The organism is Haloarcula nitratireducens, assembly GCF_019599505.1.
In genome coordinates, this window is record NZ_RKLT01000015.1 from 1 (window position 1) to 53342 (window position 53342).

The window sequence follows — 53342 nt, forward strand, 5'->3', positions numbered from 1 at the left end:
CGCCCGGAGGACCTGACGCTCCACGACGACCCGACCGGCGGCCACGAGTTCGAGGCCGTCGTCGACGTCGTCGAACCGATGGGCAGCATCTCCTACGTCTACCTGCAACCGAGACAGCAGGACCACGGGGAACCGTTCATCGCGGAGACGGACGGCCAGCGCCCCATCAGCGAGGGGTCGGAGGTCTACGTCGAGATACCCGACGAAGACATTCACCTCTTCGACGCCAAGACCGGTGAGACGATTCACCAGCGCAAGCTGGACGCCGACGCCGAACTCGCCCTCGAAGACGGGATGCAGACCGTCAGCAGTTCCTCGGACTGAGCCGGGAAACCGGTACTCTTTCCGGTACCCCCCACCGACGTTCGACTACGCGGTTCGAGACCGATTCAGACATCAACGATGACATCACGAGACCTAGCACACTACGAGACGAGAAACGCTATCTGTGAGTACGGCCGAAGCCTGCTCGAAGACGACCTGACGACCGGGACCGGCGGCAACCTGAGCGCCCGCCTCGACGACGACCTCGTCGCCATCAGCCCCTCGGGGATTCCCTACGACGACGTGACGCCGGCGGACGTTCCCGTCGTGAAGACGGACGGAACTGTCGTCGAGGGCGAGGTCGAGCCCTCGACGGAACTGCCGATGCACTTGGCCGTCTACGAGTCCCGGCCCGACGTGGGCGGCGTCGTCCACACGCACTCGCCGTACGCGACCACGTTCGCCTCGCTGGGCGAGTCGATCCCGGCCTCGCACTACCTCATCTCCTTTACGGGGACCGAGGTGCCGGTCGCGGAGTACGAGACCCACGCGACGACGGAACTCGGCGAGGCGGCCGTCGAATCGCTCGGCGAGGAGTTCAACGCGACGCTGCTTCGCAACCACGGCGTCCTGACCGCCGACGAGTCCCTCGACGACGCCTACACCGTCGCCCTGATGGTCGAGTACTGCGCGCGCATCCACCACCAGGCGAAGGCCATCGGCGACCCCGAAATCCTCCCGGACGACGAGATCGACCGCCTGAGCGACAAGCTCGACGCCTACGGGCAGTGACAGGGAGCTGACCAGGCATGAAACACGTCGCTATCGACGTCGGCGCGAGCGGCGGAACCGTCTACCTCGGGGAAGTGACGCCAGAGACGTTCGACGTGACTGAAGTCGCGCGGTTCGAGAACGGGCCGGTCGAGACGGACGGCCGCTACGCGTGGGACCTCTCGGCGCTCCGCGGGCGGATGATCGAAGGGCTCGAAGCCGCGGCCGAAGCGGGCGGCGCGTTCGAGACGGTCGGCGTCGACACTTGGGGCCTCGACTTCGGCCTCCTCGCGGACGGCGAGGTGCTCCGGGACCCCACCTCCTACCGGGACCCCGAGTCGACGGCCGCCCGCGAAGAGCTGTTCGAAGCCGTCTCCAAGCGGCGGCTCTTCGAGGAGACGGGCATCACGAACTGGAACACGCCGAACACGCTCTGGCAGCTCTACACCGTCGCCCAACGGGAGCCGGAACTGCTCGACCGGGCCGACCGCCTGCTCATGATGCCGCAACTGCTCTCGACGCTGCTCGGCGGCGAGGAGGCCGGTGAGGTGACCGTCGCCTCGACCACGCAGATGGTCGACCCCGCGCGGCGCGCGTGGGCGACCGACCTGCTCGACGAGCTGTCGCTGCCAACTGACCCGCTCCCGACGCTGGCCGAACCGGGTCAGCGGCTCGGTCCGGTCGCCGACGAGGTGGCGGCTCCCCTCCCCTCGACGCCCGAACTCGTCACGCCGGCGAGCCACGACACGGCGTCGGCCGTCGCGGGGCTCCCCCTCTCGGACGGCTCCGCGTTCCTGAACACGGGGTCGTGGTTCATCCTCGGCGTCGAGCGCGAGGAACCGGTTCGGACCGACCGAGCCTTCGAGCGCGGCGTCTCGAACGAGCTCGGCGCGGACGGCACCGTCCGACTCCTGAAGAACGTGGACGGCTTCTTCATCCTCGAGGCCTGCCGCGACGCGTGGCGCGAGGCGGACGAGTCCGTCGACTACGACGACCTGCTCGCGGCCGCGCGCGAAGCGCCGGCGCGGACGGCGTTCGTCGATCCCGACGCCGAGTCGTTCAGCATCGACGACCCGATGCCCGAACAGATCCGCGCGTACTGCCGTCGGACCGACCAGCCGGTTCCCGAGGGACGCGGCGGCATCGTCCGCTGTCTCCTCGACAGTCTGGTGGCGAAGACGGCGCTGGCCTTCGACGAGATCGCGGCCGTCGTCGAGGACCCGCCCGAGCGAATCAACCTCGGCGGCGGCGGCGTCAGGAACGACCTGTTCTGTCAGTTGCTCGCCGACGCCACCGACCGACCGGTGACGTCCGGGCCGGTCGAAGCCACCGCCGTCGGCAACGTCCTCACCCAGGCCGTCGCGGCCGGCACGCTCCCGGACGTGGCGACCGGCCGCCGGCTCGTCGCGTCGTCGTTCGCGACGACGACCTACGAACCGACCGGTGAGGACTGGGCCGAGACGAAAGAACGAGTCGCCGCGCTGCCGACCGACTGACGACTAAAAACGCTTTCTGCTGTCTCTACCGCGCCGTGTAGCCGCCGTCGATGTTGACCGTCGTCCCGGTCATGTACGAGGAGGCGTCCGACGCGAGGTAGACGACGAGGTCGCGCAGCTCCTCCGGTTGGCCGAGTCGACCGAGCGGGGTGTTTTCGAGCCACGTCTCCTCCATGTCGGGGTTCTCCGCGAGCACCTCGTCGACGAGTTCGGTGCGCATGTAGCCGGGCGCGATGGCGTTGACCCGGACGCCGCGGTCGCCCCACTCGACGGCCAGCGACTGGGTCAGCATCCTGACCCCCGCCTTCGTCGTGTTGTAACTGGCCTGCTTCTGCGGGACGTTGACGTCGAAGCCCGACATCGAGGAGATGTTGACGATGCGCCCCTCGCCGCGTTCGAGCATCTGTTGACCGACGTGTTTCGCACAGAGGAAGACGCCGTCTAAGTTGACCGCGACGACGCGCCGCCAGGAGTCGATCGGCGTCTCCTCGGCCGCCGAGTTCTCGACGATGCCGGCGTTGTTGACCAGCACGTCGATCGGACCGAGGCGGTCGGTGACGTCTTCGACCATCGCTTCGACCGACGCCTCGTCGGTCACGTCGACCTCGACGGCGACGACGTCGGTCTCGCCGTCGAGTTCGGATGCGGTTCGCTCGGCCTTCTCTAGGTTCACGTCCGCGATGGCGACGTCGGCCCCCATCTCCGCGAGGGCGTCTGCCATCTCTCTGCCGAGTCCCTGTGCGGCCCCGGTGACGATAGCCGTCTCTCCGTCGAGGGAGAAGCGTTCGAGTGCGCTCATGTGGACGAGTAAAGGAGCGGTTTCCACCGGCATAAAACTAGGTCTATCCGACGCGTTCGCCCCGCCGACTCGGTCCGTTTCGAGCCTGTCGTTTCAAGTGCTCACTCGTCTATGACCTACGCATGCAAATCACCGATTACGAACTGTTCGCCGTGCCGCCCCGGTGGTTGCTACTGAAGTTGGAGACCGACGAGGGCGTCGTGGGCTGGGGGGAACCGATCGTACAGGGGCGGCTGGAGACGGTTCGGGCGGCCGTCAGCGAACTCGTCGAGGGCTACCTCCTGGGTATGGACCCGCTCCGGACGGAGTATCACTGGCGGAAGCTCTACCAGTCCGGGTACTTCCGCGGCGGGCCGATCCTGATGAGCGCGCTCGCGGGTATCGACCACGCGCTGTGGGACATCAAGGGCCGTCACTACGACGCGCCGATCCACGACCTGCTGGGCGGGCACGTCCGCGACCGGATGATGGTCTACCAGTGGGTGGGCGGCGACGATCCCGGCGACGTGGCCAAATCAGCGGAACGGGACCGCGAGCGGGGCTATCGCGCGTTCAAGCTCAACTACCCGCAGGAGTTTCGCCCGCTGGAGACGCCGATGGCCGTCGACCGCGCGGTCGACAGAATCGGCGTGCTCCGGGACGCCATCGGCCGCGACGCGTTCCTCGGCATCGACTTCCACGGCCGCGTCTCGAAGCCGATGGCCCCCGAACTCGTCAGGCGGCTCGAACCCTACAGCCTGATGTTCGTCGACCAGCCGCTGTCGCCGGAACACGGCGACGGGTTCGAGAGCATCGCTACCCGCACCACCATCCCCATCTCGACGGGCGAGCGGCTCTACTCCCGCTACGACTTCAAGCGACTGCTCGTCGAGGACGCCGTCTCCATCATCCAGCCCGACGTCACGCACGTCGGCGGCATCAGCGAGATGCGCCGCATCGTCTCGATGGCCGAGGCCTTCGACGTGTCGGTCGTCCCCCACTGTCCGCTGGGACCCGTCGCCTTCGCCGCCAGTCTGCAGGTCTGTTTCTGCTCACAGAACGCCCTCGTTCAGGAGCAGGACCTCGAACTCCACGACCCCGAGTCCAGCCAGCGACTGGCGCTGCTCGAAGACCCCGCGGTGTTCGGGTTCGACGACGGCTACGTCGAGCGGCCGACCGGCCCGGGACTCGGTATCGAAATCGACGAGGCGTCCCTCCGCAAGCAGGCCCAGACGCAGGTCAACTGGAACAACCCGGTCTGGCACCACGCGGACGGCAGTATCGCCGAGTGGTGACTCGCCGACCTCAGCCCCGCATTTTTTGTGGTCTCACGAGAACAGGATACGTATGCGCACCGCAGTGTTAGCCGAACCCACTCAGTTCGAACTGGAAGAGCGCCCGCGACCGTCGCCCGGCCCCGACGACGTACTCGTCGCTATCCGGGACGTCGGCATCTGTGGATCGGACGTCCATTACTACGAACACGGCCGCATCGGCGACTACGTCGTCGACTACCCGCTCGTCCTCGGTCACGAGAGCGCGGGCGAAGTCGTCGACGTCGGCGAGGAAGTCACGGGGCTCGAACCCGGCGACCGCGTCGCGCTGGAACCGGGCGTCCCCTGCCGTCGCTGTGCCCACTGCAAGCGCGGCGACTACCACCTCTGTGAGGACGTGCGGTTCATGGCGACGCCGCCCCACGACGGCGCGTTCACCGAGTACGTCTCCTGGCCCGCGGACTTCGCGTACCAACTGCCCGAGAACGTCTCCACCGCCGAGGGGGCGCTCTGTGAACCCCTCTCCGTCGGGATACACGCCTGCCGACGCGGGGACGTGGGGACGGGCGACACCGTCCTCGTCGCCGGGGCCGGACCCATCGGCCTGCTGGCGATGGAGGCCGCCCGCGCCGCGGGTGCCACCGATATCGTCGTCTCGGACGTCGTCGAAGAGAAACTCGACTTCGCCGCCGAGCGCGGGGCCGACTTGACCGTCGATGTGACCGAAACGGACCTCGAAACCGCGATCGACGAGTACACCGACGGCGTCGGCGCGGACGTCGTCGTCGAGGCGTCCGGCGCCGACCCCTCTATCCAGTCGACGGTGGACGCCGTCCGTCGCGGCGGCACCGTCGTCCTCGTCGGACTGGCCGACGAGGCCACCGTCCCGTTCGACGTGCTGGAGGTCATCGACAACGAGATCGACGTCCACGGCTCGTTCCGGTACAAGAACACCTACGACGCTGCCATCGACCTCCTCGCCGACGACGCCGTGGACGTCGAGGGCATCGTCGACTTCGAATCCCCGCTCGACGACATCGAGGCGGCGTTCCAGCGAGCGATGGAACCCGCGGCGATCAAGGGGATGATCACGTTCGATCCGTGAGATGAGCGGCGACGACGCGGAACGAGACGACGCGACCGATATGGAGACTCAAAACGAGTCAATTGAATACTAAAATATTGGATATAGCTGTAAGAGTGTCTATATATGTTGGTTGCGGGCACATATATCCAAATATGGCTTTATAAGGTATAATTCACGGGAGCAATGCGGACAAATGACGGCAGATATGCCGAATATACGCCTCAAAATGTCCGGATATCCGCCGCTCGAAGACGGGTCACGTCCGGCTCACCGAACACGGGACTGGTGCCGCGAGAAGCGGTCGTCAACTGTCGTCGACGAACTCGAAAACGAGACTGGACGGCGCGACGTTCCCGCTCAGTTCCCGTGGACGTGGTCTTCGATCATCTTCTGGTTCCAGACGTTGGCCTTCCAGAACGCGTCGAACACCGTCCCCAGGACGGGGACCGAACCGCCGGCGATGTCGACGGCGACCAGGAGGAGCATCTTCGCCAGCGTGTTCCGCGGAACGTCGAGGCGAGCCGCTTCCACGAGGGGGTACAGCGAGAAGGCCCCCGCGATGATGTCACCGGCGACCGGGACGACGCTGAGTATCGGGTCGAGTCCGATGCGGAAGTCGGTCCCCGGTACCGGGATCGCGTCGTCGAGCAGGTTACTCACCGTCTCGACCCGCTGGAGGGCCGCTTCCTCTCGGGCCGTCGCCTGCCCGTTTCCGTCGGTCTCGACGGTCACGTTGCCCGACGCGTCCTCGCCGTCCGATTCCGTTTCGACGGGGATCTCCTGCCCCGTCGTCTCCTCGCTGTTCGTCTCGTCGGTCGCATCGTCCGAACTCGTCTCGGAGACGTCGCTCTCGTTTTCCATACCCGTACTTGGCGGCTACGCCGAATAAGCCTCTTCCCGGCAGGTGCAGGGTCAGCGCGCTCGTCGCTCGCGAGAAAATTTCGGGGCAGCGCGGTTACCGACCGCGGTCGAGATGCAGTTCGTCGTCGGTCGTCTCGGCCACTGCGTCGGCCTTGACGGGATACGTGTCCTCGTCGCGGTCTCCCCAGCCGAGCACCGACTTCAGTTCGTCCGTCAGCCCGGCGTTGGGGTCGACGTATGCCGTCCCGCGGTCGACCTCTTTGACGATGCCGACCTTCTCGCCGCCGGCCGTGACGACGTCTTTGCCCTCGTCGCCGTCGGATAGTGTTGCCATCGTAGCTCCCTCTTCGGAACGCGTCCCCCTGGCCGTTCAGCCTGCACGTGCCACGGTTCCCGTCCGCCGGGAACGCCGGCGACTATTAAAACGGGGGCGACCCTCTGGCCGACCATGCCACGAGTAGTCGTCAGCGACGACCCGATGCTAGACGCCGCGTTGCTCCGCGCGGAACTCGACGCCGAGGTGGTCGAAGCCGACACCGGCGACGACGACGCGCTGCCGGCGGCGGCGCGCGGTGCCGAGGCGCTCGTCGTCGACGTGAACACGCCGGTCACCGCCGCCGTCCTCGACGAACTCGACGAGTTACGGATCGTCGCTCGCGCGGGCGTCGGCATCGACAACGTCGACGTGGCCGCGGCGGCCGAGAACGGCGTCGCGGTGACGAACGTCCCCGAGTACTGCACCGAGGAGGTGGCGACCCACACGGTGACGCTCTTGCTCGACTGTATCCGCACCGTCGCCGCCTACGACCGAGACGTTCGAGACGGTAACTGGGGGTGGGAGCGAACCCGGCCGATTCACCGGGTCCGCGGCCGGACGCTCGGACTGGTCTCCTTCGGTCCCATCGCCCGCCGCGCCAGAGAGCGCCTGCGCGGGTTCGACCTCGACGTGGTCGCCTACGACCCCTACGTCGACGCCGAGACGATGGCCGACGCCGACGTGGAGAAGGTCGCGCTGGCGGAGCTGTACGACCGGGCCGACTACGTCTCCCTGCACGCACCGTTGACCGACGACACCCGCGGGATGGTCGACGCCGCGGCGCTCGACGCGATGTGCGACCACGCCGTCCTCGTCAACACCGGTCGCGGCGGCCTGATAGACGAAGACGCGCTCGCGACGGCGCTGGCCGAGGGAACTATCGCCGGGGCCGGTCTGGACGTGCTCCGCGAGGAGCCGCCGAGCGAGGGCCATCCGCTCGTCGGACTGGACAACTGCGTCGTCACGCCCCACGCCGGGTGGTACTCCGAGGAGGCCCGCGAGGAACTGCACGCCACCGTCACCGCGAACGTCCGGGCGGCATTCGCGGGCGAGACGCCGCCCGACTACATCGATCCGGAGACCGGGTGGCTGTAAGCGACTCTATCCGACAGTCACTCGGCGACCGGTTCGTATCAATCGTACTAGCTTATGCCCTCTACCACCGTCTCTATACGGTGATGAAACGCACTCGATTGGCGACGCTGTTCGCGGGACTGCTGGTGGTACTGGCCGGGTGTACCGGCGGCGGGCTCGTCTCCGACGGCGGCGCGACGGACGCCGACGGGTCGGCGAGCGACGGTGGCGCGGGCGACGGTGGGACCGGAGACGGCTCGGCCGCCGAAGGCGGACTCGACGTGACCGAGTCCGAACGGCTCCTCGCCGACGCGGGGAGTTTCACCGCGGAGTGGTCCTTCGCAGTGACCGACAGCAACGGGACCGAGTCCGCGGTCACCAGCACCTACCTCGTGGACCTCGAGAAGAACCGCTCGGCCGAACGGTTCGGCGCGGTCGGTCCCGACTCGCGGATGGACTTCGAGACGTTCTACGCCGACGGGACGACCTACACGCGCTACGGCGACGGCGAGGAGGAGTTCTACCAGGTCGTCGACGGGGCCGACGACACGTTCGGGTCGGCGCTGGCCCGCGGCTCCTTCGGCTACGAATCCGTCGAGGACGCGGAGTTCGTCGGGCGGGAGACGTTCGACGGCGTCACCGTCGACCGCTACGAGTACACCGACCCACACTTGTGGCGACAGTACGGCGCGAGCGCGTTCGGCGGCGACGAGAACGTCACGGTGACCGACTTCACCGTCGTCGTCCTCGTGGACGAGGACGGGCTGGCGCGCAAGACGCAGTGGACGCTCACCGGCGAGACCGACGACGGCAGGCCGGTCTCCGCGGCGTGGCACTACGCGCTGACCGGCGTCGGGACGACCGCCGTCGACGACCCCGAGTGGTTAGACGCGGCTATTTCCCAGCAGGGAGAGCGGGATTCAGCGCGAGTCGAACTCCCGGCGCGCGCTCCCTAGAGGGTCGCCGCGGGTGAACAGCGTTCGCACGTCCCACGCGAGATTTCCGAGGTACGCGACGAGACCGGAGTCACAGGTCCCGACTCGCCTGGCCTGCCGGTAATCGAAGAACAGCGCGACCGGCAGGACCGGCGCGGCGAACACGGCGACGAGAGAGACGCCGAGAGAGAGCGGATGGCCGGTCGGGGCGGGTGCCCCCACCGCGAGCAAGAGCGCCCACAGGAGCGCCCCGTGGACGACGGTCGGTCGCCAGTTGTGGGAGGGGAACCGCCCGCTCGCGGTCCTCGCCTCGGACGGCTCTCGCTCGGGCGAGTTCGACGGTGAGCACGACATACGCGGAGAGAGGCGGTCGGCGACGAAGGCCGCTCGTTCGGCACACGCCGAAAATTTTGGGTGGATATATATACTTCGGCGGGCTACGAGGGGGCAATGCGAGAGTTCATCTTCACCATCGACTACGAGCGGGGGCTGGACCCGCTGATGGACGTGTTCATCGATAACCCGGCGATTCACTCCCGGACCATCGCCTGCAACGTCACCAACGACGGGATGTGGCGGCTCGAACGCATCGCGGGCACCGAGGACGCCCTCGAACGCTTAGACGATGTCTTCGACGGGCCGGTGCAGTGTACCGAGTGCATCGGCACCCGCGACTGTGATACCGAATGGCACTACGAGGTCATCGCCGCCGACCCGGGGAGTCGCACCGTCTACAGCTACCGGTCCGAGGCCGGCGACTGCCACTCTATCCCGCGGCTGGCCATCGAACACGTCGGCAAGGGCGTCCTCGTCGAGACGGAGCGGCGGGGCAGCCGCTGTGAGTGGCGGCTCCTCCTCTGTAGCGACGAGGGCGTCGACGACCTCTTCGGGGCGCTGGAGGCCGAACTCCGACCCGGACTCACCGTCGAGTTCCGGCAGCTCGGCGACCCCTCCTACTGGACCGACGAGGCGGTGACGCTGGCGGAACTCCCGCCGGAACAGCAAGCGGCCGTCGAGGCGGCCGTCGAACACGGCTACTACCGCACCCCGCGGGACACGTCGCTGTCGGACCTCGCCGAGACGTTGGACGTCTCGCGCTCGACCCTGCAGTACCGTCTGCAGCGGGCCGAGGCGTGGATCGTCCGCTCGTTCGTCACCCGGTCGATGGGTCCCGTCGAGGCCGACGAGTCGGTGGCCGAGGGCTCCCGCCTTCGCGTCAGTCGTTCGCGCGCGTGAGTACCTAACACACCTATTTGGCACATGCCGAACTAGGCCTGATACGGGAAGCGGCCCTTCCCTAGAGTACCTACGCGAGCGGTGGTCTCATCGCTCGCCTCCCTTACCATGACCACACTCAGCACCTACGACGCCGACGAACGCGACAGCGCCGTCGAGGAGGAGACGACGGAGCGCGGCGAGCAAGTCTGCCCGGACTGCGGCGGCAACCTCACGCAGGACGGCACACGCGGCGAGACGGTGTGTGCCGACTGTGGGCTGGTCGTCGACGAGGACGCCATCGACCACGGGCCGGAGTGGCGGGCGTTCGACTCGGCCGAGCGCGACCAGAAGTCCCGCGTGGGCGCGCCGACGACGAAACTGATGCACGACGAGGGGCTCTCGACCAACATCGGCTGGCAGAACAAGGACGCCAACGGCAACTCCCTCTCCTCGCGCCAGCGCGAGAAGATGCAGCGCCTGCGGACCTGGAACGAGCGCTTCCGCACCCGCGACCACAGCGAGCGCAACCTCAAGCAGGCGCTGGGCGAGATCGACCGCATGGGGAGCGCGCTGGGCGTCCCCGAGAGCGCCCGCGAGACGGCCGGCGTCGTCTACCGCCGCGCCTTGGACGAGGGCCTGCTGCCGGGCCGCTCCATCGAGGGCATCGCCACGGCGTCGCTGTACGCGGCGATCCGACAGACGAACCTGCCCCAGACCATCGACGACATGGTGGTCGTCAGCCGCGTCGACGAACAGGAGTTCACCCGCGCCTACCGCTACATCAACCGCGAACTCGCCCTCGAAATCGGGCCGCCCGACCCCGCGAACTACCTCACCAAGTTCGCCTCGAAGGTCGACGCCAGCGACGAACTGGCGATGCAGGCCCGCGACCTCATCGAGACGGGCAAGGACGAGAACGTCCACAGCGGGAAGAGCCCCGTCGGCCTGGCCGCGGCCGCCATCTACGCCGCCGGCCTGCTCGTGGACGAGGAACTCACACAGGAGACGGTCAGCGAGGCCACCGACGTGAGCACGGTCACCATCCGCGACCGCTACCGGGAGCTGCTCGAGGCGTCGACCGGCGGCGACGCCGTCGAGACGAACGCGCCGTCCGGACCGGGCGCGAGCGCCTAACCGACCTCTTCTCACTCCACGACGATGGTGCCGCGCATCCCCGACTCGTGGGGGATGCAGAAGTAGGGGAACTCGCCGGCGGTCTCGAAGGTGTGGCTATACGTCTCGTCCGCGCCGACGCTCCCCTCGGGATAGGCCCCCCGGGCCGCGGACTCGCTGTCGAACCCGCCGGAGGCGAAGTACGCCGCGCCGTCGGGCAGTTTCTCTTCGTAGGCCGTGACGCTGTGGGCGACCGAGTCGACCGTCTTCCACGTGACGGTGTCGCCGACGTTCACGGTGAGCGTCTCCGGTTCGAACTTGAGACTATCGGTCATCGCGACGTTAGTGCCGCCCGCCCAGCCGTCGCCGCTGGTCTCGCCGCCGCTCCCGTCTCCGTTACTGGATCCGGAACACCCGGCGACCGCGCCGGCCAGGCCCAGCCCCGCCGACCGCAACATCGTCCGTCGGTTCATATCGGAGGGAAGATTGCCAGTTGGTTAAGTGTAGCTACCGACTGCGAGACTTCGCTGATCGACGCTGAAAGACAGTCGACGCAGGGCGTTTCGACGACGCCCTCAGAACTCCGCCGGGCCGAGTACGTTCCGCCGGCGGACTCCTTCCGCGGCTCGGTTTCCGTCCCTCGGCCCGCTCTCGCTGCGCCGCTCAGCTTGTCACTCGCTTCCTCAAACGTCTAGCGAACTAGAAAAACTCCGGCTGTTATCCGTCTATATCACCAAATACCCGTATGGACTCCAAGGCGCGACCGATTCTTCCTGACGAGCTGCTGGGCGCGCTGGCCGACGTTGAACGCCGAAAATTGCTGTTCGAACTGTTGACAGACGGTCCGCGAGCGGAACCTTTTACGATCGCCGACGGGGGTCGTTCCGAAGGTAAGTCCCGTTCGAACGGCGTGCGGATGTATCACGTTCACCTGCCGAAACTGGCCGACTACGGGCTCATCGAGTGGGATCGCGAGAACGACGAGGTGCGCCGGGGACCGAACTTCGACGAGATGCGGCCGCTGTTGGAACTGCTGGTGGCCAACGAGGACGAACTACCCGCCGAGTGGTTCTGACTCGGTAACTGGGGACGCTCTCACTCGCGACGGGCCGCTTTCGAGTCGACTACGCCGCCGCCGCGGCTGTCGACGGTCACGTCGACCCCGGCGTACTCGAACGACACGCGGACTGCACTTTCGGAGCGGTCCGGCTTGTCGATGAGAACCGCGGTCAGGGCGTCGGGATCGACGGTGGCGTACAGCGACGGCAGGTCGGCCGAATCTCGCCCCGTCGACGCGGCGACGGCCTCGACGATCGCAGTGCACGGGCTCTCGGTCGGTTTCCACTCGAATCGGGACTGAATCGGTTCGTTTGGCGCTTTCGAGCGCTTTCTGTGGTCTGTGTTATCGTCCATGACGTACTCCCTTCCCGAGACTCTTCCGTGTCTAATGCCGGTACTCCGCTGCCCGCGCCGCTTAGTTACAGTCGAACCGTTGGACCGTGACCGATATAGGGCTTTTGTGATAATATGAATAACATCTTTCGACGAATCATCGGGTTTCGCCGAGTTGCCAGGTGAACATCGCCCGGAGGACGACGACGAGGCTGTTCGATTCGCCGGCCCCCCAGATGGCGGCCTCGTCGCGCGGTTTCGGTGGGTGGTCGCCGTCACCGTCGACGAGCACGCTCACGAGCGTCTTCTCGTGGTCGACCATCAGCATGCGCCCGGCCGGCGTGTCCGACCAGACCCACATGGAGTCGAAGTAATCCGCCTCGGGGACCCCGTCGCGGAGGTCCTGTTCGACGGAATCGGCCATCCCCGCGAGTTTGATCGAGACGCCGCGTTCGCTCGCGGCCCGGAGACGGGCCACGACGTCGTCGGTGAGGAGTTCGCTCACGGTCATGAAAACGACCTCGTCGCCGGCGGAGTCGATCAGGTCCACGACGCGCTCCGAGACGGTGTCCCGGCCCACGACGGTCCAGACGCCGCGCTGTTCCTCGGTTCGTTCGGCCGAGCCCAACCCGTCGAGGGCCTCGGTCAGCGCGTCCACGCGATGGCTGTACTCCCGTTCGAACTGCCGGCCGGTCGTCTCCGGGGAGACGACCCAGAACCGCTTCGGATTCGAGTGCTGGACGTCGGCCAGCCCCCGGTCGTGGAGCTCGTCGACGGCGTCGTAGACGCGGGTCCGGGGCACGTCGGCGACGTCGCTCACGTCCTTCGCCGTCCCGCTGCCCAGACTCACGAGCGCGACGAACGTCCGGGCGGCGTACGTACTCAGCCCCAGCGCTTCGAGCTGGTCGATCGCGACGGCCCGGGACTCGTCCGAGGACTCTGAGGTCATGCGTATCGAGATGCCGCTTGAGTATTGGCGCGCAGCGACAGAGCGGTTGGGACCCAGTCTGGAGCTGCGCGCCAGTAGCACGTTCCCGTTCGCCCCGTATAATGCTATTGTGATTATTCGGGTGAACGATCGAATACCGGTTCGTAGCGTTCCCGACCTCCCGGAGAGTCCGGGCAGGTACCTCGCCCGTGTCTTCGCCGTGAATTCGCGATGCAGGGCCGGTGCGGCCACATTCTTCCCCCCCCAGCTTCGGTTGTGACTATCGAATTACCGGAGAGTTCAGACGGGACGGGTCACGAAAAGAGTGACAACGACTTTCAGTCCCGGCGAGAAATCGTGACCTAGGCTACCGCAGGTCGGTAGCGATGGTTGGGACCCATATGGATAAAATCGCAAACCGAGAACACGCAGTCGAACTACTTCAGCAACTCGGCCTCAAGGAGTACGAGGCCAAGGCGTTCGTCGCCCTCTCGCGGCTTCCGCGGGGGACGGCAAAAGAGATAAGCGACGTCTCCGAGGTGCCCCGGACCCGCGTCTACGACGCCGTTCGAGTGTTAGAGACGAAGGGGCTCGTCGAGATCCAACACTCGAACCCGCAGGTGTTCCGCGCCGTCGCCATCGACGAGGCGATCGGGACGCTCCGGAACGAGTACGACGACCGGGTCGAGACGCTCCGACAGACGCTTCAGGGGCTCGATCCGGCCGTTAGCGACGAGGAGTCGGAGGTCACGCACGAGGTGTGGGCGCTGGCGGGCGAGGCGGGGATAACCAGTCGCACGGCGCAACTGATAGACGAGGCCGACAGCGAAGTCGTCATCGTCCTCGGCCACCGGAACGTCTTCACGGACGACCTCGCGGACCGGTTACAGCAGGCCCGACGACGCGGCGTCGACGTGATTATCGGGACGGTCTCCGAGGAGTTACGCGACCGGGTCGTGGAAGCGCTCCCCGAGACGAAAGTGTTCGTCTCGGAACTGGAGTGGCTGACCCACTCCGCGCTGCCGGACGACGATACGGAGATCGGTCGATTACTGCTGGCCGACAGAGAGGCGATCCTCGTGAGTTCGTTCCATCGGGCCGCCAGCGGCGGCCAAACGAAGGAGGAGGCAGTTTTCGGTCGGGGATTCGACAACGGCCTCGTGGCCATCGTCCGTCGCATCTTGGCGACCGGCCTGCTTTCGTCGGCGAAGGCTGACGACGACTGAACCCGCGGATAGACTTCGGCTCGGCAACGTGTCTACGCCCGATAGATGCCGATAGCCCAGTGGTGTTCGCCGAACGTGCGATAACCCCCGCCGATGTTGCCGTCGACCGCGCCGTCGAGCGACTCTTTCCCTACCGGGTGGACGGGCGACTAGTCGTCGCCGACCGTCGGTTTCGCGTTCGCGTCGAGCGCTCGCTCCAGAGCGGTCTCTTGTGGGTCGCTCAACCGCTCTCTCGCCGCCGTTTCCGATACCCACGCCGAATCGGTGTGTTCCTCGCTCAGCGTCACTTCGGCGCTCGCCGCGGTGCAGTGGTAGTAGACGGCGAGGCGGCCGTCGTCGGTGTCGTTCTGCCAGGAGACGACGTGAACGGGCCGGTGGACCGTCACCGAGACCGCGGTCTCCTCGTCGATCTCCCGCCGGAGACAGTCGGTCACGTCTTCGGTGCGATGCATTCGTCCGCCCGGCAGTTCCCACCCTCCGTCGCTCGCGCGACGGACCGTGAGAACCTGCTCGTCGGGCGTACAGACCACCCCGCGAACGCTCACCGTCGCTTCGAGGAACTGCTCGTCCATAGAATGCGATGGAGGGTGAGCGGTGTTAGTCTACCGGTCGCCGGGGAGGACCGACGTTGATAACCGTGGCACCGGAACCACCGATGGATGTACTCCCGCAACCACGCGATCCTCTCGGCGGTGACCGGCGCGGCGCTACTGATCGCCACTTCGCCGCCGGTCCACCCCGCGCTGGTCGTCGCCGTCGCCGTCGTCGTCGGCGTCGGTATCGACTTCGACCACTTCCTCGTCGCCTACCTGAACACAGGATCGACCGAGAACGTCCGCCGTCTCCTCCGAAATCCGCTCGCTGCCGTCACCGATCAGGACTCGCTGTTCGGCGAGACGGACCTCTCGCACGTCCAGCGTCTCTTCAGTCACGTCGTCATCGCCGGGGTCGCCGTCGGCGCGCTCTGGGCGCTCTCGGCACCGTACTGGGCGCTCGTCGTCGGGTCGACGCTGTACGTCCACGTGCTCGCCGACCTCTACGCGGACGTCAAACACTACGGGCGGACGGCGGACGCGACGCAGCGACGGACCGAGTCGTAGGCCGGTCGTCGTCACTCGCGCTTCTCGGCCGCGCTCGGTCGGTCGGCTAGATTCTATATCGCGAGATACCGTTTGCCGGCGGCGGCGTCGCCGGTTTCGGAGAAGGGGAGTCCGCGCGCCCGAACCGCCACGCCGAGGTCGGATCGTCGTCGCTTCTCGTCGAAGCGAGCCGAGGAGGAAACGGTCGTCGGATAGAATTGCCGCGAACGAGGGGGTAGCGCCCGGCGACAATACTCGCGTGAGCGGCGGCGATATCGCCGTCGAGACCGCCGCTGTCACCCCATCTCGTCTCGATATCGAGGCAACATCTACCCCCTTATGACTGCTTGGCGAGCGCAAGCCGAGTAGCCAGATGATTCGCCTGTGACACCATAGACGTGAGCGAGATGGCTCACATCAATCATGAAACTCGGCATCGAAATGGAGTTCTGGACCGTCGACGAACAGGGGAGACTGACCGACGGACGGGCGCTGCCGAAGGCACACGACAGGATCGAGCCGGAGTTCATCGCGCCCCTCGTAGAGGTACGGACCTCTCCGCACGAAACGGAGGACTCCCTCCGCCGGGAACTGCAGTCGATACTCCGGACCGCGCTCACGGCGGCCCGCAGCGAGGGGCTTCACCTCGTTCCGCTCGGGACGCCGCTGACCAGCGCGGCGCCGGACGCGATGGGCGACCGCGGGCGACTGTTCGAGGACATCTACGGCGAACAGATCACGAGCGCGAAGAACTGCGCGGGCACGCACGTCCACTTCGAGAAGACCGAACCGGTGCGACAGCTGAACCTCCTGACGGCGCTGGACCCGGCGCTGGCGCTGGTGAACTCCTCGCCGTACTACCTCGGGGAGCGCCGACAGCAGTCCTCGCGCGCTCGCGCGTATCGACAGCAGGAGAGCGACGAGTTCGCCCGGTACTGCGGCCTCTGGTCGTACGCGGACTCGGTCTCGGAGTGGAACGACCGCGTCGAGACCGCCTTCGAACTGTTCAAAGGGGTCGCGGCGAGCAACGGCGTCGGGGCCGCCGCCGTCGAGGAGCACTTCTGCCCGGAGGACACGATGTTGAATCCCGTTCGACTGCGCGAGGCGACCCCGACCGTCGAGTGGCGAGCGCCCGACACGGCACTCCCCAGCGAGACGGTGCGACTCGCCTTCGACATGGGCCGCGTCGTCGAGCAGGCGGCGACGAAATCGGTGGGTGTCGGGGGAGACGGGACCGACTCGAACCACGTCGAAATCCCGTCGTTCGGCGACCTCCGGGACCTCAGCGACGCCGCGATATCCCAGGGGCTGGAATCGTCGGCCGTCCGCGAGTATCTCTCGGAGATGGGCTTCGATCCGTCGGCCTACGACCCGCTCGCCGACCGGCTCGTCGGGCCGGACGTCCTCTCTACCGCCGGGGCCCGGCGGATGCGGCTGCTGGCCGCGAAGTTGCTCCGCGAGGACGTGGCGACGCTGGTCGACGACGACGACTCGGTGGCCGCGAAACCAGCGGTGTGACTCGGAGAGTCGATCGCCCCGCTCTCAATCGCCGTCGTCGGCCCGGCCGATGAGGAGCGTGTCCTCGACCAGCGCTCCCGTCGCTCGCCGGAGTCGCTCGGAGAGGGCCTGATGTGAGATGCCGACCGACTCGGCGAGTTCTTCGAGCGTCGTCTCGCGCGGGACTTCGAAGTAGCCCGCTCTCGCGGCGGCGACGAGCGCCCCGTGTTGCTCGACGGTCAAACCGTATCGGCCCGCCGGCTCCCCTTCCATCTCGCGAATGAACTCGACTTCGAACGGGATGTCGTGGTCCGCGGCGAACGCGTGGGTCTCGGCGCACAGTTCGCGGGTCGGGTACATCACCCGCAATTTCCAGCTGTCGCCGCTGCCGAAGGCGGTCAGAATCGTCGCCTTCGAGTTCGTCAGCATCTGGACCACGAGTTGGACGTGGTTGATCCACTGCATCCAGTAGAGGCACTCGCCGTCGAAGTCCCCGATGAGCGTCGCGTCGCTGACCGTCGGGTCCTCGTCGAGCGCCGCTTCGATGCCCTCTGCGTCGTCGCTTCTGACCCACAGGATGGGCATCACCTGTCCGTCCCCGCTCTGCGCTATCCGCTCGACTTCGAACTCCGTCTCCGGATACCGTTCGAGCGTATAGCTGAGCGCGAAGTCCGTCGCCGGAACCGTTCCTCTGACGATAGTGACCATTCGCTACGTACTCTTCTCAGGTAGATAACGTTCTTCATTTTTCTAACAAGTTCCGTGCGGGATAGCGATTCGACCCGTCCCAATTACCGTCCCGAGCGGTCTGAACGCCCGATATCGCCGACAGCGCTCGCTCAGAGCGCGGGGCGGATCGGGACGCTCGCCAGCCCCTCCGGCCCGCCGTCCCGAGCGAAGACGAGCGTGAGCCGCCAGTCCCCGTCGACGCGGGCCGCCCGGAGCGCCGTGGGCGGCCAGTCGTCGGCGCCCCGGTAGAGCGCCAGGACGAGGGGGAGGACGGGAAGCCGGCCGTTCCGCGGCGAGAGGACGTACCCGGACAGCCGGACGACGACCGATCGGGTGCCGCCGTCGGCGTCCACGGACGGCGGCGACTCGACGTAGCCGTCGAGCAGTCCCCGGTCTCGGAGGTGGGAGAACGCCGCCGGGATCGGCCGTCTCGCGGGATCGACCGGCGGCAGCCGTCCCGCGGCGTCGGCGAGGACGTCGGCCCGTTCGTCGGGCGAGAGCCGCCGGTCGAGTTCGGTCGCCATGCTCTCTAGGAGACACACGCAGAGGTCGTCGAGGTCGTCGACGGTCTCCGCGAGGTCGAAGTAGGTGTCCATGACCGCCGATTCGACGGCGTCGTGGCCCGCCGCCGACAGCGTCTCGAAGACGGCGGCCGCGACGCTGTGACAGAGGTCGATGCGTCGGCGGCGGGTCGGTTCCGCGGGCGCGTCCTCGCTGTCGGTGTCCGCGGGGACGTCTTCGGTCGAATCGCCCGCCCGTCGCTCGCCCGCCACGTGCGGCTCGACCGCCTGACAGACGACGACGTCGTAGTGCGGGAGTCGCGGGTCGTAGCGCCGGAGCGCTCGCCGATACTGCTCGGTCGCGCGCGCGGCCCGCTGGGCCGTCGAGCGGCTGCCGAACCGCGCCTCGGCCGCCGGGACCGGGCGGTCCCCGGTGCGCGCACAGACGAGGTAGTACTCGCCGTCGGGACTGGCGAGGGTCTCGATTCGGTCGCGGAGTTCGGCGAGCGTGGTTCCGACCATGGATTCGTTCGGTTACGGCGTCCGCTTGCCGGGTTCAGCTTCCAGATACTCCCTGATTCGTTCGTCGTCGACGGCGTCGAGCACCGCGTCGCTCCCGACGGCCTCGACGACGTCGTCCGGATCGAGGTGTTCGGCGAGGCGTCGGTGACCCTCGTCGGTGAGGCGCTCGATCTCCTCCTCGGAGCGTCGGGTCTCGAACGCCCGGTCGACGGCCCGTTCGCGCAGCGTCGAGAGGCGCTCGTCGTCCACCTCGGCGTCGGCCGCGTGCTCGTCGAACCGCTCCCGCCAGCGCTCGCGCTCGTTCCACTCTCCCTCGAACTCCGAGTCGGGTCTGAGCCAGTCGTAGTGATTGGCGAGGACGCCCTCCGGGAGCCCCTCCGCGCGCCGCCACTCCGCGAGGAGCGTGCGGGCGACGTGGGCTCCCTGTCCAGCGGCGACGACGGCCTGCACGTCGCGTTCGCCCGCCGGCGATGCGACGTACAGCCCGTCGACCGGCGTCCGACCGTCGTCGTCTGCGTAGTCGGGGTCGAAGTGTTCGTGATCCTCGCCGCCGTGCTCGCGGGTCTCGAACATCGCGTCGCCGCCGAGCGGGCGGAGGTACTCCCCGCCGTAGCGCGTCGCCGCGACGACCCGGTCTGCGGTGACCGTTTCGCCGTCTTGGGTCTCGACTCGGAACGCCACCTCGCCGTCGCGCTCGCCCTCTCGTTCGACGGTCTCGACCATGTCGTCGACCACGTCACAGCCGGCGGCGTCGGCGTGGTCCCGCGCGAGTTCGAGGAACGTCTCGACGTCGATGCCGCCCGGGAATCCGAGGTAGTTCTGCAGGTGCGCACACCGGGCCAGCGAGGAGTTCCCGCGGTCGAAGATCACGGTATCGAGACCGTAGCGAGCGGTGAAGACGCCGGCCGAACAGCCGGCCGGCCCGCCGCCGACGATAACGACCTCGCAGTGATCGTCGGCCTCGTCGCGTTCGTCCGCCGCGGTCACGAGCTTCCCTCCCCCGTGACGATACCGGCGACCTTCTCGCGGTCGAACAACCGCTCGTCTTCGGGAATCTGCGGGAAGACGGTGAAGACGTCGCTCGGGACCGCGTCGAAGCCCACCTCGCCGACCGGAGACATCGACACGGCGTACCTGCCCCCGGTCGAGGCGTCAGTCTCGGCGGCCGTCGCCGAACCCCGACCAGCGTCGGTCGCGGCGGACCGATCGGTCTCGCTTCCGTCGGCGCTGGACCCGCTACACCCCGCGAGTAGCCCGCTCGTCGCCGCGCCGAGGCCCGCCGCGACGAACCGCCGCCGCGTCGAACCGGAGTCGTCGTCGATTGGCATTATCGTTTAGGGGCACCTAAATACATATATTCGTTCCGGTATTTCGGTGAGCCTAAAAGTGGGGAAGTGTCACAGCGACGGGCGCTCCGGGCGAAGAATGACCGTACTGCTCGCCGGGAGACCCGGTGACTCTTCGAGTCACTATGCGAACCGAAACCCCTAATATGCTGTTTAGGCAACCCTAAATCCATGCATGGCTAGTGCGCACTCCGATTCAGCCCCCTCGGAGACCGCCGACGAGCGCGGCTGGATCACACCCCAACTCGTGACGTTCTGTCTGGCCTGTCTCGGGGTGACCGTCATCGCTGGCCTGGTTCAGGTGAGCTTCGGCTCCTATTCGATGACGATCGGACAGGCGTGGCGAGCGGTGTTCAACCCGGACGTCGTCTTCGATCTCGACGCCTGGGAGTCGTTCCTGCTGGGCGGCGAACTCCCCGAGATGAACCGGCGGAGTCTCGTCGTCTGGAACATCCGCCTCCCGCGGGTGTTCGTCGCCGCCATCGTCGGCGCGTCGCTGGCGATCTCGGGCGCGATCTTCCAGGCCGTGACGCGCAACGAGCTCGCCAGTCCGTACGTCCTCGGCGTCTCCTCGGGCGCGGGGCTCGTGGTCCTGTTGACGCTCGTCGTCTTCCCGGGCGTGACTATCGTGATCCCGGTCCTGTTCGGCGGCGTCGCGCTCACCACCTCGGCGTTGCTGCCGCTGCTGGCCGCCCTGGGGGGAACCGTCGCGTTCCTCCTCGTCTACGGGATCGCCTGGAAGGGCGGTACCAGTCCCGTCAGGCTCGTCCTCGCGGGCGTCATCGTCAACATGGTGTTTCAGTCCCTCCAGCGCGGGCTCTTCTTCTTCGCCGACAGCCTCGGCGTCGTCCAGTCGGCGCTCGCCTGGATAACCGGGTCGCTCACCGGCACCGGCTGGGAGCAAGTCCGACTGGCTATCGTGCCCGCGACGCTCGCCGTCGTCCTGGCTATCGGCGGCGCTCGCCAGCTCAACGTCCTGCTGCTGGGCGAACGGACGGCGAAGTCGCTCGGGATGCGCGTCGAACGGATGCGGTTCCTCCTCTCGGGGGTCGCCATCCTCGCGGCGAGCACGGCCATCGCCGTCGCCGGGATCATCGGTTTCTTCGGCCTCGTCGTCCCCCACATCGTCCGCATCGTCCTCGGGAGCGACTACCGGCGGCTCATCGTCGGCTGTCTCTTCGCCGGCCCGGCGCTGATGGTCGTCGCCGACGTGGGTGCGCGACTCGCGCTGAGTCCCGTCCAGATCCCCGTCGGCGTCGTCACCGGCGTCGTCGGCGGCCCGTACTTCCTCTATCTCATGCGCAAACAGCAGACGATGGGTGATCTCTGATGGCGCGGACCGACGGCGAACGCGACCACGAGCGGGTCACCGACACCGAGGGCGTCCCCGTCGAGAGCGCGGTGGTCGCCGAAGACCTCGCGTTGAGCTATCCGAACGCCGAGGAGACCATCGTCGACATCGCCCGTCTGGACGTCCCCGAAGGGGAGGTGACCGCCCTCGTCGGCCCGAACGGGAGCGGCAAGAGTACCCTTCTGAAGGGCCTGTCGAACCACCTCTCCCCGGAGTCGGGCACCGTCCGCCTGTGGGACCGGGAGATCCAGTCCTTCGGCGAGAAGGAACTCGCCCGCGCGATGGGGGTCCTCTCACAGGAGAACGAGTCGCCCGACTCCATCACCGTCGAGGACCTGGTCTATCACGGGCGCTACCCCCATCGGGGGTTCTTCGAGAGCACGACCGAGGAGGACCGAGAGGTGGTCGAGCGGTCGCTTTCGATGGCCGGCGTCGAACACTTGCGGAACTCGGAGGTCGGTCAGCTCTCCGGCGGACAGAAACAGCTCGCGTGGATCGCGATGGTGCTGGCACAGGACACCGACGTCCTCTTGCTCGACGAGCCGACCACGTTCCTCGACTTACACAACCAGTTCAAGGTCTTAGAGACGGTCCGGCAGTTGAACGAGCAGACCGACGTCACCGTCGCCATCGTCCTCCACGACATCGCGCAGGCGGCCCGGTTCGCGGACTACCTCGTCGCGCTGAGAGACGGCGAGCTCTACGACTGGGGGCCGCCGACGGACGTGGTCACCGAACAGCTTCTCGCCGACGTCTTCGGCGTCGAGGCCACCGTCACCCACGAGCCTGAACTGCAGGTGCTCCCGAAGCGGGCGCTCCCCGACGAGTAGTCGCGACCGCCCTTGTTTCGGAAGTGTTTTTAACTTTTAGGCGAACCTAAAAACATGGCCGACGAACCACGCCGAACGAGACGTAACGTGTTGCAGACCGCCGCGGGCCTCGCCGGTACCGCCGCGCTCGCGGGTTGTTCACAGAGCGAGGGCGGATCGGGGACGCCGAACGACACCGAAACGTCCGGGGCGGACGCCGCGACGTCCGCAGGGACCGAGCAGACAGACGCCGAGACGGAGGCATCGAGCGGGGGCAGGTACGCCGTGTCGATGGAACCGGTCGGCGAGGTCACCTTCGAGGCGGTCCCCGAGACGTGGGTCGCCAACAACGGCAGTTGGGCCGACATGGGCGTCGCACTCGGTCGGGACCCGCCCGAGGGCGTCTGGCTCCCGAGCCGATACCACACGCAGTACTACGACGAGATTCCCGACGTCAGCGTCGACAAGAGCGGCATGAAGAAGCTCTGGGGGAGCAGCGGCGTCGGGAAGGAGCAGTTCTACTCGATAGACGCGGACGTCCACGTCATCGACCCGAACTTCCTCGTCAACCGCGCGAAGGGCTGGAAGCAGAGCGACGTCGACGAGATCTCCGAGAACGTCGCGCCCTTCTTCGGCAACAGCATCTTCTCGACCGGATACGAGTGGCACGAGAGCTACCCGTACCTATCGCTGTACGAGGCCTTCGGGAAACTCGCGCAGGCGTTCCAGCGGACCGACCGCTACGACGCGTTCAAGACGTATCACGACGAGACGTTCCAGTCGAACGTCGCGAACGTCGTCCCCGACGAGGGCGACCGCCCGGCCGTCGCCATCATGTGGGCCGCCGGCAACGAACCCGAGGAGTTCTCGCCGTACCTCATCGGCGAGGGGACGAGCTTCAAGCAGTGGCGCGACCTGAAGGTCCGAGACGCGCTGGCCGAGACCGGCGTCAAGGACTTCCACGCGACCCGGGCGGCCATCGACTACGAGACGCTGCTGGAGATCGACCCGCCGATTCTCATGCTGCGGGGCCACGAGGGCCAGACGAAATCGGAGTTCCAGAACACCGTCGTCGACTTCATGGAGAACCACGACGTCGCCAGCCAACTCACCGCCGTGAAGAACGGCGACGTCTACCGCGGTGGCCCCCTGTATCAGGGCCCGATCACGAACCTCGTCGTGACCGAACGCGCCGCGAAGCAGGTCTACGGCGTCGAGGACGAACTGTTCGACCGCGAGCGCGTCGCCAGCATCGTCAACGGCGACTTCTAACGGCCGCTCTCTACCGTGGGGGCATCATTTTACGATTTTCTTTCGTCGTAGCGGAAGCGCTGCCTTGCCCCGCTCGCTCGAGCCGGCTGATTCAACGCCGACGCCGATTTGATATAGCTTTATTTACTTTATTAGATCAGCGATGTGCACTCTCGAACGGGGCCGTCGCTATCGAAGAAACCCACGGACGCCGCGAAACGTCAGTATCCGGCCAGCGACTCGAACGAGTCCGTCGCCACGGCCTCGGCCACCGCGTCGACGTCGACGTCGTCGACCTGTGCCGGATACTTCCGCTGGAAGTAGCTCACGATGTTGTCGATGTCACGAGTTAACAATTCGCGTGCGTTCTCGTGGTTGGTCGGCACGGCCTGGGGCCAATCGAAGACGACGACCCCCTGGGTGGTGACGAAGACGTTGTACTCGCTCATGTCCGCGTGGACGAACCCCTCGCGGTAGGCCGTCTGCATCTCGTCTAAGACCAGTTCCAGCAGCGGAACTACTTGCTCGGGTTCCAGTCCGGTTCGGGAGAGTTCGACGCCGTCTACCTTCTCCATGACGATGGCGTGGCGATTCGTGTCGATGGGCTGGGGCACCGAGACGTCGGGATACAGCGTTTCGAGGGCCTCGTACTCCCGCTCGGCGGCTTTTCGTGCGGTGTAGAGCCAGGAAACGTGGTCGCGGTCGGCGGTGTACTCCCGCTCTTTCATGACCTCGCGGAAGTTGGTGTACCCCTCGCGGTGGTATTTCAGGGCCATCGGCTTGTAGGACTGCACCTCGTAGACGTCGCTCTCCTTCCCCACGCCCAAGGGCGAACCGAAGCCCTCGATCGTGTCCCGTTCGACGAAGGTGTGCAACGCCAGCGCGTCGTAGCCCTCGAAGGTGAGTTTGAACCCCTCGTACTGCATCGTCTTGCGTTCGAGCAGCTCCCGATCGGCACAGCGGTCCAACCGATAGTCGACGTTCTCCTCGCTCAGCCGGGAGAACTCGGTGAGCTTCTCGCGGTTGACGTACTCGGAGAAGCGCATCCCCTGCTCGACGCCCGACAGGAGGTGGAAGTCCTCGGGTTCCAACTCCGTCATCACGGAAGCTACGTTCTGGACCATGTACCGGCTCTAATCGCCCGACTCGTAAAAGTTCGGCGCGTCGGCTCGAACCCGGCGATAAATCAGATAGCGCGATACGGAATACGATACGGTACTGCGATGGTGTGCTCGTCAGCGTTAGAAGCGGGTAGCGTAACGGACCGAGATGAGGTCGCTCTATCGTCACTCCGCCGTTCGAGTGCCGGTGAACTCGACGACGACTTTCACGTCCTGCCCCGTTCGCCGCTCGATGCCGCGTTCGAGCCTCGATGCGAGGTCCGGATACGACTCGTCGGTCGAGTGGCTCACTGACACTGTCACCTCGATTGGGTCGCTAGTCTGTGGGGGTCCGCCGTAGGCCGGTTGGACGGCCATCAGCGTGAGCGAATCGTACGCCGGTTGCGAGAGCGTCTCTTCGACCTCCTGCGTCGTGTTCTGTGAGAACGCGATGTTCATGCCGGTGAGGACGCCGGTTCCAGCGGTGGCGACGATGACGAAGGCCAGTACCGCGTACACCGACGTCCGGGACTTCGAGGGCATCGACTCCCGAAAGCTCTCGAGATGCGGTTCGTCGTCCGTCCACCACTCCGGCAGGTACCCCATCGCTACCAACGTGGCGGCCGCGCCGACGTTGATCGAGAGGAGGTTCACCAGCAACAGGAGGAAGGCCCCGTACGTGAAGACGGGCAGCGACCACGCGATGCCGATGCCGACCGCTGCGACGGCGGGGATGATGGCCGCGGCCACCATCACGCCGATGAGCGACGTCGACTGTTCGGTCGTGTAGCCGAAGGCGCCGACGATGCCCGCGACGACGGCCCCGAGCGTCGAGAGCATCGTCGGCGAGGCCCGGAGCCCCAACAGTTCGAGGTTCGTGACGGCTAGTCTCGTCGAGACGAATCCGAACTCCCGTAAGAGAAACGCGAACGCGGCGGCACCGGCGATTCCGAGCGCGAGACCGAGGAACTGGTCTCTGACGCTCGACGTGACCATCTTCCAGTCGCCCAGTACCGCTCCGGCCGGGACCGCGAGCGCCGAACTGACCTGTGGCGCGATGATCATCGACCCGATGATGAGCGCCGGCAGGTCGACGAGCAACCCGGCGGCCGCCGCGATGACGCTGAGTAGCGTCCCGATGTAGTATATCTGGTAGGGCCACTGGATCTCTCGAATTTTCCCCTGTAGTTCCTGTTTCGAGAGGGACTGAACGGTCGAGGAGTACCTGTCTTGGAGGTCGGGTAACTTCGGCGTCTCCGCGAACTCGGCTCTCGTCACCACGGAGTACGCGTCGCTCCCGATGTCTTTCCCCTCGATAGCGTTCAGCACGTCTCCGACGGCCGGCGTCGGTACGGGCGAGAAGACGTGTACGGAATCGCCCTCGGAAAGCGCCGTGTAATCCGCCCCGTGATCGTCGAGAACGGACGTCACCTTCGATTTGTCTTCTTCTGCCACACTGATGTGGAGTTGGCGCACGTCTCTCCCGTGGCCGGTCAGGGGATAAGCGCTGTTGCTTGCCTGCGAAACCCGGTCCAGCGTCGGGGCTGGCGAACGTAACTCTCGGGATCTCGATATGCGGTCCTTCTATGGGCCACCTTCGCCTATCGCGGCGGCTCGAAAATGAGACACGGAGCACGCGAACAGCGAAGTGGGTGCTGTCCGTAGGCCGAGGCATGCGCGTCTACGAGACCGACCTCCCGGGCGTCGGCCGGCGATACGCCGTCGAGTTCCCGGACGGCGGCCGACTGACGGTTCTCGTCGGCAACGACGGGACGCGAGAGACCTACTGGCGCGAGGACGGCGACGGCGACAGCGACCGGTTGTTCTCGCTCACCGAGGGACAGGCGCGGAAACTCGCCGAGATATACGACGGGACGTACTTCGAACCGACGCCCGAGGACGTCGACGACGTCCTGCGGGACGCGCGCATCCGCTGGGTCGAGGTCAGTTCGGACGATCCGGTCATCGGGCGGACCATCGGTGAGGCCGGGATTCGCAGTCGAACGGGGGTCCTCGTCCTCGCGGTCCAGCGGGGCGACCGAACCATATCGAGCCCCGACGCGAACACTCGAATCGAGTCGGGCGACGTTCTCGTCGCCGTCGGGACCGACGATGCTCACGAGAGACTGGCCGACCTCCTCGGGTGAGCCGTGACGAACTGCGCGATCCGACGGACGCTCTACCGTGGGAAACGAGTCGCGGGAAACGTTATAGTCCCTCGAACTCGGCGATGGCTTCGCGCCAGCTCTCGGGAATGGGTTGGGGGGCCTCCTCCTTGCGGCTGTAGGTGACGACCGTCGTCTCGCCGGTGGCGGCGACGTGACCGTCGGAGCGGACCTCGTACTCGAAGGGGAAGCTCTTGGTACCGAGACGCGGGACGCGGACGCCCACGGTGACGCTGTCGGGGGTTCGCACCGGCCGCTCGTAGTCGAGTTCGAGGTTGGCGATGACGATGCCGGTCCCGTCGCCGGCCGCCGAGAGCAGGTCGCCGTCGCCCCGATCGACGACGGCTTGCAGGTAGTCGATACGGGCCTCTTCGAGATAGGTCCCGTACCGGACGTTGTTGACGTGGCCGTAGGTGTCGAGGTCGTCGTAGCGGACGTCGACCTCGGTCGTGAACTCGAAGCTCATGCTAGGAGCTCCGCGTGCTTCTCCTCGAGTTTTTCTATCTTCGGCGGGATCGTCATCGTGCAGTACGCCTGGTTGGGGTTCTTCTGGAAGTAGTCCTGGTGGTACTCCTCGGCGGGGTAGAACGTCTCCAGGGGCTCGACCTCGGTGACGATGTCGTCGTCGTAGCCGTGCTGGATGTCGTCGATGAACGCCTCGACGGTCTCGCGCTGGTCGTCGTCGTGATAGAAGACCGCAGAGCGGTACTGCGTCCCCACGTCGTTGCCCTGGCGGTTCAGCGTCGTCGGGTTGTGGGTGGTGAAGAAGACGGCCAGGAGGTCCTCGTAGCTCACCACGTCGGGGTCGTAGGTCAGCTGGACGCACTCGGCGTGGCCGGTCTCTTCGCGGCAGACGGCCTCGTAGCTCGGGTCCTCGACGTGGCCGCCTGCGTACCCGGAGACCACCTTCTCGACGCCTTTCACCTGTTTGAAGACGGATTCGGTACACCAGAAACACCCGCCGGCGAACGTCGCTTGTTCGGTCTCGGTCATCGAAGAGAGATAGGCGGGGGACGCACAAAAACAGACGGTCGACGCTAGCGGTCCACGTCGCCCATGATGGGGTCGAGACTGCCCAGCGTCGCCACGAGGTCGGCGACGTACTCGCCCTCGGCCATCGCGGGGAACGTCTGGACGTGCGAGAAAGAGGGACCGCGAATCTTGAAGCGGGCGGGCGTGTCGGTGCCGTCCGAACGGATGTAGATGCCGAGTTCGCCCTTGGCGGACTCGACGGCGCGGTAGATCTCGGTATCGGGGTCGGGCCGAAGCGTGCGGGGGACGTTCGACTGGATCTCGCGGTCTTCTTCGGGCCACTCGGCGAGCAGGTCGGCGCACTGCTCTACGATCCTCGCGGACTGCTCGACCTCCTGCAGTCGGACGAGGAGGCGCGCGAAGTTGTCGCCGCCGTCTTTCGTGACGACGTCCCAGTCGAGCCGGTCGTAGTAGCCGTAGGGGTCGTCGCGGCGCAGGTCGTAGTCGACGCCCGACCCGCGGGCGACGGGACCGGTACAGCCGTAGGCCCTGGCGGTCTCCGGCGAGAGATACCCCGTGTCGACGGTACGCATCTGGAGTATCTCGTTGTTGGTCACCAGGTCGTGGAACTCCCGGACCTTCTCGGGGAGCGAATCGAGGAACGCGTAGATCTTCTCGAGGAACGGCTCGCGCGGTTCCGGGAGGTCCCACGCGACGCCGCCCAGCCGGAAGTAGTTGAACATCAGGCGCTGCCCGGTGAGGTCTTCGAGGATCCCCTGGATGAGTTCGCGGTCGCGGACCGCGTACTGCCAGACGGCGTTGAACTCGCCGACCACGTCCAGCGCGTAGGTGCCGAACGCGAGCAGGTGGCCCAACATCCGGCTGAACTCCGCACACATCGTCCGGATCACCTGTGCGTACTCGGGCACGTCGATGTCCGCCAAGTCCTCCGCGGCGCGGGCGTAGGCCCACTCGTTGGCCAGTCCGGCCCCGCTCCAGTCCCAGCGGTCGGGGTAGGGCATGATCTGGTGGCGGTAGGTCCCCGACTCGCACATCTGCTCCTCGCAGCGGTGGATGAACCCGATGTCGGGGTCGACGCCGACGACCTGCTCGCCGTCGAGTTCGACGTTGAGGTGGAGGACGCCGTGCGTCGAGGGGTGGTGCGGCCCGATATTGAGATGCATCGTATCGGGACCGGTACGCCTGTCTTCGAGCAGGTGCTGGTGTTCGCGGAAGGTGACGATCTGCGGCTGGTCCTGGTCGTAGTCACGGGACAACGGGTGACCCTGCCACGTCTCGGGCAAGAGGATACGCCGCAGGTCCGGGTGGTCGTCGTACTCGATGCCCAGCAGGTCGTACGCCTCGCGCTCGTGCCACTCGGCGGTCCGGTACACCGGTGCGGCCGACTCGCTGTGAGGGTGGTCCGACGTGGTGGGGACGACCACCGACAGTTCGCGGGTCGGGTCGTCGTAGCTCCGCAGGTGGTAGATGGTCTCGAAGCGGTCGGCGTACTCCTGTGCGGTGACGCAGGCGCAGTGGTCCAGTCCCGCTTCTGTCTTCAGCGTCGAGAGCACCGCTTGCACCTCGTCGGCGCGGACCACGACTGCCGGCGCGTTCTCGTGAGTCTCCTCGTCGGTGACGTACTCGCGTATCGGTTCGACGAGGTCCGCGTTCGCATCGCGCTCTGTGACCCCGACTGTCCGTGACATACCTGATTCGTCGGCCGCGTTCTCCCTCGCCTTGCTGCCTCTGTTGCGAGGTACCTTTATACCAAGTGTCCGAACTGCCGACATGAAGTACGTCAGGCTCTCCCTCTCGATGGCTCCCGACCTCCGCCATCCGATGCACCAGTTCGTCGTCGAGCACGACGGCTTCGACGCCAGTTACCTCGTCCGGGGCAACGCGCTCGGCGAGGACGTACAGACCCTCCTCTTTCACGTCGACGGTCACCCGGTCGAGCCCTACCGCGAGGCGCTCGACCGCGCCGAGAACGTCGTCGAGTACGCCATCTCGACGTGCCCGGACGAGACGTTCTACCTCTACGTGCGCGGCAACCCGTCCGAACAGGACCACGAACTCGTCGACGCGCTCGTCAGGGCGGGGTTGGTGGTCGTCTCTCCGATCGCGTACCGCGCCGACGGGACCATCCGCCTCGCGCTCGTCGGTCCCGGCGGCACCGTCCAGCGGGCTATCGAAGCCGTCCCCGACGGCATCTCGGCCGACGTCCGCGAGGTCAGCGAGTACGACAGTCGCCGCTTCGAGACGGCGTCGACGCTGACCGACCGGCAGTTCGAGGCCGTCGCCGCCGCCGTCGACTGCGACTACTACGACGACCCGCGGAGCGGGACGACAGAAGACGTCGCCGATCGGCTCGACTGCGCGCCGGGGACGGCCGCCGAACACCTCCGGAAAGCCGAAGCTCGCGTGATGGAACGCGCGGTCGAGGAGTACCGCGGTCCGGTCTAAGGGCATCGATGCGCGACTCGAATCGATCTCCTCCCGTGGCCCGCAACGCCTAACGCATCTCACCACCTACCGCCGCCGATGACACTCGCGGACCTAGACTGGCGCGTCGTCGGCGAGGAGCGACACGACGGGCCGCTGACGATGGCGTTCGAGGAAGTGGCGGCCGAGACGGTCGCCGACGGCGGTCCCGCCACCGTTCGCGTCTACACGTGGCCCGATACGCTCTCGCTCGGGTACCGACAGGACCCCGACAGCGTCGACTGGGAGTACTGCGAGCGCGAGGACATCGGCGTGACGCGCCGACCGACCGGCGGCGGCGCTATCTATCACGACTCGGTCGCGGACATCTCGTACGGCATCGTCGCCCCGACCGACGCCGTTCCGGGCGACCTCATGGAGTGTTACGAGCTGTTCTGTGAGCCGGTTCTAGATGCCTTCGAGGGTATGGGAGTCGATGCGTCCTTCGTCGACAGCGAACGCGAGGCCGTCCACCAACCGGCCTGTTACCTCCGCGCGCTCCACCCCGCCCACGACATCGTCGGGCCGGACGGCCGCAAACTCGGCGGGAACGCCCAGTACCGCCAGCGAGACGCCGTCGTCCAGCACGGATCGCTGTCGTTCTCGCTGCGGCCCGAGCGCCACTGCGGCTGTTTCGCCGGCGACGCCGACACCGACGCGTTCCGCGAGCGAGTCGGTGCCATCGACGAGTACGCAGATATCGACCGCGAGGTGGCGGTAGCGACGCTGAAAGAGACGCTGGCCGACTGGGTCGACGCCGAGGAAGGCGAGTGGACCGAGGAGGAGCGCTCGCGCGCACGCGAGCGCGCGCAGTCGAAGTACGACACCGAGGCGTGGGTCCGTCGCTCGCCGTAGCGCGTGTCGGTTCGGCGGACAGTTCGGAATCTCTTTGTCGCGTCGTCGCCGACCGAGAGCATGGTCAGAGTCGGTGCACACACCTCCATCGCGGGCGGCGCGTACAACGCCGTTACAGAGCAAGTCGAGTACGAGGGCAACTGCGGGCAGATATTCTCCCACTCCCCGCAGGTCTGGCAGGACCCCAACATCGACGACGAGGAGGCCGAGAAGTTCCGGGAACTGAGCGAGGACAACGGCGTCGGCCCGTGGGTCATCCACTCCTCGTACCTCGTGAACCTCTGTACGCCGAAGGAGGACCTCCGCGAGAAGTCCCGCGATTCCATGCAGAAGGAGGTCGAGGCGGCCGCGAAACTCGGCATCGAATACGTCAACGTCCACCTCGGGGCGCACACCGGCGCGGGCGTCGACGGCGGTCTCGACAACGCCGCGAGCGTGCTGGACGACCTGGAGATCCCCGACGGCGTCACCGTTCTCGTCGAATCGGACGCCGGGAGCGGGACGAAACTCGGCGGCGACTTCGAGCACCTGGCGGCGGTGGGCGAGCGGACCGAGCAGGACGTCGAGTTCTGTCTCGACACCGCCCACGCGTTCGCCGCGGGCTACGACATCTCGACGCCCGAGGGCGTCGAAGAGACCTTCGCGGAGTTCGACGACGTGGTCGGCTTAGAGCGCCTCGCCTGCGTCCACCTCAACGACTCGAAGCACGCCTGCGGGACGAACAAGGACGAGCACGCCCACGTCGGCGAGGGTGAGATCGGCGAAGACGGCATGCGTGCGTTCGTCAACCACGACGCCGTCGCGGACGTGCCGTTCGTCTTAGAGACGCCAACCGAGAACGGCAAGAGCTTCGCGTGGAACATCGAACGGGTTCGGGAACTTCGCGACGAATAATCTCTCACGAGGGAAAGTGACCGCCGAGGCGGTTCGACCGCGAACTTTTTGCCGCCGAACCGTCTCTCTCCGACAGTGCGCGAGTTCTCAGCCGACTACCTCGAAAGCACGCGAGAGGGCATGTGGACCGACTCCCGAGCGGCGCTGTCGGACCTCGCTCTCGGGGAGTGTGACCGCGTCCTCGATGTCGGCTGTGGCACCGGCGAACTCACTCGGGTGCTCCGCGAGGAGTCGGGCGGGACGGTCGTCGGCCTCGACGCCGACGCCGAACTGCTCGCCGCGGTGGACGGCCCGGCCGTCCGCGGCGACGCGACGCGACTCCCCTTCGCCGACGATTCGTTCGACCTCGTGGTCTGTCAGGCGCTGCTCATCAACCTCCCCGACCCCGAGGCGGCGGTGCGGGAGTTCGCCCGCGTCGCCGGCGACCGGGTCGCGGCCATCGAACCGAACAACGGCGCGGTCTCCGTCGACTCCACGATCGAACGCGAACCCCTCCTCGCCCGGCGAGCGCGGCGCTATTTTCTGGACGGCGTCCGGACGGACGTGACGCTCGGGGCCGACGCCGCCGAGGTGTTCGAGTCGGCGGGCCTCGACGTTATCTCGACGCGCCGGTACGATCAGGAGCGAACCGTCGAACCGCCCTACGGTGAATCGGCGGTGCGGGCCGCCCGGCGGAAGGCGACCGGTGAGGGGCTGGCCAGCGACCGTGAGACGATCCTCGCCGGCGAGACGACCCCCGAGGAGTACGACGCGCTGCGCGAACGCTGGCGGAAGATGGGACGGGACGTCATCTCCCAGATGCAGACCGACGACTACGAGCGCCGCGAGACGGTCCCGTTCTTCGTCACCGTCGGTCGGGTGTAGTCCGCCCGTCTGCGGTCTCTCGACGGGGTTCGTCGGGGAGCAGGTAGCCGGCGGCTCGATAGAGGGCGATGTCGACGCCGCCGAGGACGAGACCCACGAGGGCACCGATCGGCGCGGCGACGACGGTGCCGATGAGGACGATCAGTAGCGCCGAGAGAGGTTGGCTCGTGAGCAACTGCGGAACGGCGGTCACCGCGAGGATTCCGAGGAGGAAAGCGACGCCGCTGGCTCCGCCGGCCGCGACGCCCCGCAACGCGAGCGCGCGCAGCGATGCGTCGGCGAGCGACGCCGTCGAGAGCACCCAGCGCGCAGCGAGGACGAATATCGCCCAGAGATACAGGAAGACGGCGACGCCCGCGAGCGTGTTCAGCCCTTGCAGGAGTCCGCCGAGGACGCCCGCCGCGTGGGCGGCGACGACGCCGACGAGGGCGAACGAGACGACGTCGACGGTGCCGAGCGCCCACGGGAGCAGCGAGAGCCGCCGGCCGTCGGCGGCGGCCGACTCAGCCATGTGCCAACACCTCCGCGAGGACGACCAGCGCGAGGAGCGCGACGGCGGTCACGCCGTAGGCTCGGCCGAGCGTTCCGCGGAGGGCCGTATTCGCGGTATCGGCTTCGAAACCGTCGCGCTCGCCCGCACGGACGACGACGAGCGTTCTGACCGCCGACCCGACTGCGACGCCCAGTACCGCGACGAGTTTCACGAGCAGGGTCCGTCCCCAGTCGGTCGTCGGTCCGGGCACGCCGAGTGCACCGAGGTTGCCGACGCCGGTGAGGACGAGGACGCCGAGCGCGCCCCAGAACAGCCATTCGTACCGTCTGGCGGAGGTCAGGTCGGTCACTGCGGCGGTCCGGTAGCCGTACCAGACGGCGACGGTACCGCCGACCAGCACGGTGACGGTGAGGACGTGGAGGGTTCGGACGGCGAGGGAGACCAGTTGCGCCATCGGTCGTAGTACGCGCGGCTCGACAAAAGCGCTTGGTCGCCGGTCAGCCGTCGGTTCCGTCCCCGTCGGCCGTCGCTCCCTCGTCGACGGTCTCTCCGATTCGCTCCGCCGCGGTCTCTCGGTCGCCGGTCGCCGGGACGAGACCGGTCGCGGCCCCCAGTCCGAACGGCGGCATGTTGACGTAGACGGACTCGTGGTCGCCGGCCCGAACCCGGTAGGTCTCGTGCCAGATGCCCACGTCGCCCCCTTCGCCCACTTCGGCGGCGAACCGCTTCCAGGCCGGCAAGTGCTCGCCGTCGGGGTCGTGGGCGTACGCGTGCAGATCCTCGAAGGAACGCCAGAACTGCGTCAGGGTGACGTTCCTGAGGCCGAAACTGGTCCGGCGGCCGAGTAGCCCGCTATCGGGGTCGGCGTCGAGCTCCCGTAACATCCGGGGCATCGCGAGGAAGACGGGGAGCCACTCGTGGACCTTCCAGAGCTTGTTGAGGCGGATACCGATGCGAAACACCACGAAACCGTCGTCGACGTCGGCGGTCATCCGGCGTGGAATCGGGTCGCTCATGTCTTTCGATTAACACTACTGGCTCCCGACGCATGTCTGTTAGTGTACGGAAAAGATCACACTCACACCACGTCGCCGCGGACCGTCGCGCCCTCCTGGCGCTCGCGGTAGGCCCGAACGGCGTCGGCGGCCTCGTCGGCCTCCCCGTCGTCCATCCCGAGCATCTCCAGCGCGCCCGACAGCGTCGGGAGGACGAAGTCGCCGTCCCGGAGCTTCTCGAAGGCTTCCTCGGAGCGTTGCCCGTCCACCCACAGACACGCGCCGCGGGGGTCCAGAATCTGCTCGTAGTCGTCGCGGGCCATCGCGCCCTGTAGCCGCTGGGTGACGTTGTCGTCGAAGGAGGCGTTACACACCTCTAGGTGAACCGGTTCGTCCCCGTCGTCGGGCAGCAGGTGAGCGGCCAGACACTTCTCGGGGGCAGCGTGGCCGTTCGCGTTGGCCCGGAGGTACTCGGGGTACTCGTCGGCCCACTCCGCGCGAACCGTCTTGCCGACGCCGTCGACGCCGTGGCTCCGCTGGAACTCCTCGGCGCGTTCGGGGGCGTCCTTGAACAGGATGTCCTTGGTGACGTAGATATCGAGGCGCTCGATGGGGTCCAGTCCCAGCGCCACGTCGCCGTACACCCATACCTCCCGAACTGGCACCGGCATCGTCTCCTCCTCGACGGTGGCGACGACGTCCTCGACTCGGGAAACGGCCGCCGCGCGGTCCATGCTCATCGCGTGGGCGTAGTGGACGGGCGGGCAAATCGCTGACGCTCTGCCGGCCGCGGCCTTTTACAGGGGGCCGTCGAAGGCCCGGCCATGCAGGTTCGCGTCTACGACGATGGAGCAGAGCGGGACTGTCTGCTCGTCCTCGGGTGGGGCAATCGTTGTCGTCACGAGAACGTCCGGTGGCTCGTCGACCGACTGGCAGAGCGCTACCGCGTCCACGCCGTCGAACTGCCGACGCACATTACCGACGTCCGGCGCGAGTGGGTCGACCCGGTTCGGAGGTACGCCGCCGACCTCGACGAGTTCCCGATTCTCGCTCACAGCGCCGGCGGGCTGACCACCGCGCACCTCGACGCCGACGGCGTCACTAATCGCGTCTACCTCAGTCCGTGGTGGGGCGACGACCTCCCGTTCCCGAAGACGGTCGTGGAGGCACTCTCCCGACTCCCCATCACCGAACCGTTCCTCCCCACCGGTACGCTCGAACGCGAGGCCATCGGCGACCTCGCCACCGAGGCACAGATGCGCGACGGGCCGGACGCCGCCTCGCCCGCGTTCCTGCGAACGACTCGCCGGGCACATGCCTCTCTCCCGCCGGCCCGCGAGAACGCCGTCGCGTTCTGCAGTCTCACGGACAGAATAGTGGACCCGAGAGCCATCGGGGAACGACTGCCCGCCGACCGAATCCGCCTGTACGACGGCGGACACGAACTGTTCAGTTCGAGCGCTCGGGACCGACATATCGACACCGTGCTCGACGCCCTCGAACGCGGCCCGGACGCGCTCTCGTAGATCCGCTCTCGGCCGCCCGCGGCCCTCGTGGACGACGACCGCTGGGGTTTCGAACCGAGACGAAACCCTCACCACCGCTCGCACGAAAGCGGAGACGATGGAGTGTGACAAGTGCGGGGACCACGCGGTGCTGCACGCGGCGTACTCGGGGCTCCACCTCTGTGAGGACCACCTCTGTCGGACCGTCGAGAAGCGACTCCGGAGGCGGGTGCGCGAGGACGGTCTCGTCTCGGACGACGCCACCCCCGAGGACCCGGAGACGTGGGTCATCGGTCTCTCGGGCGGGAAAGACAGCGTCGTCCTCACGTCGATCCTCCACGACGTCTTCGAGCGCGACCCGCGAATCGAACTCGTCGCCCTGTCGATTCACGAGGGGATCGAGGGCTACCGCGATAAGAGCCTGGAGGCCTGCGAGGAACTGACCGAGGACCTGGGCATCCGTCACGAAGTCGTCTCCTACGCCGAGGAGTTCGACGTGCGGATGGACGACGTCGTCGAGAAGGACCCCGAGGGGATGGCCGCCTGCGCGTACTGCGGCGTCTTCCGCCGGGACGTCCTCTCGCGGTACGCCGAGGAACTGGACGCGGACAAACTGCTGACGGGCCACAACCTAGACGACGAGGCCGAGACGGCGCTGATGAACTTCTTCGAGGGCGACGTCGAGCAGATGGCCCAGCACTTCGACGCCTCGCTCGGGCCGTTCGAAAAGCAGTCCAACGGTGACGCGCCGACCGAACGAACGCGGGAGAAACAGGACCACCACGTCCCGCGGGCGAAACCGCTTCGGGACGTTCCCGAGAAGGAGATCGCGCTGTACGCCCGCTTCCGGGACCTGCCGGCACACATCACCGAGTGTCCCCACGCCGAGGAGGCCTACCGCGGCGAGATCCAGCAGTTGATGCTCGGTCTCGAAGAGAACCACCCCGGCACGCGCCACTCGATCATGGCCGGCTACGAGAAGCTCGCGGCGCTGGCGGCCGACGCCTACGGCGGCGACAATGCCGACGCCGAGTTCGGCGAGTGCGACAGTTGCGGCGCGCCGACCGCTCGGGACCTGTGTCGGAAGTGCAACCTCCTCGACGCCCTCGAAGCGGTTTAATCGAGCGCGTCGCCGATTCGCGCATAAGTCGTGTCTAACGCCCGCACGACTGGTGACCGACTCGTGTCTCACTCGCGTCTGCCTCGTGGGCGATTCGTGTCAGACTCGTGTATGAGTCGTGCCCGTTCCCGGTGGGAATCTGGAAATGGTTCATGTGTCGGTAATCCTCCCTTTCTGACGGTGTATTCCATATGACACCTGACCGACGAGACGTGTTGCGAGGTATCGCCGCCGCCGGAACCGCCCCCGCCATCGCGGGCGTCGCGAGTGCGCACGACGATGACGACTACGAGGACGATAACGACTACGACGAGGACGCCCTCGTCCGGGCCGTCCACGCGTCCCCCGACGCTCCGGACGTCGACGTCTACGTCGACGGCGACCGGGTACTGAAAGACGTCGAGTACGGCACCATCTCGGACTATCTCCGGGTCGAACCGGACGAGTACGAGGTGAAGATAACCGCCGCAGGCGACCGGGACACCGTCGTCTTCGAGGACGACCTCGAACTCGAGGAGGACGAGGCGTACACCGTCGTCGCCACCGGCGAACTCGCCGAGGACGACTTCGAGGTGTTCGTCTACGAGGACGACCGGAGCATCCGACGGGACCGGGCCCGCGTTCGGGTCATCCATGCCTCGCCGGACGCCCCCGACGTGGACGTGACCCTCGACGAGGGCGACGCCGTCCTCATCGAAGACCTCGAGTTCGGCGAGGCGAGCGACTATCTGACGGTCAAGCCGGGCCGCTACGAGCTGGAAGTGCGACCCGCGAGCTCGAAGAACGACAACCCCTTCGACGCGGAGTTCGACGTCCGACTCCGTCCGGGCCGGGTGTACACCGTCGTCGCCACCGGGTTCTTCATGCCCGACAAAGCCGCGGAGTACGAAGTGTTCGACCTCCTGGGAGCGGTCGACGCCCGCCGCGACGACGACCACTGAGTCGGCTTACCGTCGATACGTGGCGTATACTAAGGGCGTCCCAACGCGTCCGTTCCGCCGATGGAGACCGTGCTCTGGCAGGTCCTCGCCGGCACCGAGGGCGGGCCCAACCGGGTCCGAATCCTTCGCGTCCTCGACGAGCGACCGCGGAACCGCCACCGGCTCGCCGACGACCTCTCGCTCAACTACAAGACGGTCGAACACCACCTCGACGTGCTCTCGAAGCACGGCTTGGTCGAGCACAGCGACTCCGACTACGGGGCCGTCTACTTCCCGACGGAGACGGCTCAGGAATACTGGTCGGTCATCGAGCGGATCGCGGAGACGACCGACGCTTAGCGGCGTGTTCCGTTCGACTGACCGCGTTCGTCGGGAGCCGTCGCTCGGAGCGCGAAAACGGAGAGGAAAGGAGAGTCGGTCGGCGGTTACTCGTTCGTCCGGATGACGTCGAGCCCGTTGTTCTTCTCTCGCTGGTCGCGGCCGCCGTCGGTCTCGCCGTAGCCGCTGGGGCTGCCGGCGTGGTTGGCGGTGCCGCCGTCGTTGGCGCTGGCTTCGAAGTTCTCGGAGGCGTCGAAGGAGGTGTCGTCGCCGACCTCCTGGATCGCCTCGCGGGACTTGTTGGCCTGCTTCTGCGTGGTCGGGCCGAGCACCTGCGCGGACTGGACGCCGGTCATGATGGCCATGACGCGGACCTTGCCCTTGTACTCCTCCTGGATGCGAGCGCCCCAGATGACGTTCGCCGAGGCCTCGAGGCGCTCGGTGATGTTCTGAGCGATGCCCTCGGCCTCCTTCAGGGTGAGGTCCGGGCCGCCGGTGATGTGGACCAGGCCGCCGCTGGCACCGCGGTAGTCCACGTCCAGCAGCGGGTGGTTCATCGCGTCCTTGACGACCTCCTGGGTCTTGTTCTTGTCCTGGGTCTCGCCGACGAGCATCACCGCGACGCCGCCCTGGTTCATGATGGAGGTCATGTCGGCGTAGTCGAGGTTGATGAGGCTCGGCTGAGTGATCGTCTCGGAGATCCCCTTGACCGTCTCGGCGATGATCTGGTCCATCACCGAGAACGCCTTGCCGATGGGCAGGTTCGGGACGTAGTCGAGCAGGCGGTTGTTGTCCAGCACGATGATGGAGTCCGCCTCGTTGCGGAGCTTCTCCAGGCCTTCCTCGGCTTTCACCGTGCGGGCGCGCTCGACGTTGAACGGCGTCGACACCATGCCGACGACGATCGCGCCCTGCTCTTTGGCGATCTTCGAGACGACGGGGGCGGCACCGGTGCCGGTCCCGCCGCCCATGCCGGCCGTGACGAACACGAGGTCCGCGTCGCCCAGCACTTCCTTGATAGTCCCCTGTGCCATCTCGGTGGCGCGCTCGCCCATCGAGGGGTCGCCGCCGGCGCCGAGTCCGTTGGTGAGGGACTTGCCGACCAGAATCTTCGTGTCGGCTTCGATCATCTTGAGGTGCTGTTTGTCCGTGTTGATGGCGACGGTGTCGGCACCCTCGACGCCGATGTTGTAGAGCCGATTGACGGTGTTGTTCCCGGCACCGCCACAGCCGACGATGACGATCCGCGGGTCGCCGAACCCGTCGACGTCGTCCTCGGACATCTTCTGCTGTTCCTGCTCGTCGCGTTCGAGGGCCTCGTTGACGATGTCCTGCATCGTTAGGCCCTCGCCCACGTCCGCTTTTGCTTCTCGGAAGCACGCTCGGAGCCGTCCTGTTCTGCGAGCATCTCACGGACGGCCGAGCGAATCGCCTCGCTTCGGTTGGGGTATTCCCCCGTCTCGACCATCTGTTCGACCTCTTCGATCTGCTGCTTCGGAATCCGTAGTGTCACACGCTCCATTGTTATTGGTCCCCTTTGGGTAAGACGGCCTGAACGAGTCGAGATTTCGACCCGTCCAGTTGTTTACACCGTGAAACCGCAAGCCGATGGCGGGATGCCACCGTTGCGCACACCGTGTAAGACGACCGTCTTACGCAAGATGTACCACAAACTGGGGGATATTAAAACTATCGCCGAGTGTATGACAAACGCGCGTTTACGTCAGAAGAAACGCGCTACCGCTCGTTTGCGCCACTTCGCGATCGGTCGAGTACGTCCGCCGCCGGCGTCCGACGACCGCAGCTGGGACAGAACCCCCAGTCGGACCGGATCTCGTCACCGCAGTCACAGAAGACGCGCCGTGACGCCTTCTCACCGCAATTCGGGCAGTAAACGTGGTCTTCGGAGAGGTTTTCGCCACATTGGGCACAGGAGATCTGTTCGCCCGGTTCCGCGTTTTCACTGCGTTCGGTCGGTGTCTTACGGCTCTCAGCGCCGTGTGATACGTCGTCGGCGGCATCGGCAGCGGCCGCGTCGGACGCGTGTGACTCGGCCGCCTGTTCGGTCGCCACAGCGCCGCGTTCGGCGTCGAGGGAGATGTTTACGTTGACATCCTGTGGTTGCCGCGCGGGCCGCCGCTCGGGTAACCGGTCGGTGATGATGGCGTCGACACGCTCCGCGATGAGTTCGTCGATGCTCTCGGTGTCGGTCACCGATTCGGCCCCCGTCGACTCGGCGGAGTCAGAGCGAGTGGGTGACGGGTCGTCGCCGCTCCCGTCGAGGTACGCTCGGAGGGCCTCGCGCATGACCTCGCTCTTCGAGGCGTCGAACGCTTCGAGGCGCTCGATGAGGTCGTCGTCAGCGCGGAACGTGATCTTGCTCATCCGACTCGTAAGACAGGTCGTCACCCGGGTATTAAAATCTTCCCGATACGTCAGACGCACGGCTGCCGAGACGCGCTCACTCTCGCGGATCGAACCCGGCGTCCCAGCGTTCGCCGCAGTCCGGACACTCGACGTGGTACGCGTTCGACCGCAGGAAGTGTGACTTCTCCTCGACGGACAGCTCCCCCGCATCGCGGGCACACGCGACGTGAAATCCGGTGCCGCAGTGGTCGCACGTCACTGACCGCAGCTCGCTGGTGAGGGGATCGGAACAGTAGATGCAGTCTCCGAGCACTGACAGAGACGTACAACGACCGGTGGTTTACGTGTTCCCCCATCTCGCGGTCCGATTGCTGCGGTGAGTGAGCGAGCATCCTACGTGGTACGCATCCCCGTGTGAGCGCCCCGCGAACGCCCCGAGAATAACAATCCTTAAGTCCGGACGGCGGGCTAATTCCTGTTGCTGCCCGCCCTTAGCTCAGACTGGTAGAGCAGTCGACTGTAGATCGACTTGTCCCCCGTTCAAATCGGGGAGGGCGGACTTTTCCTGCGAACAGCGTGAGCAGTGAAACGTCCAACTGAGTAGATCTGAACACGGGAGTCGCAGTCCCGGAACGGCGTGACACGCCGCACGCCCGGAACGTCTCCCATCTGTTCAAATCGGGGAGGGCGGACTCGTTCTGTCGGCCGAACTGCTGTCGGAAATCCATTTCGGTACCTCGTTCCGCTCTATCTGTAGCTCGCCGGCTACGCGAAGTACCGATGAGAGCGACGAACCTAGTATCGTACTAGTGGCCAATAGAACATCGAATGGGTTCCGGCCCCCTTGCAGATCAGGCGGCCTGCGAACGAGTCAGGCGAGAGAACAGTTCTCGACGCGAACGCCCGTAACCTGTACGGAGAACCGTCAGATTGGGGGCGTGAAACCGCGTAAACGACCCACCCTCTTTTTGACAGAGCGGGTAGAAGCATGGCTTGGTCGTCGATGGGAGTCTTTGACAAAGCACGCAACGTTTCCCAACTCGGGGAACAGGATAGATGCCCGTACATCTGTCTGGAATGTGAGGAGTCGTTCGAAGTCCAGTACCACTCCTGTCCGGTCTGCGACGGATACGACGTCCGCCGGGCCGAGTGGGTCGAATAGCCCTCGACGTCCACACTGGCACGTCCTAGCCGATGCTATCGGGCTCAACGCCCTTTTTTGCCGCACGTCTCCAGCGCCGCATGCCGCTTGGCACAGCCACAAGTAACCGCGAGCGGTAGCGAGCGTATGCAACATCGCCAACTCGGGACGACGGGGTTCGACGTGACAGAGGTCGGGTTCGGGACGTGGAACATCGGCGGCGACTGGGGCGACGTCGACGAAGAGGCGGGCCGCGAGGCGGTCCGGGCCGCGCTCGACGCCGGCATCGACTTCATCGACACGGCCGACGTCTACGGCGACGGCTTCAGCGAGCGACGCATCGCCGAGGTGCTCGACGAGCGCGGCGTCCGCGACGAGGTGACGGTGGCGACGAAGGCCGGCCGCCGCCTCGACCCGCACACCGCCGACCGCTACGACTACGAGAACCTCTCGCAGTTCGTGGACCGCTCGCGGGAGTACCTCGGCGTCGAGACGCTGGAACTCGTCCAACTGCACTGCCCGCCGACCGAGGCGTACTACCAACCCGAGACCTTCGAGGCGCTGGACCGCCTGAGAGACGAGGGGAAGATCGCCCATTACGGCGTCAGCGTCGAGAAGGTCGAGCAGGCGCTGAAGGCCATCGAGTACCCCGGCGTCGAGACGGTCCAGATAATCTTCAACATGTTCCGCCAGCGGCCCGCGGAGCTGTTCTTCGAGGAGGCCGCGCGCCGCGACGTCGGCGTCATCGTTCGGGTGCCGCTGGCGTCGGGCCTGCTGACCGGCGAACTCTCGCGCGACACGGAGTTCCCGGAGAACGACCACCGCAACTTCAACATCGAGGGAGAGGCCTTCGACCGCGGCGAGACGTTCGCCGGCCTCCCGGTCGAGGACGGCTTCGACGCCGTCGACGAACTGCGCGACCACGTCCCCGAGGAGACGACGATGGCGCAGATGGCGCTGCGCTGGATCCTCGACCACGACGCCGTCTCGACGGTCATCCCCGGGTCGACGACGCCCGAACACATCGAGGCCAACGCCGCGGCCAGCGAGAAAGCGCCGCTCTCGAACCAGACTCACGGCGCGGTGCGGGACATCTACGAGGAGTACGTCTTCGACTCGGTTCACCACCGCTGGTAACGGCAGCGGAGCGACGCCGAGATTTTCTGCCGACGGCATCGGAGTGCCGCCCGCCGTCGCGACTCACCGCACAGTTCAAGTGCGCTTGCAGTAACCTCACGCGTATGGCGGTCTCTTTCGACCTGTTCGGGACGCTCGTCGATGCTGAACGGTCCGACGCGCCGTGGGACGCCGTCGCCGAGCGGCTCGACGCGCGCGGCGTCAGCGTCCCCGACGACTGGGAGGCCGCCTATCGAAGTTCTCACCGCGAGTACGACCGCGGCCGAGAGGCACCCCTCGACGAGCACGTCCGCCTCGCATTGGCGAGTCGCGATGTCGAGGTCAGCGAGGCGACGGCGCGAGAAGCGGTGCTCGCGGCGTTCGACGTTCCGGTGACCGTCAGGGACGGCGCACGCGAGGCGCTGGCCGCCGCACACGACCGCGGTCCCGTCGCCGTCTGCTCGAACTGCAGCGTCCCCGGACTGGTCGAGCGGACGCTCGACCGGGCCGACCTCGGTCTCGATTCCCCGCTCGCGCCCGACGCCGTCGTCGCCAGCGTCGACTGCGGCTGGCGCAAGCCGTTCGAACCGATCTTCGCGGCGACGGCCGAGGCGCTGGGCGTTCCGCTGTCTGCGCTCGTCCACGTCGGCGACGACGCGCGCACCGACGGCGGGGCGGGGCGGGTCGGCGCGACGTCGGTTCTGCTGGAGGAGGTACCGCTTCCGACGGTCGCCGCGCGGCTTCGGGAGGGGACGCTGTGCTGAGTGCGCTCGCGATCGTCGTCGCCGCGGCGCTCGAAGCGGCCGTCGGCGAACCGCCGACGCGGTACCACCCCGTCGCGTGGTTCGGCTCGCTCGTCGCGCCGCTGGACCGGGAGTGGCGGGCCGACGCTCACGCGCTCGCGTTCGGCGCGCTCGGCGCGCTCGTCCTCCCGCTGTTGGCGGCGCTGGCCGTCGGCGCGTCGGTCGCGCTAGCCGAAACGCTCTCCCCGATGGCTGGGGCGTTCGCGGCCGGCCTCGCGCTGTTCCTGACGACCAGTCTCCGCGAACTCCTCGTCGCCGCGCAGTCGGTCGTCGCGGATTCCGAGATCGACCCCGAAGCCGCCCGCGACGGACTGCTCGCGCTGGCCGGCCGGGACGCCGCCAGTCTCTCACCGGGCCTTCTCCGCAGCGCGGCCGTCGAGAGCGCCGCCGAGAACCTGGCGGACGGGTTGATCGCCTCGCTGGGCGCGTTCGTCCTCGGGGCGGCGCTCGCGCCGCTGGCCGGGTTGCCGGCGCTCCCCGCGGCTGCGGCCGCCGCCGCCTGGGTCAAGGCCGTCAACACGATGGACTCGATGCTCGGCTATCGCTCGAAGCGAGTGGGAACGCCCGCCGCGCGCCTCGACGACGCCGTGATGTGGCTCCCGGCGCGGGCGAGCGCTCTGCTATTAGCCGTCGCGTTCGCCGACGCGAACTCGCTCGGCCGCGCTCGCGCGTGGCTGGACCGGGTCCCCTCACCGAACTCGGGCTGGCCGATGGGGACTGCCGCGGCCGCCCTCGACGTTCGACTGGAGAAGCCCGGCGTCTACGTTCTGAACGCGAACGCGGCACTTCCGAGCGTAGAGACGGCGCGGCGGGGCGTGCGCGGCGTCGGTCGCGCCGGCCTGCTGACGTACGCGCTCGCGGGGGTGATCGCGTGGTTCTGAGCGCGGTTCGCGGGGCGCTCGGCTTCCTCTCTCGGCTCCCGGTCGGCCACAGCGAGACCGCGTGGGACGCCTTCGCCGCGACCCCGGCGGCGTTCCCGCTGGCGGGCTACGTCGTCGGCGCGCTGGTCGCCGTCCCGTTCCTCGCCGTCGGACTCGTCCCCGCGCCGGTCGTCGCGGCGGCGTACCTCGGCGGAGTCGTCCTCGTCACCGGCGTCAACCACGCCGACGGCCTCGCGGACCTCGGCGACGCGGCGGCCGTCCACGGCGACCCCGCCCAGCGCCGCGAAGCGATGCGCGACACGACGGTCGGCGTCGGCGCGGTGCTGGCGCTCGGGACCGCCCTCGTCGGACTGGCGCTCGGCGCGCTCGCCGTGGCGGAACTACCGGTGCTCCCGGCCGTCGCCGTCGTCGTCGCCGCGGAGGTCGGCGCGAAGCTCTCGATGGCGACGCTGGCCTGTCTCGCCAGCCCGAGCCACGAGGGATTCGGCGAGACGGTGCTCTCGGGGAATCGGCCGCGAGACGCCTTCGCGTCGGTCGCGGCGGCACTTCCGGCCGCCGCGCTCGTCGTCCCCGCTGCGACCGTCGCCGTCGCCGCCGGGCCGGTCGTCGCCCTCCTCCTCGAACGGTGGGCCGACCGTCGCCTCGGCGGCGTCGGCGGCGACGTCTTCGGCGCGGCCAACGAGCTCTCGCGGGTCGTCGCCCTGCACGCGGCCGTCGTCGCGTGGACGCTCGTCGACTGGGGGGTGCTCGCGTGGACGCGCTGGTGATGTGCGGCGGGCGCGGGACGCGCCTCGACGCCGACTGCGAGAAGCCCCTGTTCGAGGTCGGCGGCGTCCCGATGGTCGACCGCGTCCTCGGCGCGCTCGAAGCCAGCGGCGTCGAGCGCGCGTACGCCGTTACGTCGCCGAACGCCCCCGAGACCCGCGCTCATCTCGACGTGCCGTGTATCGAGACCCCCGGCGAGGGCTACGTCGCGGACCTCGACCGGGCGCTGTCGGACACCCGGCTCACGGCGCCGGTGCTGACCGTCGCGGCGGACCTCCCGCTGCTCGACGGCGAGATACTCGACCGCGTGCTGGCCGCCCACGACGGCGGCTCGCTGTCGGTACTGGTCCCCGCCGCTCGCAAGCGCGAACTCGGCGTCAGCGACGACACGACTTTCCAGCGGGCCGGCGAGGCGGTCGCGCCGACCGGCGTCAACGTCGTCGGCGACGGCGGCGACCGCGACGACGCGTGGCGATCGACGGACGTCCGACTGGCGGTCAACGTCAACGCGCTGTCGGACGCCCGCGTGGCCGAGCAATATCTGTAACGCACGAAACATACTCCCGACTCCTCCTCGTTCGGCCATCCATGGACCCCGACAGCGTCGACCGGTTGCGAACGTTCGGCGAGACCGACCCGCACTTCGACGCGGACGGCCGCGTCCCGCACGGCAGTAGCGACGACAGGGAACTGCTCGATTTCAGCGCGAACACGAACCCGCGAGTCCCGACCGGCTCGGCCCGCGTGTTCAGTTCCGCCTTCGCCGCCGCGCGGTCGTACCCGGCCGACGACTACCTTCCGTTCCGGACGACGGCCGCCGAGTTCGTCGGCTGTGACCCCGTGCAGGTCGTCCCCACCGCGGGCGGCCTCGAAGCCATCCGAATGGCTATCCAGACGACCGTTCGAGCCGACGAGTCGGTCCTCGTCCCCGCGCCGAGCTTCGGCGAGTACGCCCGCGAGGTCCGGCTACAGGGGGCCGAACCCGAGTTCGTGGACCACGGCGAGATACTCGATAGCGACCCCGCCTCCCACGCGATGGCTATCGTCTGCAACCCGAACAACCCGACGGGGCAGTCCTACGACGCCGAGGCGCTGCGGGCCTTCGCCGACCGCTGTCGGGAGCACGGGACCACGCTGCTCGTGGACGAGGCGTTCCTCGGATTTACTGAAGAACCCTCGCTCGCGGGCCGCGAGGGCGTCGTCGTCGCGCGCTCGCTGACGAAACTGTTCGGCCTGCCGGGCGTCCGGATGGGCTACGCCGTCGCGTCGGGGGAGTCGCTCGACCGCCTGACGACCGCTCGCCGCGCGTGGTCGATGAGCGAACCCGCCGCGGCGCTGGGCGAACACTGCTACCGACAGGACGACTTCGTCGCCGAGACGCGCGACCGGGTCGAGCGCGAGCGCGAGCGGATGCGCGACCGCCTCTCGGCGCGCTTCGAGGTGTTCCCGTCGGACGCCCCCTTCCTGCTGTTCGAGGTGGCCGACGTGAGCGTGGACGAACTGCTGTCGACGGCCCGCGAGCGGGGCATCGCGCTCCGGGACGCGCGCTCGTTCCGCGGCCTCGACGGCCACGTCCGCGTCGCGGTCCGAACCGAGTCACAGAACGACCGCCTCTTGGCGGCGCTGGATGTTTGAGACGACCCGGCGCGAGGGGGTCGTCCAGGTCCGCCGCGAGGGGGCGCGCTGGCTCTCGACCGCGTGGGACGGCGGCTACCGCGCCGCCGACGCAGTGTACAACCTCACCGTTCCCGAGGGGTTTTCCCGGACGGACCTCGACGCCTACCGGGAAGAGCGACTGCGGGAGGCCGGGTTTCCGGTCGGGCCGGCGCTGCTGACCGGTCTGGAGATGACTCACGCGCGCTGTGCCCGGAGCGGTCCCGTCGCGGTGCTGGCGACGGCGGGGCTCTCGAACCCGGCGGCGCTCCCGATGGGCGAGAGCGAGGCCGCCACCGAAAGGACCGCTAATCGCGACGCGGAGAGCGACGACGCCGAGTGGCGACCGGGGACGGTGAACCTCGCAGTCGGGGCCGACCGCTCGCTGGACGACGGGGCGCTCGCGACGCTACTCGCGACGGCCGTCGAGGCGAAGGCGGCGACGCTGCTCGATGCTGCGGGCGTCCCCGGCACCACCTCCGACGCCGTCCTCGTCGGTTGCGTCCCCGACGCCGACCCCGCCGAGTTCGCCGGGAGCGCGACCGAGGTCGGCGCGGCGGCGCGGGCCTGCGTGCGCGACGCCGTTCGGGCCAGCCTCGCCGCCCGCTACGACGACGGTCCGCCGACGGTCGAGGAAGCCGAGCACGGCGTCGTCACCGACCGGCAGACCGATGTGCGCCGGCCCTGAATCGGGGCTATGAGCGACAACTCCGCCGGCCCGACCGCCGAACCCATCACGCCCGGTGCGCCCGAGGAATTTGGGCTCGTGCAGGTGTGGTGGGGCGACGGCAAGGGGAAGACGACGGCGGCGCTGGGGATGGCGACCCGCGCCGTCGGCCACGGCTACCGCGTCCACCTCCTCCAGTTCATGAAGGGCGGCACCGGCACCGTCGAGGACGTCCGCGGCGAGTACAACGCCATCGCCGCCTTGCCGGGCTTCTCCTACGAGAACGCGGGCCACTACGGCTGGCACGGCTTCATGGACGGGAGCGACGACGACGAGCACGCCGCCCGCGCGAAGGGGGCGCTCTCCCGCGCTCGCGAGATCCTCGACGCCAGCGGCGACGCCGACCTCTCGGAACCCCTGGACGCCGACGGCCCGCCTGAGGACGGCGTCAACATGCTCGTCCTGGACGAGATTCTCTACGCCGCCAACCGCGGCCTCGTCGATCCCGAGGACGTCGTCGCGCTGATCGAGGAGAAACCCGACGACGCGGAACTCGTCCTCACGGGCGGCCACGAACCCCCCGAGTACGTCTTCGAGCACGCCGACCTCGTCACGGAGGTCGGCAAGATCAAGCATCCGCTCGAATCGGGCCACTCCGCGCGGAAGGGCACCGAGTACTGAGTCGCCGGATCGGTCGGACCCACCGGCTACGAGTCGGCGTCCGACTCCGCGAGCAGGTCCGCGGCCAGCGACCGGGCGGCGTCGACGTGTTCGTCCGCCTTCTCGTCGCCCGTCGAGTCGAACTCCTCCAGTAGCTCCGCGACCTTCCCCACTCGCTCTCTGCGGACGGCGGGCGCGAGGTCGGTGATCGCGGCGTCGAGCGCGATGGCCTCGGCTTCGCCCAGCCACCGGCTCGCCGTCCGCTCGACCGGACGCTCGCCGGTCGCTTCGAGATGTTCGTGCAGGGCGTGCAGTCTGTCTTCGTCCACGGCGACGCTTCGCGCGGCGAGCGGAAAAAGCCGCCGTCGAACCACTCTTGTCGCCGGCCCGCTCACACTCGACCGATGACTTCGAGCGGCGGACCGACGGCCGACACCATCCTCGTCGCGGGCACCGCTTCGCACGTGGGAAAGAGCACGGTAGCGGCGGGGCTGTGCCGCCTCCTCGCCGACCGCGACCTGTCGGTCGCGCCGTTCAAGGCCCAGAACATGAGCAACAACGCGCGGGCGACGCCGGGCGGCGAGATCGGCGTCTCGCAGTACGTGCAGGCCCGCGCCGCCCGCGTCCCGCCGAGAACCGACCACAACCCGGTCCTATTGAAACCGCGCGGCGACGGCGAGTCCCAACTGGTCGTCGACGGCGAGGCGGTGGGCCACTTCGCCGCCGGAGCGTACTACGACGCCCACTGGGACAAGGCGCTGACGGCGGCCCGGGAAGCCCACGCTCGACTGGCCGCCGACCACGACGTGATCGTCGCCGAGGGCGCGGGCTCCATCGCCGAGATAAACCTCCACGACAGAGACCTCGCCAACGTCGAGACCGCGCGCTTCGCCGACGCCGACGTGCTGCTCGTCGCTGACATCGAACGCGGCGGCGTCTTCGCCTCGCTGGTCGGGACGCTCGAACTCGTCCCCGACGACGTCCGCGAGCGCGTCGTCGGCGCGGTGATCTCGAAGTTCCGCGGCGACGAGTCGCTGCTCGCGCCCGGCCTCTCCGCCTTCGAGGAGCGAACCGGCGTTCCGATACTGGGCGTCCTCCCGTACGACGACCCCGGCCTCCCCGAGGAGGACAGCGTTGCGCTTCCGTCCGTCGGCGAGCGCGCGATCCGCGGCGCGGACGACGGCGTCTCGGACGATCGGAGCGTCACCGTCGCGGTGCCGCGCCTTCCCCGCATCTCGAACTTCACGGACCTCCAGCCGCTCGCCGCGGTGCCCGGCGTCCGCGTCGCCTACGTCCCGCTCTCGGACCCGCTCGACGACGCCGACGCCGTCGTCCTGCCCGGCAGTAAGAACACCGTCGACGACCTGCTGGCGCTCCGGAAGGCCGGCTTCGGCGACGCCCTCTCGGAGTTCGACGGCCCGGTCGTCGGTCTCTGTGGGGGCTATCAACTGCTCGGCGAGGAGATTCGGAACGCCGATATCGAGGGGACGAGCGGCCGCGAGCGCGTCGAGGGGTTCGGCCTACTCCCGGTGACGACGACGTTCTCGACGGACAAGACCGTCGAACGCGTCGAACGCCGCCTGCGCGGCGTCGGCCCGTTGACGGGTGCGAGTGGTCCCGTCGAAGGGTACGAGATACACATGGGCGACTCGGCGCTCGTCGGCGACGCGATGCGGCCGCTCGAAGGGAGCGGCGCGGCGACCGACCGCGTGCTGGGAACCTATCTCCACGACCTCTTTGCGAACGACGTAGCACTCGATGCCTTCGTGAGAAACACGTTCGAGCACGCTGGAATCGAGCCACTAGCGCCGCTCGGTGACGACCGCCCCTCCCCCTACGACCGGGCGGCGTCGCTCCTCGCGGCATACGTCGACCCCGGCCCGCTCCCCGTCGAGTGGTAGTTTATTCGCCCGGCCGAGGCGCGAAGTTTATATGCGAGCGCGCGGGCAGTAGCGGTAATGGTGGAAGTGTTCGCGGTCGCCAGCGGGAAGGGGGGAACCGGCAAGACGACGAGCACGGTCGCGCTGGGGATGGCTCTCGCGGACCGCTACGACGTGACGGTGGTCGACGCGGACACGGGGATGGCCAACCTGCTCTTTCACGCCGGCCTCTCCGACGCCGAGACGACGCTGCACGACGTGCTGGCCGACGACGCGGCGGTGAGTGAGGCGACCTACGAGCGCTTCGGGATGACCGTCGTCCCCTGCGGGACGAGTCTGGACGGCTTCCGCGACGCCGACCCCGCCCGCCTGCGCGAGGTGGTCGCGACGCTGGCGGCCGACACCGACGTCATCCTGCTCGACTCGCCGCCGGCGCTCGACAGTCGCACGGCGGTGCTGCCCATCGTGATGGCCGACCGCATCGTGGTCGTCCTCCAGCCGACCATCCCGGCTATCTCGGACGGTCTGAAAGTCCAGGAGTACGCGACCTCCTACGGGACCGGGGTCGCCGGCATCCTGTTCAACAAGGTCCGCGAGGACGAGCGCATCGACGACGTCGCCGAGAAGACCGAGCGCTACTTCGACGGGCCGACGCTCGCCGCGATCCCCGAGAGCGAACGGGCGCGCGAGGCCCGGCGCGCGGGCCGACCCCTGCTGGCTCACGCGTCCGACTGCGACGCCGCGGCGGCCTACCGTCGGGCGGCATCGCAATTAGAGATTGAACATCGTGATGTGCAAACTGTCGCACAGCGAGCGAGAAGCGCGATTATTCCGCAAAAGGCATAGAACGGGATTATGTGTGGGTGTATCCCGGAGACCCTGTGACATCCATGTCCGCTTGTAATCGGAACACCTGACACAGCAGGCGGTTTCTCGCAGGTTTCAGGACTCCACAACGCTCGTCATCACCGGGATCTCCGATTCAGCAACGCTGTCCTGTGACACTGTCACTGGTGCGCCCATCCCGCGGTATGTCATCGTCGTCGGATTTCACGCGACAACTCTCACCCCACGGGTCACTGCGGCGAGCAATATTGATCGCCGCATTCAAATCTGCCTGATACGTGCTTACCCAACAGTCCTCGTTTTCACAACAGAATTCTGCCTGTGAGTGCCGCGTACCGATACGCTTGCACTGGTGGCATATTTTCGACGTATAGGCGGGATTGACATACTGAACTGGAATCCCGATATCTACGGCTTTGTCTTCGAGACGCGTCTGTAGCCGATTGAACGCCCATCGATGGAGCCGCCGATTCATGTATGACCCATAGTCGAACCGTTCACGAATCGTAGCGAGATCCTCCAAGACGATAACTGGGTTCTCGAACTGTTGAGCGTACTCAACACCACGCTTCGAAGCTTTCTCAATGATATCATCAAGTCCATCTTGGAAAGACTGTTTACGTTCCGTTATTCGCCAGCTGGCAGCATTTCGTGACTGGAGGCGCTTGAGGGTCGCATGTCGTTCCTTCTGGAGCTTTCTTGCTCGTTTTCCACTGATGAACAGTGGCTGTCTCGGCTTTCCCTGTTCAGTAGCACATCCGACTAAGAGGTTTGATTCGCCAACGTCGAACCCGACTGGGGTTCGCTCCGACGCCGACGGGGCCAAGGTTTCCTCAACCGCTCGCTTGATCGGAACCGAGAGTGACCACTGTTCCCCCTCGTACTGCAAGCGAACTTCACCGACCGTCACCTCCTCGGCGATAATTTCGTGCCAGTGCTCGTGCTGGTCGGGGTTGATCTGCAACGGAATCCAGATATTCGGAGAATGTCCTGGAAGGGGTACCCGCCAACAAAATTCATAGGTCCGGTCGGTTGAGTGATCGAACCGAACGCCCCGGTTCGTGAGACGGACGGGTTGCTCATATCTGACTTCCTCCGCGTTATGTTGGTTTCGAAGGCGTGGAATACACTGCTTGAGGGCGTCTTTTGCATACGAGGTGAGGTCGTAGGGCGTTACGATCTCGTTCACCTGATACTGCGTCGTTGCCCCAGAACTGAATGCCTCTTCGAACGCTTCTCGGTAGGTTCTAAGAAGGATCTGTAGTTTCTCTTCCTTGTGCGCGGTTGGTTCAAGCAGTGTTGCCACTACTGTTCTCGTGATTGTCTTGGTCATGATTCACTCAATCCGTGATTCGCTCGTTATCGCTTATATATGTCCGTTCAATACACGGTCGGAAGGGCGTGTTAGCCAGTATTTTGTTGAGTTCTTATTCCTGCGCCAGCGCCCATTATAGCGCGTAATAAAAATCTCTCACTCAGAATTACTTTCTTGGGTGAGACTGCATCTCGGTCCATCAGCATACGAGGGCGGAACGCTCCGCAAGTCCCGCGTCGTCACGGACCCGCGCGATACCCTCGCGGACGTGCTCGACCGGGAAGTCACCGGCTACGCGGTGTTCGAGTCACAGGAGACGCTTCTGTTGGACGCCGAGGGCCGGGGCGTCGTCACCTTCGAGGACGGCGTACCGGTGTTGGCCTACCACACCGGGACCGACCGCGGCGGGCCGCCGGCGCTGGCCGACCTCGCCGTCCCCGGCCCGTACCACGTCTCGGTCTTCGAACTCGCCGCCGCCGACCTCGCGGAGGCCCACGCGGCCGAGGAGTTGCGGGTGCCGCCGGGGATGCTTGCCGAGCGGTTGGCCGGCGACCCCGCGCTGGCCGACAGCACGCGGCGCGCGGCTCCGACCGAGCGGACGGCCAGCCGGAGTGACGCTCGCACGGACCAGAGCGCCGTGGAGGCGTTCCTCGAAGACGAAGAGAAAATTGCCGCTATCCGGGAACAGGCCCGCGAGGAAGCGCAGCAACGCGCGGCCGAATGGG

General features: G+C 67.1%; 63 protein-coding genes and 1 tRNA gene (1 of these 64 running past the window's edge). 37 read left to right on the top strand and 27 right to left on the bottom strand.

Features of this window, described 5'->3' with window-relative positions; genetic code table 11:
* From EGH23_RS19790 to EGH23_RS19800, 3 genes are all read left to right on the top strand, one after another.
* Window positions 1-324, top strand: a 324-nt coding sequence (locus tag EGH23_RS19790) for a TOBE domain-containing protein (protein ID WP_220581715.1), incomplete at its 5' end; no start/stop codon positions are given.
* A 78-nt stretch (window positions 325-402) separates the two neighbouring features.
* Window positions 403-1056 (top strand): class II aldolase/adducin family protein, encoded by a 654-nt coding sequence (locus EGH23_RS19795; RefSeq protein WP_220581716.1) that lies wholly within the window; start codon window positions 403-405, stop codon window positions 1054-1056.
* Window positions 1057-1073: 17 nt separating this feature from the next.
* Complete coding sequence (locus EGH23_RS19800) at window positions 1074-2531, top strand: rhamnulokinase (RefSeq protein ID WP_220581717.1); 1458 nt, start codon at window positions 1074-1076, stop codon at window positions 2529-2531.
* A 25-nt stretch (window positions 2532-2556) separates the two neighbouring features.
* Here EGH23_RS19800 and EGH23_RS19805 read toward each other — a convergent pair whose 3' ends face one another.
* Complete coding sequence (locus EGH23_RS19805; RefSeq protein WP_220581718.1) at window positions 2557-3330, bottom strand: SDR family NAD(P)-dependent oxidoreductase; 774 nt, start codon at window positions 3328-3330, stop codon at window positions 2557-2559.
* Window positions 3331-3452: 122 nt separating this feature from the next.
* On the opposite strand from EGH23_RS19805, the gene dgoD reads away from it, so the two are divergent.
* Together dgoD and EGH23_RS19815 are read left to right on the top strand one after the other, a co-directional pair.
* On the top strand, window positions 3453-4604 hold the full coding sequence (gene dgoD, locus EGH23_RS19810; RefSeq protein ID WP_220581719.1) for a galactonate dehydratase: 1152 nt from the start codon (window positions 3453-3455) through the stop codon (window positions 4602-4604).
* Window positions 4605-4656: 52 nt separating this feature from the next.
* The gene (locus EGH23_RS19815) at window positions 4657-5688 is read left to right on the top strand and encodes an NAD(P)-dependent alcohol dehydrogenase (protein WP_220581720.1); all 1032 of its coding nucleotides are present in this window, start codon (window positions 4657-4659) and stop codon (window positions 5686-5688) included.
* Window positions 5689-6027: 339 nt separating this feature from the next.
* On the opposite strand, the gene EGH23_RS19820 is transcribed toward EGH23_RS19815, so the two are convergent.
* Window positions 6028-6531, bottom strand: a complete 504-nt coding sequence (locus tag EGH23_RS19820) for a DUF4112 domain-containing protein (protein WP_220581721.1) — start codon at window positions 6529-6531, stop codon at window positions 6028-6030.
* Between the two features lie 94 nt (window positions 6532-6625).
* On the bottom strand, window positions 6626-6865 hold the full coding sequence (locus EGH23_RS19825; RefSeq protein WP_220581722.1) for a PRC-barrel domain containing protein: 240 nt from the start codon (window positions 6863-6865) through the stop codon (window positions 6626-6628).
* A 114-nt stretch (window positions 6866-6979) separates the two neighbouring features.
* Between EGH23_RS19825 and EGH23_RS19830 the strand changes: the two genes are divergently transcribed.
* Together EGH23_RS19830 and EGH23_RS19835 are read left to right on the top strand one after the other, a co-directional pair.
* Window positions 6980-7942, top strand: coding sequence for a C-terminal binding protein (locus EGH23_RS19830; protein ID WP_220581723.1), 963 nt, complete (start codon window positions 6980-6982; stop codon window positions 7940-7942).
* 83 nt (window positions 7943-8025) lie between these two features.
* A complete protein-coding gene (locus EGH23_RS19835) occupies window positions 8026-8877 on the top strand; it encodes a DUF7537 family lipoprotein (RefSeq protein ID WP_220581724.1) in 852 nt (283 codons plus the stop codon).
* On the opposite strand, the gene EGH23_RS19840 is transcribed toward EGH23_RS19835, so the two are convergent.
* Complete coding sequence (locus EGH23_RS19840; protein WP_220581725.1) at window positions 8842-9210, bottom strand: hypothetical protein; 369 nt, start codon at window positions 9208-9210, stop codon at window positions 8842-8844. The genes EGH23_RS19835 and EGH23_RS19840 overlap by 36 nt on opposite strands.
* 96 nt (window positions 9211-9306) lie before the next feature.
* Between EGH23_RS19840 and EGH23_RS19845 the strand changes: the two genes are divergently transcribed.
* Together EGH23_RS19845 and EGH23_RS19850 are read left to right on the top strand one after the other, a co-directional pair.
* Window positions 9307-10092, top strand: a complete 786-nt coding sequence (locus EGH23_RS19845) for a helix-turn-helix domain-containing protein (protein WP_220581726.1) — start codon at window positions 9307-9309, stop codon at window positions 10090-10092.
* Between the two features lie 108 nt (window positions 10093-10200).
* Complete coding sequence (locus EGH23_RS19850; RefSeq protein ID WP_220581727.1) at window positions 10201-11208, top strand: transcription initiation factor IIB; 1008 nt, start codon at window positions 10201-10203, stop codon at window positions 11206-11208.
* A gap of 11 nt (window positions 11209-11219) precedes the next feature.
* Here EGH23_RS19850 and EGH23_RS19855 read toward each other — a convergent pair whose 3' ends face one another.
* A complete protein-coding gene (locus EGH23_RS19855) occupies window positions 11220-11660 on the bottom strand; it encodes a cupredoxin domain-containing protein (protein ID WP_236044966.1) in 441 nt (146 codons plus the stop codon).
* Window positions 11661-11932: 272 nt separating this feature from the next.
* Between EGH23_RS19855 and EGH23_RS19860 the strand changes: the two genes are divergently transcribed.
* A complete protein-coding gene (locus EGH23_RS19860; protein WP_236044967.1) occupies window positions 11933-12262 on the top strand; it encodes a DUF7344 domain-containing protein in 330 nt (109 codons plus the stop codon).
* A gap of 20 nt (window positions 12263-12282) precedes the next feature.
* On the opposite strand, the gene ddfA is transcribed toward EGH23_RS19860, so the two are convergent.
* On the bottom strand, window positions 12283-12600 hold the full coding sequence (gene ddfA / locus EGH23_RS19865; protein WP_220581728.1) for a DdfA family disk-determining factor: 318 nt from the start codon (window positions 12598-12600) through the stop codon (window positions 12283-12285).
* A gap of 136 nt (window positions 12601-12736) precedes the next feature.
* Complete coding sequence (locus EGH23_RS19870) at window positions 12737-13528, bottom strand: TrmB family transcriptional regulator (protein ID WP_220581729.1); 792 nt, start codon at window positions 13526-13528, stop codon at window positions 12737-12739.
* Window positions 13529-13908: 380 nt separating this feature from the next.
* On the opposite strand from EGH23_RS19870, the gene EGH23_RS19875 reads away from it, so the two are divergent.
* Window positions 13909-14733: a TrmB family transcriptional regulator gene (locus tag EGH23_RS19875; protein WP_220581730.1), complete on the top strand. Its 825-nt coding sequence runs from the start codon at window positions 13909-13911 to the stop codon at window positions 14731-14733.
* 149 nt (window positions 14734-14882) lie between these two features.
* Here the strand turns inward: EGH23_RS19875 and EGH23_RS19880 are convergent, their stop codons facing one another.
* Entirely contained in the window at window positions 14883-15305 is a 423-nt protein-coding gene (locus tag EGH23_RS19880) for an NUDIX hydrolase (protein WP_220581731.1), read from the bottom strand.
* 87 nt (window positions 15306-15392) lie between these two features.
* On the opposite strand from EGH23_RS19880, the gene EGH23_RS19885 reads away from it, so the two are divergent.
* Together EGH23_RS19885 and EGH23_RS19890 are read left to right on the top strand one after the other, a co-directional pair.
* A complete protein-coding gene (locus EGH23_RS19885; RefSeq protein WP_220581732.1) occupies window positions 15393-15833 on the top strand; it encodes a hypothetical protein in 441 nt (146 codons plus the stop codon).
* Window positions 15834-16235: 402 nt separating this feature from the next.
* Complete coding sequence (locus tag EGH23_RS19890) at window positions 16236-17330, top strand: glutamate-cysteine ligase family protein (protein WP_220581733.1); 1095 nt, start codon at window positions 16236-16238, stop codon at window positions 17328-17330.
* A 24-nt stretch (window positions 17331-17354) separates the two neighbouring features.
* Here the strand turns inward: EGH23_RS19890 and EGH23_RS19895 are convergent, their stop codons facing one another.
* From EGH23_RS19895 to EGH23_RS19910, 4 genes are all read right to left on the bottom strand, one after another.
* On the bottom strand, window positions 17355-18017 hold the full coding sequence (locus EGH23_RS19895) for a helix-turn-helix domain-containing protein (RefSeq protein ID WP_220581734.1): 663 nt from the start codon (window positions 18015-18017) through the stop codon (window positions 17355-17357).
* Window positions 18018-18148: 131 nt separating this feature from the next.
* Window positions 18149-19060 carry a DUF7551 domain-containing protein gene (locus EGH23_RS19900; RefSeq protein ID WP_220581735.1) on the bottom strand — a complete coding sequence of 304 codons (912 nt, stop codon included), beginning with the start codon at window positions 19058-19060 and terminating at the stop codon, window positions 18149-18151.
* Window positions 19061-19072: 12 nt separating this feature from the next.
* Entirely contained in the window at window positions 19073-20047 is a 975-nt protein-coding gene (locus tag EGH23_RS19905) for an NAD(P)/FAD-dependent oxidoreductase (RefSeq protein ID WP_220581736.1), read from the bottom strand.
* On the bottom strand, window positions 20044-20388 hold the full coding sequence (locus tag EGH23_RS19910) for a hypothetical protein (RefSeq protein WP_220581737.1): 345 nt from the start codon (window positions 20386-20388) through the stop codon (window positions 20044-20046). Before EGH23_RS19910 ends, EGH23_RS19905 begins: the two co-directional genes overlap by 4 nt.
* A 193-nt stretch (window positions 20389-20581) precedes the next feature.
* Between EGH23_RS19910 and EGH23_RS19915 the strand changes: the two genes are divergently transcribed.
* The 3 genes from EGH23_RS19915 to EGH23_RS19925 are packed head-to-tail and all read left to right on the top strand — an operon-like array spanning window position 20582 to window position 23838.
* Window positions 20582-21736, top strand: coding sequence for a FecCD family ABC transporter permease (locus tag EGH23_RS19915; protein WP_220581738.1), 1155 nt, complete (start codon window positions 20582-20584; stop codon window positions 21734-21736).
* Entirely contained in the window at window positions 21736-22587 is an 852-nt protein-coding gene (locus EGH23_RS19920) for an ABC transporter ATP-binding protein (RefSeq protein ID WP_220581739.1), read from the top strand. Before EGH23_RS19915 ends, EGH23_RS19920 begins: the two co-directional genes overlap by 1 nt.
* A gap of 54 nt (window positions 22588-22641) precedes the next feature.
* Entirely contained in the window at window positions 22642-23838 is a 1197-nt protein-coding gene (locus tag EGH23_RS19925; RefSeq protein WP_220581740.1) for an ABC transporter substrate-binding protein, read from the top strand.
* 200 nt (window positions 23839-24038) lie between these two features.
* Here EGH23_RS19925 and EGH23_RS19930 read toward each other — a convergent pair whose 3' ends face one another.
* A complete protein-coding gene (locus EGH23_RS19930) occupies window positions 24039-24941 on the bottom strand; it encodes a serine/threonine-protein kinase RIO2 (protein WP_220581741.1) in 903 nt (300 codons plus the stop codon).
* Window positions 24942-25103: 162 nt separating this feature from the next.
* Window positions 25104-26393 (bottom strand): DUF389 domain-containing protein, encoded by a 1290-nt coding sequence (locus tag EGH23_RS19935; protein ID WP_220581742.1) that lies wholly within the window; start codon window positions 26391-26393, stop codon window positions 25104-25106.
* 197 nt (window positions 26394-26590) lie between these two features.
* Between EGH23_RS19935 and EGH23_RS19940 the strand changes: the two genes are divergently transcribed.
* A complete protein-coding gene (locus tag EGH23_RS19940; protein WP_220581743.1) occupies window positions 26591-27064 on the top strand; it encodes a cation:proton antiporter regulatory subunit in 474 nt (157 codons plus the stop codon).
* A 61-nt stretch (window positions 27065-27125) separates the two neighbouring features.
* Here the strand turns inward: EGH23_RS19940 and EGH23_RS19945 are convergent, their stop codons facing one another.
* Genes EGH23_RS19945 through EGH23_RS19955 form a run of 3 tightly spaced genes read right to left on the bottom strand, consistent with a single transcriptional unit; the run spans window position 27126 to window position 29763 of the window.
* On the bottom strand, window positions 27126-27548 hold the full coding sequence (locus EGH23_RS19945; RefSeq protein WP_220581744.1) for an acyl-CoA thioesterase: 423 nt from the start codon (window positions 27546-27548) through the stop codon (window positions 27126-27128).
* Window positions 27545-28075, bottom strand: a complete 531-nt coding sequence (gene msrA, locus EGH23_RS19950; protein ID WP_220581745.1) for a peptide-methionine (S)-S-oxide reductase MsrA — start codon at window positions 28073-28075, stop codon at window positions 27545-27547. The genes EGH23_RS19945 and msrA overlap by 4 nt, the downstream gene beginning before the upstream one ends.
* A 44-nt stretch (window positions 28076-28119) precedes the next feature.
* Window positions 28120-29763 carry an NADH-quinone oxidoreductase subunit D gene (locus EGH23_RS19955; protein WP_220581746.1) on the bottom strand — a complete coding sequence of 548 codons (1644 nt, stop codon included), beginning with the start codon at window positions 29761-29763 and terminating at the stop codon, window positions 28120-28122.
* Between the two features lie 82 nt (window positions 29764-29845).
* Here EGH23_RS19955 and EGH23_RS19960 point away from each other — a divergent pair, with 82 nt between their 5' ends.
* The 4 genes from EGH23_RS19960 to EGH23_RS19975 all read left to right on the top strand — a co-directional run bounded on the left by EGH23_RS19960 (window position 29846) and on the right by EGH23_RS19975 (window position 33151).
* Window positions 29846-30520 carry a helix-turn-helix domain-containing protein gene (locus EGH23_RS19960; protein ID WP_220581747.1) on the top strand — a complete coding sequence of 225 codons (675 nt, stop codon included), beginning with the start codon at window positions 29846-29848 and terminating at the stop codon, window positions 30518-30520.
* A gap of 78 nt (window positions 30521-30598) precedes the next feature.
* The gene (locus EGH23_RS19965; protein ID WP_220581748.1) at window positions 30599-31393 is read left to right on the top strand and encodes a lipoate--protein ligase family protein; all 795 of its coding nucleotides are present in this window, start codon (window positions 30599-30601) and stop codon (window positions 31391-31393) included.
* A 60-nt stretch (window positions 31394-31453) separates the two neighbouring features.
* Entirely contained in the window at window positions 31454-32287 is an 834-nt protein-coding gene (locus EGH23_RS19970) for a deoxyribonuclease IV (RefSeq protein WP_220581749.1), read from the top strand.
* 120 nt (window positions 32288-32407) lie between these two features.
* On the top strand, window positions 32408-33151 hold the full coding sequence (locus EGH23_RS19975) for a class I SAM-dependent methyltransferase (protein WP_220581786.1): 744 nt from the start codon (window positions 32408-32410) through the stop codon (window positions 33149-33151).
* On the opposite strand, the gene EGH23_RS19980 is transcribed toward EGH23_RS19975, so the two are convergent.
* From EGH23_RS19980 to EGH23_RS19995, 4 genes are all read right to left on the bottom strand, one after another.
* Window positions 33132-33662 carry a DUF7965 family protein gene (locus EGH23_RS19980; protein ID WP_220581750.1) on the bottom strand — a complete coding sequence of 177 codons (531 nt, stop codon included), beginning with the start codon at window positions 33660-33662 and terminating at the stop codon, window positions 33132-33134. The genes EGH23_RS19975 and EGH23_RS19980 overlap by 20 nt on opposite strands.
* Window positions 33655-34098, bottom strand: coding sequence for a CopD family protein (locus EGH23_RS19985; RefSeq protein ID WP_236044968.1), 444 nt, complete (start codon window positions 34096-34098; stop codon window positions 33655-33657). The genes EGH23_RS19980 and EGH23_RS19985 overlap by 8 nt, the downstream gene beginning before the upstream one ends.
* Before the next feature lie 43 nt (window positions 34099-34141).
* On the bottom strand, window positions 34142-34660 hold the full coding sequence (locus tag EGH23_RS19990; protein WP_220581751.1) for a DUF4188 domain-containing protein: 519 nt from the start codon (window positions 34658-34660) through the stop codon (window positions 34142-34144).
* A 62-nt stretch (window positions 34661-34722) separates the two neighbouring features.
* On the bottom strand, window positions 34723-35373 hold the full coding sequence (locus EGH23_RS19995; RefSeq protein ID WP_425433250.1) for a DUF7095 family protein: 651 nt from the start codon (window positions 35371-35373) through the stop codon (window positions 34723-34725).
* A gap of 90 nt (window positions 35374-35463) precedes the next feature.
* Between EGH23_RS19995 and EGH23_RS20000 the strand changes: the two genes are divergently transcribed.
* From EGH23_RS20000 to EGH23_RS20015, 4 genes are all read left to right on the top strand, one after another.
* Window positions 35464-36165 carry an alpha/beta hydrolase gene (locus tag EGH23_RS20000; RefSeq protein ID WP_220581753.1) on the top strand — a complete coding sequence of 234 codons (702 nt, stop codon included), beginning with the start codon at window positions 35464-35466 and terminating at the stop codon, window positions 36163-36165.
* Between the two features lie 97 nt (window positions 36166-36262).
* Complete coding sequence (gene ncsA, locus EGH23_RS20005) at window positions 36263-37264, top strand: tRNA 2-thiolation protein NcsA (protein ID WP_220581754.1); 1002 nt, start codon at window positions 36263-36265, stop codon at window positions 37262-37264.
* 191 nt (window positions 37265-37455) lie between these two features.
* Window positions 37456-38205, top strand: coding sequence for a DUF4397 domain-containing protein (locus EGH23_RS20010; RefSeq protein ID WP_220581755.1), 750 nt, complete (start codon window positions 37456-37458; stop codon window positions 38203-38205).
* Window positions 38206-38265: 60 nt separating this feature from the next.
* A complete protein-coding gene (locus tag EGH23_RS20015) occupies window positions 38266-38544 on the top strand; it encodes an ArsR/SmtB family transcription factor (protein ID WP_220581756.1) in 279 nt (92 codons plus the stop codon).
* A gap of 86 nt (window positions 38545-38630) precedes the next feature.
* Here EGH23_RS20015 and ftsZ read toward each other — a convergent pair whose 3' ends face one another.
* From ftsZ to EGH23_RS20035, 4 genes are all read right to left on the bottom strand, one after another.
* Window positions 38631-39860, bottom strand: coding sequence for a cell division protein FtsZ (gene ftsZ / locus EGH23_RS20020; RefSeq protein WP_220581788.1), 1230 nt, complete (start codon window positions 39858-39860; stop codon window positions 38631-38633).
* Between the two features lie 2 nt (window positions 39861-39862).
* Window positions 39863-40045, bottom strand: a complete 183-nt coding sequence (locus EGH23_RS20025; RefSeq protein WP_135301923.1) for a ribbon-helix-helix domain-containing protein — start codon at window positions 40043-40045, stop codon at window positions 39863-39865.
* A 215-nt stretch (window positions 40046-40260) separates the two neighbouring features.
* Window positions 40261-40908, bottom strand: coding sequence for a double zinc ribbon domain-containing protein (locus EGH23_RS20030; RefSeq protein ID WP_220581757.1), 648 nt, complete (start codon window positions 40906-40908; stop codon window positions 40261-40263).
* A gap of 76 nt (window positions 40909-40984) precedes the next feature.
* A complete protein-coding gene (locus EGH23_RS20035; RefSeq protein ID WP_220581758.1) occupies window positions 40985-41149 on the bottom strand; it encodes a hypothetical protein in 165 nt (54 codons plus the stop codon).
* 226 nt (window positions 41150-41375) lie between these two features.
* On the opposite strand from EGH23_RS20035, the gene EGH23_RS20040 reads away from it, so the two are divergent.
* From EGH23_RS20040 to EGH23_RS20080, 9 genes are all read left to right on the top strand, one after another.
* Window positions 41376-41449: transfer RNA gene (locus tag EGH23_RS20040), tRNA-Tyr, on the top strand.
* A gap of 729 nt (window positions 41450-42178) precedes the next feature.
* Window positions 42179-43168, top strand: a complete 990-nt coding sequence (locus EGH23_RS20045) for an aldo/keto reductase (RefSeq protein WP_220581759.1) — start codon at window positions 42179-42181, stop codon at window positions 43166-43168.
* A gap of 104 nt (window positions 43169-43272) precedes the next feature.
* Window positions 43273-43911: an HAD family hydrolase gene (locus EGH23_RS20050; RefSeq protein ID WP_220581760.1), complete on the top strand. Its 639-nt coding sequence runs from the start codon at window positions 43273-43275 to the stop codon at window positions 43909-43911.
* Window positions 43905-44831 carry a CobD/CbiB family cobalamin biosynthesis protein gene (locus EGH23_RS20055; RefSeq protein WP_220581761.1) on the top strand — a complete coding sequence of 309 codons (927 nt, stop codon included), beginning with the start codon at window positions 43905-43907 and terminating at the stop codon, window positions 44829-44831. Before EGH23_RS20050 ends, EGH23_RS20055 begins: the two co-directional genes overlap by 7 nt.
* Window positions 44822-45598 carry an adenosylcobinamide-GDP ribazoletransferase gene (gene cobS / locus EGH23_RS20060; protein WP_220581762.1) on the top strand — a complete coding sequence of 259 codons (777 nt, stop codon included), beginning with the start codon at window positions 44822-44824 and terminating at the stop codon, window positions 45596-45598. Before EGH23_RS20055 ends, cobS begins: the two co-directional genes overlap by 10 nt.
* Window positions 45598-46143, top strand: a complete 546-nt coding sequence (locus tag EGH23_RS20065) for an NTP transferase domain-containing protein (RefSeq protein WP_220581789.1) — start codon at window positions 45598-45600, stop codon at window positions 46141-46143. The genes cobS and EGH23_RS20065 overlap by 1 nt, the downstream gene beginning before the upstream one ends.
* A 41-nt stretch (window positions 46144-46184) precedes the next feature.
* A complete protein-coding gene (cobD, locus tag EGH23_RS20070; protein WP_220581763.1) occupies window positions 46185-47231 on the top strand; it encodes a threonine-phosphate decarboxylase CobD in 1047 nt (348 codons plus the stop codon).
* Window positions 47224-47937, top strand: coding sequence for an adenosylcobinamide amidohydrolase (locus tag EGH23_RS20075; protein WP_220581764.1), 714 nt, complete (start codon window positions 47224-47226; stop codon window positions 47935-47937). Before cobD ends, EGH23_RS20075 begins: the two co-directional genes overlap by 8 nt.
* A 9-nt stretch (window positions 47938-47946) precedes the next feature.
* Window positions 47947-48597, top strand: a complete 651-nt coding sequence (locus EGH23_RS20080; protein ID WP_220581765.1) for a cob(I)yrinic acid a,c-diamide adenosyltransferase — start codon at window positions 47947-47949, stop codon at window positions 48595-48597.
* Between the two features lie 26 nt (window positions 48598-48623).
* On the opposite strand, the gene EGH23_RS20085 is transcribed toward EGH23_RS20080, so the two are convergent.
* Window positions 48624-48905, bottom strand: coding sequence for a DUF8152 family protein (locus EGH23_RS20085; RefSeq protein WP_220581766.1), 282 nt, complete (start codon window positions 48903-48905; stop codon window positions 48624-48626).
* Window positions 48906-48980: 75 nt separating this feature from the next.
* Between EGH23_RS20085 and EGH23_RS20090 the strand changes: the two genes are divergently transcribed.
* Complete coding sequence (locus EGH23_RS20090) at window positions 48981-50477, top strand: cobyric acid synthase (protein WP_220581767.1); 1497 nt, start codon at window positions 48981-48983, stop codon at window positions 50475-50477.
* A gap of 57 nt (window positions 50478-50534) precedes the next feature.
* Complete coding sequence (locus EGH23_RS20095; protein ID WP_220581768.1) at window positions 50535-51302, top strand: nucleotide-binding protein; 768 nt, start codon at window positions 50535-50537, stop codon at window positions 51300-51302.
* Window positions 51303-51438: 136 nt separating this feature from the next.
* Here the strand turns inward: EGH23_RS20095 and EGH23_RS20100 are convergent, their stop codons facing one another.
* Window positions 51439-52635 (bottom strand): RNA-guided endonuclease TnpB family protein, encoded by a 1197-nt coding sequence (locus EGH23_RS20100; RefSeq protein ID WP_236044969.1) that lies wholly within the window; start codon window positions 52633-52635, stop codon window positions 51439-51441.
* A gap of 160 nt (window positions 52636-52795) precedes the next feature.
* Between EGH23_RS20100 and EGH23_RS20105 the strand changes: the two genes are divergently transcribed.
* On the top strand, window positions 52796-53342 hold the 5' portion of the coding sequence (locus EGH23_RS20105; protein ID WP_328766607.1) for a DUF8054 family protein. Its footprint extends 8 nt past the window's final position; 547 of the gene's 555 nt are visible here — the first part of the coding sequence; its start codon is at window positions 52796-52798; its stop codon lies off the right edge, out of view.

Coding starts and splice junctions, on each gene's coding strand:
- EGH23_RS19970 (WP_220581749.1), top strand. CDS start 31,454: ATGGTCAGAGTCGGTGCACACACCTCCATCGCGGGCGGCGCGTACAAC.
- EGH23_RS19910 (WP_220581737.1), bottom strand. CDS start 20,388: ATGCCAATCGACGACGACTCCGGTTCGACGCGGCGGCGGTTCGTCGCG.
- EGH23_RS20065 (WP_220581789.1), top strand. CDS start 45,598: ATGTGCGGCGGGCGCGGGACGCGCCTCGACGCCGACTGCGAGAAGCCC.
- EGH23_RS19945 (WP_220581744.1), bottom strand. CDS start 27,548: ATGAGCTTCGAGTTCACGACCGAGGTCGACGTCCGCTACGACGACCTC.
- EGH23_RS20075 (WP_220581764.1), top strand. CDS start 47,224: ATGTTTGAGACGACCCGGCGCGAGGGGGTCGTCCAGGTCCGCCGCGAG.
- EGH23_RS19825 (WP_220581722.1), bottom strand. CDS start 6,865: ATGGCAACACTATCCGACGGCGACGAGGGCAAAGACGTCGTCACGGCC.
- EGH23_RS20025 (WP_135301923.1), bottom strand. CDS start 40,045: ATGGAGCGTGTGACACTACGGATTCCGAAGCAGCAGATCGAAGAGGTC.
- EGH23_RS19860 (WP_236044967.1), top strand. CDS start 11,933: ATGGACTCCAAGGCGCGACCGATTCTTCCTGACGAGCTGCTGGGCGCG.
- EGH23_RS20080 (WP_220581765.1), top strand. CDS start 47,947: ATGAGCGACAACTCCGCCGGCCCGACCGCCGAACCCATCACGCCCGGT.
- EGH23_RS19995 (WP_425433250.1), bottom strand. CDS start 35,373: ATGGACCGCGCGGCGGCCGTTTCCCGAGTCGAGGACGTCGTCGCCACC.
- EGH23_RS19805 (WP_220581718.1), bottom strand. CDS start 3,330: ATGAGCGCACTCGAACGCTTCTCCCTCGACGGAGAGACGGCTATCGTC.
- EGH23_RS20095 (WP_220581768.1), top strand. CDS start 50,535: ATGGTGGAAGTGTTCGCGGTCGCCAGCGGGAAGGGGGGAACCGGCAAG.
- EGH23_RS19820 (WP_220581721.1), bottom strand. CDS start 6,531: ATGGAAAACGAGAGCGACGTCTCCGAGACGAGTTCGGACGATGCGACC.
- EGH23_RS19850 (WP_220581727.1), top strand. CDS start 10,201: ATGACCACACTCAGCACCTACGACGCCGACGAACGCGACAGCGCCGTC.
- msrA (WP_220581745.1), bottom strand. CDS start 28,075: ATGACCGAGACCGAACAAGCGACGTTCGCCGGCGGGTGTTTCTGGTGT.
- EGH23_RS19930 (WP_220581741.1), bottom strand. CDS start 24,941: ATGGTCCAGAACGTAGCTTCCGTGATGACGGAGTTGGAACCCGAGGAC.
- EGH23_RS19875 (WP_220581730.1), top strand. CDS start 13,909: ATGGATAAAATCGCAAACCGAGAACACGCAGTCGAACTACTTCAGCAA.
- EGH23_RS19885 (WP_220581732.1), top strand. CDS start 15,393: ATGTACTCCCGCAACCACGCGATCCTCTCGGCGGTGACCGGCGCGGCG.
- EGH23_RS19795 (WP_220581716.1), top strand. CDS start 403: ATGACATCACGAGACCTAGCACACTACGAGACGAGAAACGCTATCTGT.
- EGH23_RS19830 (WP_220581723.1), top strand. CDS start 6,980: ATGCCACGAGTAGTCGTCAGCGACGACCCGATGCTAGACGCCGCGTTG.
- EGH23_RS19940 (WP_220581743.1), top strand. CDS start 26,591: ATGCGCGTCTACGAGACCGACCTCCCGGGCGTCGGCCGGCGATACGCC.
- cobD (WP_220581763.1), top strand. CDS start 46,185: ATGGACCCCGACAGCGTCGACCGGTTGCGAACGTTCGGCGAGACCGAC.
- EGH23_RS19965 (WP_220581748.1), top strand. CDS start 30,599: ATGACACTCGCGGACCTAGACTGGCGCGTCGTCGGCGAGGAGCGACAC.
- EGH23_RS20010 (WP_220581755.1), top strand. CDS start 37,456: ATGACACCTGACCGACGAGACGTGTTGCGAGGTATCGCCGCCGCCGGA.
- EGH23_RS20030 (WP_220581757.1), bottom strand. CDS start 40,908: ATGAGCAAGATCACGTTCCGCGCTGACGACGACCTCATCGAGCGCCTC.
- EGH23_RS19985 (WP_236044968.1), bottom strand. CDS start 34,098: ATGGCGCAACTGGTCTCCCTCGCCGTCCGAACCCTCCACGTCCTCACC.
- EGH23_RS19835 (WP_220581724.1), top strand. CDS start 8,026: ATGAAACGCACTCGATTGGCGACGCTGTTCGCGGGACTGCTGGTGGTA.
- ftsZ (WP_220581788.1), bottom strand. CDS start 39,860: ATGCAGGACATCGTCAACGAGGCCCTCGAACGCGACGAGCAGGAACAG.
- EGH23_RS19900 (WP_220581735.1), bottom strand. CDS start 19,060: ATGGTCGGAACCACGCTCGCCGAACTCCGCGACCGAATCGAGACCCTC.
- EGH23_RS19980 (WP_220581750.1), bottom strand. CDS start 33,662: ATGGCTGAGTCGGCCGCCGCCGACGGCCGGCGGCTCTCGCTGCTCCCG.
- EGH23_RS20050 (WP_220581760.1), top strand. CDS start 43,273: ATGGCGGTCTCTTTCGACCTGTTCGGGACGCTCGTCGATGCTGAACGG.
- EGH23_RS19890 (WP_220581733.1), top strand. CDS start 16,236: ATGAAACTCGGCATCGAAATGGAGTTCTGGACCGTCGACGAACAGGGG.
- EGH23_RS19895 (WP_220581734.1), bottom strand. CDS start 18,017: ATGGTCACTATCGTCAGAGGAACGGTTCCGGCGACGGACTTCGCGCTC.
- EGH23_RS19880 (WP_220581731.1), bottom strand. CDS start 15,305: ATGGACGAGCAGTTCCTCGAAGCGACGGTGAGCGTTCGCGGGGTGGTC.
- EGH23_RS20100 (WP_236044969.1), bottom strand. CDS start 52,635: ATGACCAAGACAATCACGAGAACAGTAGTGGCAACACTGCTTGAACCA.
- EGH23_RS20090 (WP_220581767.1), top strand. CDS start 48,981: ATGACTTCGAGCGGCGGACCGACGGCCGACACCATCCTCGTCGCGGGC.
- EGH23_RS19990 (WP_220581751.1), bottom strand. CDS start 34,660: ATGAGCGACCCGATTCCACGCCGGATGACCGCCGACGTCGACGACGGT.
- EGH23_RS19815 (WP_220581720.1), top strand. CDS start 4,657: ATGCGCACCGCAGTGTTAGCCGAACCCACTCAGTTCGAACTGGAAGAG.
- EGH23_RS19975 (WP_220581786.1), top strand. CDS start 32,408: ATGTGGACCGACTCCCGAGCGGCGCTGTCGGACCTCGCTCTCGGGGAG.
- EGH23_RS19955 (WP_220581746.1), bottom strand. CDS start 29,763: ATGTCACGGACAGTCGGGGTCACAGAGCGCGATGCGAACGCGGACCTC.
- ncsA (WP_220581754.1), top strand. CDS start 36,263: ATGGAGTGTGACAAGTGCGGGGACCACGCGGTGCTGCACGCGGCGTAC.
- EGH23_RS20000 (WP_220581753.1), top strand. CDS start 35,464: ATGCAGGTTCGCGTCTACGACGATGGAGCAGAGCGGGACTGTCTGCTC.
- EGH23_RS19840 (WP_220581725.1), bottom strand. CDS start 9,210: ATGTCGTGCTCACCGTCGAACTCGCCCGAGCGAGAGCCGTCCGAGGCG.
- EGH23_RS19870 (WP_220581729.1), bottom strand. CDS start 13,528: ATGACCTCAGAGTCCTCGGACGAGTCCCGGGCCGTCGCGATCGACCAG.
- EGH23_RS19845 (WP_220581726.1), top strand. CDS start 9,307: ATGCGAGAGTTCATCTTCACCATCGACTACGAGCGGGGGCTGGACCCG.
- EGH23_RS19925 (WP_220581740.1), top strand. CDS start 22,642: ATGGCCGACGAACCACGCCGAACGAGACGTAACGTGTTGCAGACCGCC.
- ddfA (WP_220581728.1), bottom strand. CDS start 12,600: ATGGACGATAACACAGACCACAGAAAGCGCTCGAAAGCGCCAAACGAA.
- EGH23_RS19915 (WP_220581738.1), top strand. CDS start 20,582: ATGGCTAGTGCGCACTCCGATTCAGCCCCCTCGGAGACCGCCGACGAG.
- EGH23_RS19960 (WP_220581747.1), top strand. CDS start 29,846: ATGAAGTACGTCAGGCTCTCCCTCTCGATGGCTCCCGACCTCCGCCAT.
- EGH23_RS19920 (WP_220581739.1), top strand. CDS start 21,736: ATGGCGCGGACCGACGGCGAACGCGACCACGAGCGGGTCACCGACACC.
- EGH23_RS19800 (WP_220581717.1), top strand. CDS start 1,074: ATGAAACACGTCGCTATCGACGTCGGCGCGAGCGGCGGAACCGTCTAC.
- EGH23_RS19855 (WP_236044966.1), bottom strand. CDS start 11,660: ATGAACCGACGGACGATGTTGCGGTCGGCGGGGCTGGGCCTGGCCGGC.
- EGH23_RS20045 (WP_220581759.1), top strand. CDS start 42,179: ATGCAACATCGCCAACTCGGGACGACGGGGTTCGACGTGACAGAGGTC.
- dgoD (WP_220581719.1), top strand. CDS start 3,453: ATGCAAATCACCGATTACGAACTGTTCGCCGTGCCGCCCCGGTGGTTG.
- EGH23_RS20015 (WP_220581756.1), top strand. CDS start 38,266: ATGGAGACCGTGCTCTGGCAGGTCCTCGCCGGCACCGAGGGCGGGCCC.